Source organism: Vibrio iocasae, assembly GCF_042245395.1.
Taxonomy (GTDB): Bacteria; Pseudomonadota; Gammaproteobacteria; order Enterobacterales; family Vibrionaceae; genus Vibrio; species Vibrio iocasae.
On the sequence record NZ_CP145310.1, the window covers coordinates 1,903,158 to 1,960,828 of the forward strand.

Consider the following 57,671-nt stretch of genomic DNA (forward strand, 5'->3'; position numbering starts at 1 on the left):
TAACGCAAACGTACAACCAGATAAAGCTGTCTTTTTTGTCGAAAATGATGACGTTAAAACAAAATATTCACATAAAAAACGGCCTATACATCAACTGTATAGGCCGTTACAAATTACGTTTTCAGTCTAGTGACTAGCGTGCATGTCATGAGAGTGACTATGGTTCTCAACGTATTGTTCGTAACGAGAGCGAAGCAATATAGTTACCCAACCGTAAACCAGACCAATGACACAATAAGTGAGTTCCGTCACTGTCGCAGTCACATAAGTAGCACCGTCGACATATGACATAAATCCAAAGAAAGTACCCGCACCGACAAACAAAGCCGGAACGAAATCAAACATTGGCACTTTTTCCAGACAAATACATGGAACAACCACGATAAATATAGCTATCGGAAACGCGTAAAAGCCTGCAAAGCTAAACGCGGTACCCAGTTCCATAATTGCAACAGAGGCAATAATACCAGCGACATAACCGAACAGAGTTTTTTGACCACCCTCAACAGTACAGCCTGCCATAAAGTACATCGCCCATGCGATAAAGGCTATCCAGCCAAACCCAACATTGCCTGCAACTGGCATCATTGGAGCCAACACCTGATCCAGAATCTGAATGGTAAACGCCAGAAACGCTACGATTACCGGAATAACTATAAACTGTGAAAATTTCATACTCGCCATCCTTAGGTCATATTTGCCTATGCTGTTACGCTTTTTTCTGTTTGATAAAAATCGAAAGCCTGTTGTGGATTTAAGCCATCATGAACAACGGCATTGACCGCTTTTATCATGGCTAATGGATTCTCTGCCTGGAAAACGTTGCGTCCCATGTCGACTCCTGCTGCACCTGATTGCATGGCGTTGTACGTCAGCGTAAGTGCATCAAACTCAGGAACTTTCTTACCGCCAGCAACGACAATCGGTACTGGACACGCAGCAACCACTTTTTCAAAATCATCGCAGTAGTAAGTCTTCACTATGTGTGCACCTAGTTCTGCAATTACGCGCGTCGCCAACATAAAGTAGCGGGTTGTACGCTCCATCTCTTTACCAACCGCAGTAACGCCTAATGTGGGAATACCCAGACGTGCACCAGCATCGATACTATTGACCAGGTTTTGCAAGCTTGAACACTCACCATTTGCACCAACAAATACCTGTACCGCTAAGCATGAAGCGTTAATCCGTACTGCGTCATCGATATCAACGCCAACCACTTCGTGACTCATATCATCTTTAAGAACGGTGCTGCCTGCACTTGCTCTGAGAATAACGGGTTTGTTGTGCGTTGGTTGAATACAACTGCGCAACGCACCTCTTGTTGCCATCAAGGCATCGGCATGTGGTGCCAGTGGCTCAATCGCAAGATCCAATCTTTCTAATCCAGCCGTCGCTCCCATGATGTAGCCATGGTCAAAAGCCAGCATCACTGTCTTACCTGTATCCGGGCGGAAGATTCGACTAAGTCTGTCTTTCATCCCCCAGTCGACGTGATCCATCCCTTTGACATAAAACGCCTGATTCTCTACAGGCTTATCCAAGCCATAATCTTTGGCTAATTTCATTCCGTCTTTGTCTGCCATCTCTTGTTCCTTACCAACTCTTAATTAATGTTTCTCGTGAATCGCCTGATTAAACGATTCAAATAAAATCGCCATACTTGTTGCGCCAGGATCAATATGTCCAACCGCCTTTTCACCCATGTTCTTGGCTCGTCCACGAGTCGGAACCATCTCTTTGGTTGCTTCAGCTCCTTCTCTGGCCGCTTTGGCTGCGGACTCAAACATCACCTCGATATCCGCTCCGCTTTCAGCCTCTTTCTCCAGTGCTTCTGCAGCGGGAATCAGTGCGTCCAGCATGGTCTTATCACCCTGATGTGCACCACTAAACTGAAGTACACGATCGACACCGGAACGTATGGCAGCCGCCGCCTGTTTAGGTTGTAGTTCTTGTTCGGTTAAACCTGAGCCAATGCCTAAAAACAGATTGCCGACCAACATGCCGGCAGAACCGCCGTCCTGGCTCATAATGTCCCAGCCCAAGGCATCAACTTGTTGGTTCCAGTCTTCTGGGTCTTTCTCAAGTACCGCATCGATACAATGGCAAACACGCAACATAGTTGTGCCGTGGTCACCATCACCGGTTTTACCATCCAACTCATTTAGAAGAGGAACCTGAGCCTCTATGTTCTTCGCTGCCGTTTCGAACATGCCGAATAACAAATCCTGATTAAAAACTGTCATGATTCATCTCCTGACTTATCTATCTAAAATCTGCCTGTCTGCTGATTTCAGGCAAAAAGAATCCCTACACGCGTGAGCAAGATTCAGCGTGTTGCCAGTTACGGTAGGGATTTAAATGCACCGCACCTAAGGGTGCGGCGCTCTAAGAGTTACTGTTGAACCCAGTGAGGAGCGTTACATGGCTCGTCCCAGTATTTCAGTGTTTCGCTATCGAACTTACCGATACACATCTGGAATCCAGCCATTTCTTGTACTGTGAGGATCTCTTCAACCTTGGAACGAGCCACTGTGGCTTGTTTTTCCTGAAGAGACATATGACAAGCTCTCGCAACAACAAACATTTCCATTAAGGTAGTGGCACCGGAGCCATTTATCATCAGCATGACATCATCACCAGCTTGCAGATCGATCGCTTTACATACCTGATCAAGCATGATTTTCGCGGTATCGTCAGCGGTTTGAATCTTCATACGGCCACCGCCACCTTCACCATGTTGGCCCATGCCAATTTCCATTTCATCTGCTGCTAAATCACCAATAACCATGCCTGATTGAGGGTGAGTTGCATTGCTCATCGCTACCGCTAGTGTCGCCATGCTTTCATTGAATTTCTGAGCGACTCGGTACACTTCTTCCAGAGGCAAACCGGCTTCGGCTGCACCACCAGCGATCTTATAGACAGGTACGCAACCAGCTAAACCACGACGATCTTTTACATCTGCATCCAGCCCAGCACTGATGTCTTCGTGTGTCAGCAGCATCTTCACATTGATGCCTTCACGCTTCGCCATTTCCATCGCCATATTGGCGGCCATCACATCGCCTTCATGATTCAGAACGATAAATAGGACACCTGCCGGGCAATCTGCCATCTTCAGCGCTTCGAATACTTTAGGTGCACCTGGTGCTGCAAAGATGTCGCCAACTACAGAATAGTCCAGCATGCCTTCACCAACGTAGCCACTTAATGCAGGCTCGTGACCCGCACCACCTAGAGTCACAATGGCGACTTTGTTTGGATCTTTTGGTGTCGCACGCGCTACGATTTTCTCAGAAATCACTTTGACTTTCTGAGGGTAAGTCATTGCGTAGCCTTGAAGTAATTCAACGGTTAAGTTTTCAGGGTTATTAATAAACTTTTTCATAATTCCAATCCTGTTTACGCTATCAGTAAATATTGTTTTTATTAATTGTTCTTCTATCTATGAGCCATCACAAAAACTGCATCAGCTCTATTGGTGCTTCATCGTCCATAATGAAAGCAATCTTCAAGGTCTCATTGGCATTGAATGGTTCCATCAAGACTGTTTTACCTTTAATAGCTTCTTCTAAATCATCGACTTCATAAGCAATGTGAGCGGTTTTCTTTAGCTCTTCTGGCATCGGGCTATCTTCATCAAACCGTAACCATTCGATGCGATTTTCACTTTCTGTAAAATCAGTAAGAAATAACTTCATATCCTCAGAATAGATTTCACCAGCATGCTCAGCGTTTGTTGGTATGCCGACATGATTAAACTTTTTCATTTCCTGCTCCTTGCATGTATGTCTCACCCTAAGCGGTGATTTAAATATAAAGAGCTTTATGAAACATTTTTGTGACAAAAATCACATCGCAAAATTCAGTAAAAACACTTACAAATCAATAACTTAATATCATTTCAAGTTTTCCACATGAGCAAGTGCAACAAGAGTCAATCCCCTTAAAAATCAGGCAAGTGCAACAAGCCAGTAAACACACACACTAGGCTTTCCGTTTTTCTCATAGGCAAGTGCAACAAAACAGTGAATAGCGGTAAGTAATGACTTCTGAGCAAGTGCAACACGTGACATTCTGCACATTCTGGTAACTTTTTAGTCGTTTTAGGAGCAACTCACTGAAAAAGTGTCTAGCAACTCATTCAACTGTTCGACTGTGAGTTCAGGATGATGATGCAATACGAATTCCATTACTTGATCCCGGCTAAGCCCCATATGAACTAACTCTCCTACAAGTTCTTCATACTGCTTTTCTACAATCTGTTGATGGAATTTTTTTCGATAGGTAGCCATTTGTTGCGCAAGTAAGGGCTCATAACCATATGGTCCAGAGTTTCGATTGAGCTCCCGACTCACTGTGGAACGATGAATACTTAAAAGACGGGCTATTTCAGACTGGTTTTTGCCCTCTTTACGCATCGCCCAGATCTGTAAACGCTTCTCTTCGGTTAACTGACGATACATGCGGTTCTCCTGACGTAAAGTGGCAACAAATTAAATTCTGAACCTATTTCCGCGCTTTTTCTGTGAACAGTGAAGCAGACTAAAAATAAAGAAAAAGGCACCAATAGAATATCCTTCTATTGATGCCTTTTATCATGAAACTCAAAGCGTTGTTTTATGTTAGATGCTAGTAATATAGATAAGCAGCAATTTTCCCTGTAGCTTCTTCATGGTGCCAATTACGATATCCAACTTCGGTTCTAATCGCAGTGTTCGCGGTAGTACTCCAATTCCATGTTGCGGTAACCTGAGAATGTGAATCTTCGGTACTATTGAACAGCCCGATCCAATCAGCATTCATACCAAAGCGATGTTGCTCATTTATAGAATAAAACAAGCCAGCTTCTGCTCCGATACCTGAAACCCAGTCATAACTCGTAAGCGAACCATGGTTGATTTCGCCTTTCAGCAAACTGTAGAAATACAGTCCATTTGCATCACCCCACGCTTTACCGGCACCCACATTTAAAAAGATACGATCATCGGTACCCACATCTGGACGGTCAAATCCGGTTTTAATGTTCCAGGCTAAGCTATCAAATACTCGATTGCTTGGTGCGAGGGCATACACATCCAAAAGGTAAAGATGCTCCAGCCTGCTTGTACCTCTGTCATCCACACTGATATTGGTGTCAAAAAAGCTGATCTGAGCCCCCGGTATAAAGCCTCCCTGAGCATCAAGCATGTCGTGATAAGCCAACCTCAATTCTAACGATGTGGAATCAATCCCCTTACCATTGATGTTTCGTATCAAACCAACTCTCGCAGAGTCGTGCCCCTGTTCTGGTGAAGTTTTTGGTACAGGTACCGAAAGAAATGGAGAAGGTGCATCAACCTGACTTCTTTTGATCAAAATCTTAGTCAATTGCTTGGCTGTAATTTCTCTTTCCAGCCCTTCATCGTATAGCTCATAGTTAAGCCATTCGTAACTAAACTCATAGATTGCCGCGAGTTCCTTGTCGGTAAACTCTTCTTTCGACGGGTATACACCTTCTTTTAGTTTTTTGGCTGCAAGATAAATTCTTTCATCAATCTGAACAGACTGATCAAGCAGTCTCGTACCAAAAGAGGGACGATAGTTCGGTGGTTGAGTCAACCCCGCATCAACCAGAGCTCTTACTGTATCGGATGGGATAGCTGAGTATTTAAACTGGCTCACCAGTTCCAGCTCGTCATTGGCTAACTGCAATAGCGACAATAAGTGATAAGAACAGTTTTCATCCAGAAAATAGTATTCAAACTCTGCTTGTTCCATCTCCCACAAATGCAGCAATATTCGATTCACTTCTTCTTGGGTAAAATTAAGGGGGTATTCCCAGATATCTCTGGATTCTATGTCGTTGTACTCACGCACCTTATGGTAATACGGCATTACGGTAAAACGACTTGGATAAGAACCAATCAACCCTTTAATGGCAAAGAGTGCTGCATTGTCGTCACTATCTGGCTCCGCTGCGAAGTTGATTGCATAAGCAACTAGTTCATTGTTTTTATTTTGGTTTTTAGCATCAACTCTTAATAAAGTATGACCAAACATAGAAGAAGGGTTGTTCATAAACGCAGTTGGGAAAACCAGTGTCAGCTTCTCCGGTGACATAGCATCTTGCCACTTTTGTAACTGAGGACAATCTGGAAGTACTGCCGTCCTGCCATGTTGAGATTCCAACCATAAGAATCGTGCCGGAAATGTGCATCTTGCCTTATTCCGCTCAGCTTTATCATCCTGATACAAAACACTTATGCTCGCCGCAAGTTCCTGAGCTGGATTCGTTTTCCCTTCAGGGGACAAGAAAAAACCACCAGCATCGACCGTACTAACGTAGCGTCCGGTTATCGTTGGTAGGTAGTGCCCCAACTTTAGCCAATATGAGCTCTGACTCAATGCCTCAATATCTAAAGCCTGATCTGGGAGCAAATGTTCTGAAGAGGAACTTGCATGAGAAACAAAAGAACAGCCAGCCAGGAGGCCAACCCAAAAACATTTAAACGTCATATCTGCTCTTAAACAAAATGTGCCTTGCAAACTACGCAAGGCACCGAGGTGTAGTGAATAGGTAAGATTACATTGCGTAAGCAGACAGCTGAGAATCGTTTGCTACTACGGTGTTCAGATTATTAAGTACTTCATCAGAAGTCACGTTTTCTGAACTATACACTGCAGCGAAGTTTTGCTTAGCCAGAGCGTTAAAGCTTGCTTTGTCCTGAGCTTCGATACCCCATACTTCCGCTAATGTTGCAAGAGTTTCACCGTCACCTTTAGCAATATCGCGAGCAAGGTTGTCCATATTGCCGTCGATAAACATCGCTAATTTCTGTTTAGAGTCGATAGTACCTGTACCATCACAACCAAGCGTACCAAAGGTAATACCAAATGTTTGGTTACCAAATGTACCGTTGGTTGTTGCAGCAACCACTTTAGATACTTTCCCTGACTTTCCGTCGAATAGCATAGTACCTAAACCACAACCGATGTCTTCATCGGCCATTGCAAGATTTGCGAATGGTAGGGTTGCTGCTAGCGTAGCCACTGCGAAGATTTTTTTCATCATAAATATCCTTAAAGTTGACTTATTAATTATTCTTCCATAACCATTTAGGTCACTGTTGAGCATATATCATCGTTTGCATATTGAGCAATAATATAAATAACCCTCTGAATCAACTTCAAAAATATTTAACGTATAGGCTTAAAAGTAAGACCGTAAACTTAGACCTAGCGCAGACAATTTCGTCTTATCGTTACCATGCTTATTCTTCATAAAGGTATAGCTTAAGTCGATTGCCAAATTTTCCGTTAAATACATAGGACCGCCAACAGTGAACCCCAGACCATCCCCCTCACCCAACACTTTTCCATACAGTTCAAACCCAGATTCAACCCATATAGAACGAACGCCTAAGCTCCAGATTAACTTAGTTTTTTTATCCCGAATTGCATAATTGTTGCCAGGAATGAACTTCCCAGATAGGTCATTATTGTTATGGGATGCACCAGCTTCAACGGTAAAGTCAGTATCCTGATTAATATGGTACGCATATCCAAATAAACCTTCAGTTTGCTTCATATCGCCATCAAGTTTAAGGCCACCCCTCGTGAGGAATCTATTTCATCGACTGTAGCCATCTGGTGAGATAAAGAGACATAGTAATCAGGGGAGAGCTGGTAAGAGAACGTACCTCCAAACCCTTTAGATTTGAAGTCGTAGCTACGCCCTGCAGTTTCAACCGTAAGTTTCCCTAATCCACCGCCAAGTTCTGCATAGGTGTAAGAAAGGTTGGATGCATGAGCGATACCGTGGCCGGATGCGAGCGCGAAAATAATAGGTAAGGTTTTGAACTTCATTTGTAGCCCCAAAATAACAAAAGGTAATTGGTGAGACAGAGGGTCTCTTTGGGGCTGATAGTATTTGAGCAACGGTTACCTTTTCGTTAACGGTTGCTCAAAGATATCGAACTAAGATTATTCTGATTCAGCTTCCGGCTTAGCTGGCTTCTTTTTCTTAGGGATAAATACAGAGTCACCAACGGCAACGTTCTGGTAGAAACCTTTATCGCGTTTCGCTGGTTTCTTCGGAGTGCGCTTCACTTTAGCTTGATGGCGCTTAACATCTGTTTTGCCTTTATTAAAGCCAGGTTTCTTCGGTTTAAGACCTTTGAACTTACCTTGCAATCCTTCAAGAACAGAAAACTCGATAGATTGCTGTAAGAAGTTTTCGACTCGTTTAAAACTATCCCAGTCTTTTGGACCAACCAGAGAAATCGCAGTTCCTTTATTACCTGCGCGGCCAGTACGACCGACACGGTGAACGTACTCTTCCGTGTGCTTAGGCATGTCGAAGTTAATAACATGGGTAACGTTAGCAATATCAAGACCACGGGAAGCAACGTCAGTTGTCACAAGGATCTTAAATACTGCACGCTCAAACTGACTCATGATGGTATTACGCTGAGTCTGATTCAGATTCCCACTCAGAGCGACTGCTTTTAGCTTTTTCTCATTGAGCTCTTTAGTTAGCCTTTCAGTATCAACTCGTGTTGCAGTAAAGATAATAATCTGACGATACTCAGCTTCACTGATGATTCTGTTTAGAATTGCTTCTTTATGATCCAGATGGTCACACAAATAGAATGACTGAGTGATGTCCTTGTGCTCTTCATTCGAAACACCGATAGAAATACGCTTAGGTGCATCCAGCATTTCTGCTGCAATATCATTTACTTCAGCATGATCCAAAGTTGCAGAAAACATAAGTGTCTGGCGACGTCTGTGCTTTGCCGCATTTGAAATACGACGAAGTTCAGGTGCAAAACCCAAATCAAGCATACGGTCAGCTTCATCCAGAATCAGTGTATCAACACCATCTAAGAACAGAGAGCGATGCTCTAGGTGATCGGCCAGACGCCCAGGTGTCGCAACGATGAATTTCGGGTAACGACGCAGAGCTTTAACCTGATCATTAAAGTTTTCACCACCTAGAATCAATGTCGCGGTATAAGAGAGACCGCCAAGCATACTTCTTAGCTCGCCATATACCTGCTTTGCCAGTTCACGAGTTGGCGCAAGGATAATTCCACGAGGATCGCGGGCAGAGAACGCTTTCGTTTTTAACGCTTTATGCAACATTGGCAGAACAAAGGCTAGCGTCTTACCAGAACCTGTCTTAGAAGATGCAAGCAGATCCTTTCCAGCCATTGCAACAGGGATTGCTTGCTGCTGAATATCGGTTGCCTGCTTAAAGTCATAGTGACTCAGGTTTTTTAGTAAGCGGTTATCAAGGCCTAAATCTTTAAATTGCAATGGACTCTCCAGAAGTAACTCGTATATGGGAAAAAATAGCGCGGTATTTTAACCTGAACAATATCGGATAGATATAGATCACATAAAAAATAATAGAACAATTTTTAATCTACCTATTGCTATATTCGCTTTTAGGAATATAATCATCGACAACATTTCAATAGTTCTTGAAATGTTGAACTAATAACAAAAGAGGCTCATTGTGAATCGTGATAACGCAACACAAATTTTCGACTGTTTATCTTCTGGTGTCCGCTTGGATATCTGGAGAAGCTTGATCAAAGAAGGACAATCCGGGAAAGTTGCCGGTGAACTGGCAAGAGAGTTGGACATAGCGCCAAACTCTGTGTCATTTCATCTAAAGGCTTTACTGCATGCAGATTTGGTCTCTGTACAGCAAGAAGGTCGCTTCCAACGTTACAGAGCTAACATTCCCATGATGAACTCGTTGATCGACTACTTAACTGAAGAGTGCTGCGTGAATCAGGACGATGAGTCTTGCGAAGTTCAGGGCCAGGTGTGTCGTTAATAATAAAAATATAAGGTTAGGAAAATGGGTATATTCGAGCGTTTTTTAAGTGTTTGGGTTGGTCTGGGAATGGCAATCGGTATTGCCGGAGGGTTAGCATTTCCAGGGTTGTTTACATTTTTGGGTGATCTGCAATACGCACAGATCAACATGGTTATCGCAGTGCTTATCTGGCTGATGATCTATCCAATGATGCTTCAGGTCGATTTCGGTTCTGTCAGTCAGATCCACAAGCGCCCCAAAGGTTTAGTCATTACTGTCATCATCAACTGGTTGGTTAAACCTTTTACAATGGCGTTACTGGCGATGCCATTTATGCGCCACATTTTTGGTCCATGGATCTCACCAGAGCTGGGTGAGCAATATATTGCGGGTATGATCCTGTTAGGTGTTGCGCCATGCACTGCAATGGTCTTTGTATGGAGCCAGTTAACTAAAGGTGACGCAAACTATACGGTTGTTCAGGTGGCTATCAATGACCTGATTATGGTGGTGGCTTTTGCTCCAATTGCAGCATTTCTGCTTGGCGTGACTGATATAACCGTACCTTGGGATACTTTACTGCTATCTGTTTCGCTTTTTGTAGTCATTCCGCTCGTCGCAGGTGCTCTGACTCGCCATATGATTAAAAGCCAACAGAAAGTCGATTCTCTGGCTGCGAAAATGAAGCCTCTCTCTATCGTTGGTTTAGTAGGTACCGTCATTCTACTGTTTGGTTTCCAGGCTGAAACCATTGTGGCAAACCCTACAGACATTGTACTGATAGCTATTCCACTTTTGATTCAGACTTACCTGATTTTTGCTGTGGCATATGTTTGGATGAAAAAATGGGGACAACCGCACAGCGTTGCTGCTCCGGGTGCAATGATCGGTGCATCGAATTTCTTTGAACTTGCTGTCGCTGTCGCGATCAGTTTGTTCGGCATTCACTCTGGCGCTGCTTTAGCAACAGTAGTAGGAGTATTGGTTGAGGTGCCTGTTATGCTCTCTTTAGTTGCTTACGCAAACCGAACGAAAGAGCAATTTCAGCCTGATACGAGTTTAGCTAATTAAGCGTTAACCGTTCCAAAAATGAGTCCCAACTTTGAAGAGTTGGGACTTTTTTTGTTATCAGTCATTGATACAACTGATCTTTAATACATTTCGCGCTACACTAGCGTTTGTACTCAAGTGACCTTAAGGTGCTGCTCTAGAAGTGATACCTTAAGGTTGTTTGAATATAAGTTAGTAGTGGTGTTACCAGACATCTCTGGTTTTTAATAACAAGGAGTTCATATGAACAAGAAGTTGATGCTTACAGTTGGCCTAAGTTCAGTTGCACTATTAGCAGGTTGTGCGTCTGGTCCTGACGAAGAAACAACAAGTCAAATCAGTGCATTAAGCGCACAGGTTGAAGAGTTAAGCAAAGAAGTAGATATGCTAAAAGCAAGTCAAGGCGATGCAATGGCAGCTAAAGACGCAGCAATGGCAGCAGAACAAGCAAAAGAAGCAGCGATGGCTGCACAAGCAGAAGCTGATCGTGCAAACGAGCGTATCGATAACATTGCTCAGTCCTACACTAAGTAAATTTTATAGCTCTTAATTTGCAAAATAAGCCTTCATCTGAAGGCTTATTTTATTTCTGCTCTACCTCTTTGAGTACCACTCCCAAGTTCGAAGACCGCATGACCCAATTGTACTAAAGTGTCCAACTTTGGTGATGTTTTAGGGTTTAAAGCTTTATAGATACTAGGCCGGCTTTTGAGGGTCGTCATTCTTTGAACCTTTTGAACGCCTAGCTCTTCTACAAACCCTTTGATAGCTGCCTGAAAGATATCCGGACGATTCTGGACTATCGCCTCCCAAGCCGCCTGCTTTAGTATTTCTTCCATGTTTTTTGGGTTTATCATCGGCTCATCAGCATACCTGCCATCAGAGTTTGACAGACTTAACAATTGTTCTGCTGAAATCTTCGCTTCATCCCACTCTAGTAAACCATCAACAATGGCAAAGGCACAAAAGTCTTCTACAGCATCAAAAGGCGGCTGAAAAAAAAGCGTTTCCAGATCAACCGTACACGTATACCCATTATTGAACTCGAGCTCTAAAATGAAACCTGATTCCCAATCGACATTGACTATAGATAGCATCAGTTAATCCTCCTTATCTGGTTGCCCTTTACAGCTTTATTCCACTCAACGATCAGCGCCTGTTGATATTGGCAAATATATGACTCCGCCTTTTTACGCTGCTTGTCGGGTAAATAGCCTGCCAGTATTTCTACAGCGTCTATTGCAATGGAAGCCTCAAAGTCCCCGTAAGACACATGAAGATGAGGTCTGTGATGAAAATCTTCATCTAGATATCTCATACAAAATTTCAATCCAAGCAGTCGTTTTAGTATCTCTGGCATTGTTAGAGTCGAATAGAGAATAGCTCTGTATCTTTTAGGATACAAGTCCATTCTTAGAAAATTTAAGGTTCAGAGATTAAATACAATTTCCTAAGCTAAAGAGGATGAATTAAGAATGAAACTTTCTCTATCTTTGACAAAGTGTTAGCTCACTTGTACTAAGCTTCACAAGTCTTATTTCTCAAAGGAATCAACATGGCTGGAGCTAGCTTACTTACCCTTCTGGATGATATCGCCACTGTACTTGATGACGTCGCACTACTTTCAAAAGTAGCGGCAAAGAAAACCGCTGGGGTATTGGGTGATGACCTTGCATTAAACGCCCAGCAAGTCTCAGGGGTAAATGCTGAAAGAGAGATTCCTGTCGTTTGGGCCGTAGCCAAGGGATCATTTCTCAATAAATGTATTTTAGTCCCTGCTGCACTTCTAATCAGCACCATTGCACCCTGGCTTATAACACCACTGCTTATGCTTGGGGGCTTGTATCTTTGTTTCGAGGGTGCAGAGAAAGTTCTCGAAAAGCTATTTCATACCAATCATGACAATGAAGATAAAACAGAAAGTGTCCTGTTCGACGATGAAACACTCGAAGAGTATGAGAAACGCAAAGTAAAAGGTGCTATCCGTACCGACTTTATTTTGTCTGCTGAGATCATCGTCATTGCATTGGGTACGGTTCAGGGTGCAAGCACAACGACTCAGATTGCGGTTGTGAGTTTTATTGCGGTATTAATGACAGTTGGCGTGTACGGTTTAGTCGCAGGCATAGTAAAACTGGATGATCTTGGTTTTTATCTATTAGATAAAGGGAAAAGTACAGGCTTAAAAGCCATGCTAGGTGAATCTCTTGTGTCTTTTGCTCCTAAGTTGATGCGCTTCCTGACCATAGTGGGCACTGCTGCAATGTTCCTGGTAGGTGGTGGTATTGTGGTACATGGAGTTCCCGCAGTACATCATTTGATAGAACCGATCCTTTATCAACTGCCTCACATCGCCATTATCGAAGCCATTGTTCCAATTATCTTCAACGGTTTAGTCGGGATGATCTCGGGTCTAATGGTTGTAGGAGCATCCACCATTTTTAGAAAACTAAATAGATAAAACCGTCTTATAATGCGGGGCCCGCTATCTCTGTTGGCACCCCGCTCTGCACCAAGATTGCAGCGCGCGCCTTTGTCATTGGGTGACCAAACTCACTCATCCACCACTCTAATTCTTGTGGCGCCTGAAGCACTTCTTTATTGCCATTGCTATCGGTTAGTGGTTCATGAACTTCAATAAAAAGGGTTCTATCTGGTTCCAATGCAATCTTAATAGGGTTGTTTACCACTCTTACCTTCTCTCCTCTTGCAGCCTGATTAAACAACCACTCTATATGAGGAGGCTCCATGCGAATACAGCCTGAGCTAACACGCAGCCCGATACCAAAGTCCTTGTTGGTCCCATGAATCAGGTATTCGCCAACACCATGGGCAAGTCGCATTGCGTAATCACCCAGAGGATTTTCAGGGCCGGCTGGCACCACTTTCGGTAGCTCGATACCCTTACTTAAATACTCGTTGCGAATATTCTGTGTTGGTGTCCAGGTCGGATGGCGGATTTTCTCATTGATATGAGTCGTCATCACTGGTGTATCTCTGCCAATTCGACCAATACCAACAGGGAAGATATGAACAATCGGTTCATTCTTATCAAAGTAGTAGAGACGCAGCTCCGCAAGGTTGATAACGATGCCTTCTCTGTCTTCGGTAGGAAGGATAAATTGTGAAGGAATAGTGAGAATAGTGCCGCCTTCTGGAAGAAAAGGGTCAACCCCTTTATTTGCAGCCATCAATGAAAGGAAGCCTACATCATAGGCTTTGGCAATATCTGCCATTGTTTCGCCCTGAGTCACCACATGATTTTGCAGCTTGCCGACCATATGACTTCCATCCTCAGGAAGGGGGTAGCTTGCTGCAAAAGCCATACTACTGAGCAGTAGTGACACCAAAGCAATTATACGGCAGACATTCATCAAGTAAGATCCTTCACAACTTTGTATAAAGCTAAGGCTATCTCTCTTTGTACCTTAGGATCAACTACCAGGGCAGGATAATTCTACTGCAGCCAAGTCAGCACGAGCTAATTACGCCTCGAAGTATTTAACGTGAGTGCAGCTTTTTTAGTAAGTCAGAAGTTTGAATCTCGATATCAGTTGCTTCTTGAAGAGCGATAACGCCTTCCATCAACTTCACAGGTAATGCTCGGTTGGAGCAAAGATAGATCAGGTCCAATTTAGAGTTTTGTACAACTGTCGATAATCCAGAAAGATCTTCCACACCGTCAAGGAAAGTGATGTTATACCCCTTACCACTTAACTCCAATGCGGAAACCCAGGCAGGTAGATGCCCTACGCTGTCCAGGTTTATCACTAATGCTTTACCCTTTTTAAAAGCTCGGTTTTCCGCTTCGATAATACTTGTCACTTTACTTATCATCAGAGACTGAAACAGTGCTTTATGAAGAGAGCGTTGGGGAGCTTTGATGCGTTCAATTCTCTCTAGAGCAGGGAAGAAAAACTGAGTCTTAAAAATATCCAATGGATACTCCTTCATGACCGTTGCAATCAAACTTTCAGCTTTTCCTTTGTTTAGAGCACCTAATGCGGACATTAACTCCTCTACCTCAGCCAGCTTGTCAGCTTCTTTCTCTTCATGGACATAGTTGTCGCTATCGATCAAAGCTTTCACTTTACCGATAGAAACCCCTTTGACTAACCAGCTCTGAATGAGTTTAATTCGCTCTATATCATCATCGGTATATAATCGGTGACCAGACTCGGTACGTTGAGGCAATATAAGACCATATCTCCGCTGCCAGGCTCGCAACGTCACTGGCTTTACACCTGTAATTTCAGATACTTCTCGAATCGCGTATAGCTTCATCTATTCTTGTTCTTCTGTGCTTTCCCGTCACGCATAATTCAACCTCACAACTCTGTGCAAGAACTCTGTTTATATGCGCCTGATAGATAACAAACTAGTTCTATATCTCTGTATAACATGCAATATGCCTTTTTGCTCTCTTTAAAAAGCAGTTTTTGAACTAGCCCAGAATATGCAACAAAACATTGTCATCTTTCCGGCAACTTCACCAAGGTTTTTGTACCTAATTAGAGTGATATCAAAAACACCTGCGTTAATATTGAACAGGCAAATCGATTGCTTTCTCCGTTTAAACAATTTTAGTTATTAACATCTAGATATTGATCAAACCAACACCATTTTGTGAGGAATCTCTCATAGATCCTTTTTAGGCAAGGCTATTATTACCTCAAGCAGAAACGATAACTATCAACATATTTAGTTATTAAAGTGCATAATTTTATCAATTAGCTTTATATAAGACTGGAGAAACCGTAATGGCAACCCCTCATATCAACGCACAACCAGGTGATTTCGCAGAAACTGTCCTAATGCCAGGCGACCCGCTACGCGCAAAGTACATCGCAGAAACTTTCCTTGAAGATGTAAAACAAGTTTGTGACGTTCGTAATATGTACGGTTTCACTGGTACTTATAAAGGTAAAAAAGTATCTGTAATGGGTCACGGCATGGGTATCCCTTCATGCTGCATCTATGTACACGAGCTAATCGCTGAGTACGGTGTGAAGAACGTTATCCGTGTTGGTAGCTGTGGAGCGGTACGTGACGACGTGAAACTAATGGACGTTGTAATCGGTATGGGTGCTTCTACAGATTCAAAAGTAAACCGTATCCGTTTTAACAACCACGACTTCGCGGCAATCGCTGACTACGGTCTTCTGGAAGAAGCAGTGAAACAAGCTCGTCTCCAGGAAGTACCTGTAAAAGTTGGTAACGTGTTCTCTGCAGACCTTTTCTACACTCCAGAAGCAGACATCTTCGAGAAGATGGAAAAACTGGGCATCCTAGGTGTGGATATGGAAGCAGCAGGTATCTACGGCGTTGCTGCAGACCTTGGTGCAAAAGCTCTGACTATCCTGACAGTATCTGACCACATCATTCGTGGTGAGAAGCTAAGCTCAGAAGAGCGCCAGAAGTCTTTCAACGATATGATGAAAGTCTCTCTGGAAACAGCAATTAACCTATAATTTAAATGCTGTCAGATTTTTCTGACAGCACGCAATCTTCCCAGGGGGCGATCGTGTCAATTGGCAAACTTCCGAGGGACGCTGACGGTTTACAGCTCAACTTTTGTAAAACATTGGCGTGTGACAACTTTGGATTGAGTGAGGCAGATCGGTATGTTCTGCAGCACGTAAACCCGAAGCGTCCAACGATGGTTTGTCGTGAGTGTGGTGCTTTCCCCCCTTTACTCAACAATCAGGAAGTTCTTAACGAACTTCAGCGACTAAGACACGTCCATAGTGACGGTCTTCCTGCATGTCGAAATAAAGAGTGCGAAAACTTCGGACTCTCGGTTCATACCCACAAAACCCTTTATCACGCATTTGGCTATAGCGGCGACAGACAGCGCTATCGTTGTAAGCAATGCCAATCCACTTTTGTCGATAAATGGTCTGGTGCGAATCCTAAAATCCAGTTTCAGGAAAACCTGCTCGCATTACTCTTTACTGGCTACTCAGTCAGAGAAGTATGCCGTAAACTAGAGATTAACCCAAAAACGTTTTACGACCATGTCGATCATATTGCCAGCCGTTGTCGCAGAAAGCTCGCAATGTACGATGCACGTTGGGTAACCCATGAAGAACACTACCATTTCGCATCCAACTATATGCCACTGCAACCCCACAGTGACAATGGTGTGCTTTGGTTTGCGACTGGTGAAGCCGAATCAGGGTATATTCTGACTCAGCACATCAACTACTCAGTGAATGAAGAACCAGAAGGCTCTGTAGATCACAACCCTTACGAAACACCATCAAGATTCGTTTCCCGTAATTATTTCTCCGAAACGAACCTTTCGATGACAAGCCAGTCGAGCGATCTTCACGACAAGATAGATCAGAAGTATCAGATTATTCTGGCAAGGGGTAACGTTGAAGACCCAATGGGTAATATGACCAAGTTCAATTATCCGTCGAAGGGTTCTGTAATAAGAGCACCGTATACTTCTTACGCGCATTATCTGCACCTGCTTGGTATGTGTAGAGAAGGCAAACAAGTTTCTATTTATATGCCGCAGGATCCTGTATTAAGGTCTGCAGCATTAACCATCTGCCTACCAAAAATAAAAGACCAAACTGTCGACCTAATGTATGTCGAAGAAGACTCCGGCTGGAACAATGAGCAGCAACCAGAAAAGATAGACATTGTTCATATGGGTTGGTGGCGCGACAGATGGGCTATTTCTAAACAGAATGAAGGCTCGAAAGGTATCTGTTATCTGGCAGGTAAGAATAACGAACCTAAATACTGGCTTGAAAAGGCAACCGTAGAACACACCAAGTTTTACCAGGACCGTTTTCAGTTACTTTTTGATAGTTTCATCAACGAACCAAGGCGAAAACTGCGTCCAGGTGGCATCCTACCTATGCTGGATATTTTCCGCGCCTGGCACAACCTCTGTTATCAAGACAAAGAGGGGCTTACCCCTGCCCAACGCCTTGGAATTACAGAACAACCAATGACATTAAAGCAACTACTGTCATAAATATCAGCCATAAGATCCTAGTTGGGATGTGAGCGTAAACGAATTTTTTAAGTTCAACATACAATTAATACAATTTTCATTGGTGCGCTAAGCTTAACTAACCATATAATGAATAAGTTGTAACTCATATATCTCATGGACTTAACCTTGGATAAAGCCCACGTTCAACTTGCGAATGAGCTGGATCAGCTCAACGACCGGATTGAGTCAGAAACGGAAGCTGTACTCAACCTGGCCTCTCAATGCCTGCTGCGTACCGATCAGGTCCTTTTTCCCGAAGGCGGGATTCAGGCCTGCATCATTATTTCCAAATGCCACTGGCGATTGATGGATTACGTTTCCGGTATCAAGTACATCAAAGAAGCACTTACCCGCTTAAACCGACTGGATACCGATCTCTATCTACCCGAAATTCTTCATATCCACGCCCTTAACTTCTGGGGGCAAGCGAAGTATTACTCAGCCCAGCAATTCTGGATTAACTCACTTGAGCAAGCCGCTCTGGTTGGAGAAACAGAAATCGAGATTGAATGTTTGATCGGCCTTGGAAACGTGTGGCGCATTACTGAAGAGCACAAGCTTGCGTTATCTACCCACGAGTTAGCCGTTCAGGTTGCGAACAACGCACGAGTAAACTGGCTGGAAGGTAAAGCTCGTATTTTATTGGCTCAGGATCATTATCACCTAAATGATTACACTGAGATGCTGTCAGTGCTCGATGAAGCAGAAGAAGTTTTAAAACATCATCCGGGTCCAAACTGGAAAGCTGAAATATGGGACTTCAGAGGATTAGCATTACTCGGGTTGGAGCGAATTAAAGACGCAGAAGTCGCCACCACAAAAGCCTATGAGATAGCGATTGATAATGATTTGTTGTGGATGAAAACACACACCTTTATCAGTAAAGCCCGCCTAGAGATGATCAAGCAGAATTTTGAAGGGGCAACTGAGTTCCTGAATAACGCTGAAGAATCCGCAAAGAACTTCGACCACGGTGAACTATTATCACAAATTTGCTTCCAGCAATCGGTTGTTGCTGAAAGGCAACAAGATTACGAAAGTGCTTTAATTGCATTTCGTAAATATCGCAAACACTCCATGCAAATGATGAAAGAGCAAACATCCAAGCTCGGCATGGATAAAGCTCGAAGCTCTAAACGCCAGCTCGATCAAAGAGCTCGTAAGCTAATCAACCGTATTCGACGTCAGGTTGAGTTCAATCACGGTGAGCGTGGATATTCCAACCTGGTATCTGAAACATACTGGTGGGAGCAGCTGATTCTATTTAAGAGTGAGCTCAAAGCGACAACTCATGCTGTATTCCTAATCAGTCATGAAAACACGGCATTCCTGGAAGTCTGCATTGAACTGGCTCAGTGCCTATGTAATCGTAACGATCTTCTTTCTCGAATTAGCGAAAACAAAATTGGGATGCTCATCGCGGAGAAAGGTGACAAAGCCGAAGCGATACACGAATTCTTACAACGCATGATTACCGACTATCCTTGGCAAAGAAGAGGTCTGCTCGGCCCGCTACCGAAAGTAACACTGCACGATATTCTCTCCTTCCCATTCACACTAGACCAGTTGGAAGAAGAGGAAAGAAGACTGATGGATAAAGACGATGGATAGACTACTTAACAAAGTATCCGAAGCTGGCTTAGACCCTTCATCAGTTAGGGGTGAAGAGGCTATCGTCTTCTGGGATCACATCAGACAACATATCGCTTCGTCACAGACCGAAAAAGCTTTCTGCTACCTGTTGAGTGCGGAATATCGAACTCAGTTAAATCAGCATAAAGAGAGTATTGATGAACTTCGAAGCGCACTCTCCCTACTTTCACTTCCTGAAGAAGTTGATGAAATCATCACCATAAAAAATAGCCTGAGTGTGCGGTTGATTGAAAGTGGTGCCTATACGGAAGCATTGAAAGAGTTTGTCGACCTTTCTTCCCTAGCGGTTGAGTACAGCCATATTGATGACTATGCAATGGCCGTCTTGGGTATGGGAAATTTATGTGATGCCTATGGCGATCATGCAAGGGCTCTTCGTTATTACCAGAAAATCGATGGAATCGATCACGCAATCGATAGTCGTGCACTTCGACTAAGTTACAAGCTCGATATGGTGTCGTGCCTGATATCTCTTGGCCGCGTATCAGCAGCCAGTAACCTTCTTCGAGAGTGTGAAGAGCTGAGTATTTTGGTAAGTAATAAAGTGCTGGCCGGACAGATAATCTTGCACCAATCTAAGATTTATCGTCGCCAGAAGAAGTACAAAAATGCTCTGAAAACTCTGGCAAAAGCTCACTACTCTATTGATGGCCATAACGCCTCATGGCTTTCTAATATGCTTCGGTTAGAGATGGTTCGTAGCCTGAGTGAAATCGGCAAGAACGATTATGCTGAAGTGATATTAAACCGGACCAAAAAACGAATCGAAGAGTCCTCTTCTCCAGTACTGCTCCAGCAACTCTATGATTCGATGAGTCATGTACTGAGCAAACGAGGTGAGTTCAAAGAAGCCTTAAGCTTCGAGAAGAAAAGCTATCGTGTAACCAATGACCTGATTAAGAGTATCCCTATCAGTGACCTTGGTGCATCTCAGCTTCGACGACTAACACGCTTTGAACTGCAACTGAAGCTGATCATGTCCGAACAGGAAAACAGGGAACTGAAAGAGACAACTGAGAGCCAGAAAGATCAGTTTGCGAAACTACAGAAAGACGTCTTTACCGATCCGTTAACGACGCTGCATAACCGTCGCTGGCTGGATGTGAAACTGAAAGATCTGCTTCTGCACGAAACGCCATTTGCCTTCTTAGTTGTCGATATCGACCACTTTAAATCCATCAACGATGAACTTAGCCACTTAGTTGGTGATAAAGCTATCGTAAATGTGTCTAAAGAGCTTAAAGAACACTTCAGCTTTAAAGGCGCATCATGTGTCCGATTTGGTGGTGAAGAGTTTTTGGTGATCATGGAAAATGCGACGATTGAAAGAGCAGAGTACTATGCCGAGCAATATCGTGAACGTATCTACCAATTCGGCTGGAGAGAAATTCTGGGAGAACGCGGCTTAACAGTAAGTATTGGTATTACCTTGCATAAAGAAGGAGAGAACACTCAACGCACCTTCTACCGTGCTGATAAAGCCCTTTACCGAGCTAAGGCAAACGGGCGAAACCAGGTTTGTATAGAGCTCATTTAACTCGCTTTAATTAAGAAAAGGGTGGCAATCGAAGTGCCACCCTTTCTTTTAACCATGAGCATAATGATTCAAGGACTTAAGCCAAATATCCCTCTGTTTCTCAAGATTCAGCTTCGCTTGCTGATATCTTAATTTAAGTACAGAACGTTCATATTTTTTCACCATATCGCCCTTTTTGCTTTCCAGAAACTGCTTTTTAACCTCGTAGTACTCTTCCAACACATCAACAAAGGCATCAAAATCTTTCTGTAGCTGTGCTAACAACGCTGACGAACCAGCCTTGCTCTTTAGCTTTTCCTGAGTTTTTTGCATTAGCATCGAAGCTTTAGCTCGTTCAATCTTCACACTCGGCGTTCTTCTGAGCTTACTGGTTAACCCAACCCAGCTACCTGCCTTAATCAACCATTTCGTTGGATCATAATCCCACCAGTGGATGCCATTACGATAGTCGTTCTCAAAGATATGGTGGAAATTATGGTAGCCCTCACCAAAAGTGAAAAATGCAAGGATGCCATTGTCACGAGCGGTATTCTTGTCCGTAAACGTTTGACGCCCCCAGATGTGGGCCAATGAATTAATAAAGAAGGTACTGTGATGACTTAAGGTGAGACGAAGTGCACCGACAATCAGAAACATTCCAATAATGTCTCCATGCAACAATCCAAACGATAAAGGAATCAGAATATTGGTTGCCAGAGCAAGTAATATGTAGTTGTTGTGCTGCCACATCACCACCTTGTCTCTTTTCAAGTCACGGCAGTTCTTATACTCATTTTCGCGAGATTTGTTGTAATCACGAAGCATCCAGCCGATGTGTGAGTACCAGAACCCACGTTTAGCGGAGTATGGATCTTTCTCGTTGTCGTCTACAAATTTGTGGTGCATACGGTGGTCAGAAGACCAGTGCAGAGCGCTATTTTGTAACGCAAATGCACCACCAAGCGCATAGAGAACTCTCAACACGATATGTGCTTCGTAGGTTTTATGACTCCACAGGCGATGATAACCCGCTGTGATCGAAAGGTTAGTGAAGCTAAAAGCGACAATAAGCCATATCAGATGCGCCCAGCTATAGCCATAGAAGTACCCATAAAGTGGAGTAACTACCACAGCCAGTATTAGGCTGACAGCAAATATATTGATGTTTAGCCATATAAGGGGCGGTTTTTTTTCATTAACAGAGTCCATAAATCCATATCTTTTATTCAGCTTACACTTGTACGCCAAAGATATCAGCGTACACGTGTAAGTCAAACTAAAAAATAGAGCAAAGTTGGATCTTTAGAATTTAGTCACGGGATAGAAAAAAGGCTCAACTTGCATTGCAAACTGAGCCTTTTAAAACATGGAGCTTGTTACACTCTAAATCGAGAAACCAGATTGGTTAGCGAACTATTTGACTGAGAAACCTGTTCAGTGGCAGCAAGTACTTCCTGCCCGCTTGCCGATAACTGTTCTGCAATCTCTTTAATGCGGTTTACATTGATGCTCACCTCTTCCGTAACCGCACGCTGTTGCTCTGCCGCAGTTGCAATGTTTGAGTTAGAAGACTCTAAGCCAGCAATATGGTGGTTAATCTCACCAATCGACTCGAGTGCATGCTGCGTTGTTGATACAGTGCTATCGAAATCGTTCTTAGCATTATCCATCATATCAACAACCTGGCCAGAGCCGCTGTTCAGGCTATCAAGCATATCGCTTATCTCTTGTGTGCTCTCGCGAGTACGTGCAGCCAGTGCACGTACTTCATCGGCTACCACGGCAAATCCACGGCCCGCTTCACCAGCACGCGCGGCTTCAATTGCAGCATTTAGGGCCAGCAAGTTTGTTTGCTCAGAGATAGCCTGGATGACATCGAGAACTTTCGTGATTTGCTGAGCTTCTTCATTCATGTTTACAGCCTGAAGAGAAGCGCCATCCAGCTCTCCGGCCAAACCAGACATGTCTGAAGAAGTTTGAGAGATAGCCGTGTGCGACTGATCAGCCAAATCATTCAGGTCATGAGCTAACTTAGCACCATCCTTAGCGCCTTGAGCCACTGAGTCTGCCGTTGCGCTCATCTCAGTGACTGCTGATGCCACTTGTTCTGTCTCGCTCTGATGATTCAAAAGAACATCTCGGTTACTTTGAGCAACACTTTCAGCCTGATTTAAACCTGACTCAATCTCTTTAGATGCAGATTCAATTTGAATAATCAGCTGCTGAAGGTTGGAGATGAAGGTGTTGATTGAGTCGGAAATAATTGCCAGATCATCTTTCCCGTTTACCGGCAGCCTTTGTGTCAGGTCAGCATCACCAGATGCCAAGTCTTTAAGAACCGCTTTCAATCGCAGAATTGGCTCGTAAAGCTTAATCATCACCAGATACATAACAACGCCACCAAGAAGTACCGCTAATGCAGCAAATATAATGGTCTTAGACGTCTCTTCACGCAGATCCGAATACAGCTTTTCTTCGTCGGCCGAGATTAGCAACTTAAAGCCTTCGCCACCGTTAAGAGCGACTTCTTTGAAGTAACCAATTTTATCACTTCCTTCAAAAGTGTAATTCACATTGCCACTATCCTGAGCCTGCAATGCTCGGTGTAAGCCCACTAGCTCTTTTGAATACTCGGTAAGAACAGCGCCCACTTGTTGTGGATTCGGGCTCGCAATTACTTTTAGTTCTTTATCCAGTAATAAAGCACTGCCACCTTTAAAGTCGATTTCATCAACTTTCTTAAGCATGGTGTCCAGGCTCAGATCTCCGAGAAGTACCCCTCTTAATTGACCGCCTTTTCGGACAGCAACAGATAGACTGATAACCTGTTTCTTACTTTCAGTATCCTGATAAATTTCAGTAATGTAGATGTCATTGGAGTTCACCGCTCCTTGATACCAGGGCCTTGTTGTTGGATCTAACACTGAAAGCGGATACTGTTTAATCTGTCCTGCAGCACTCAATATGGTCGGATTTCCGTTAGATGCATACGCGACATTCATAAACTCAAGGCTGTCATTGAGCATCAGAAGCAGTTCGTTAATCTCACTCTCTGAGTGATCCAACGCCAAACGCTCTTTAGCACTAACCAGACTGCGAAAATGCTGATCTAGCCAAGCTCGTATTGCCTGAGATTCGTAATTCAATGTTGTTTCGCCCAATGTAGTCACACTTGAATCAATCAAACGTTTTTTCGACTGATAGCTCAGTGTCGAGGCGACAATTAAAGAAATGGTCAGGATCACAAGAATCGAGACATTCAACCGGGTTTTAAATCCAAAATTCATAAAGGGCTCATAAGAAGTTGTGTTTGAATGTTACCGAGGTGTATTTATATTCATGACTTGCCGCAAACAAATATCGATCAGATTGCGGTCAGTTATAGTTTTATTGACAAGCTCAGTCTATTGAAAGAGCTCAGTACATCTCAATTGGAAATAATGATAAATAATTAGTTTACAGTCAATGTGTTTTATAACGAGCACTGGAACAATATCTTAATATTTCAACGCCTTATATCCGCAAACTATAATTTACTAACTTAGTATTATCTTTTTATATGTTACGCAGTTTCGGTTTTTATTTTTAGACTCGTACAAACCTTCATCCGCCGCTTCAACCAATCTACGCGGAGCTAGTTCTTTGCCCGGCAATAGCGAACTGACTCCTAAACTAGCCGTCACGTGGTTCCTGCCAGAACTAGTGTTGTGTGCTATTTCTAGCCCCGCTATTTCAGCTCTTATTTTTTCCGCTACAAACAACGCACCTTCTTTGTCTGTGTCAGGCAAAACAATGGCAAATTCCTCACCACCAACACGAGCGATACGATCTAGCTCTCGTAGTTTCATGCCTGAAAGTGCGTTAGCAACCCGGCGCAAACACTCATCACCTGTATGATGTCCAAAGCTGTCGTTGTAGAGCTTAAAATGGTCTATATCCATCATGATTAGAGATAGGTGAGTATTCGTACGCGAGGCCCTTTCCCACTCTTCTGAAAATATCTCTTCAAAGCGTCTTTTATTATAGAGTCCGGTTAAACCGTCGGTAGTGGAAAGCATAAGCAACTGCTCATTTGTCTCTTCGAGTTGCTGTTGGAGCTCTTCTAATTCTGCGAGCTTTTGGTCAAACTCCAGAGTCTTCTGTCTTAGCGCCTCTTTTTGTTCGAAAAGCTCAATGAATACGCCAACCTTGCCTCTGAATATCTGTTCTTGCAGGGGTTTAAATAGATAATCCACTGCACCCGATTCGTACCCTTTGAAAATGTTCTCTTCGGTTTTAGAACGGGCAGTAACAAAAATAATCGGAATAGATTTTGTTTTCTTATTTCCACGCATCAACTCAGCAACTTCATACCCATCCATTCCGGGCATCTGCACATCAAGTAATACAAGGGCAAAATCATGATCTAGTGTCTGAGCAAGCGCCTCTTCACCAGAAGTTGCTCTAACGAGTTCGACATCGAACTGTTCTAGCAGGCCCTCTAGGGTGATCAGGTTCTCGACCCGATCATCAACAATTAAAATCTTAGGTGTCTGCTTCATATCAACACTCACAAATGCTATTTAAAAAATCACCAATCTCATCGATTGGCACAACATGATCTACTTTTACCGCATCAATAGCAGCCTGAGGCATCGTCTGAACCTCAGCAGACTCCACGGATTGAACCACTGTCAATCCACCATTTTTCTTTATTCGTTCTAACCCTGCTGCACCATCCGAATTCGCACCAGTAAGTACAATGCCTATCAGCTCAGAGCCATAATAATCCGCGGCTGTCTCAAACAAGACATCAATAGAAGGCCGGGAAAAATTAACCGGAGGATCTATCGATAGTGCGACGGAGCCATCAAATTCCACCATCATGTGATAGTTGGGTGGCGCAATATAAAGAAACCCTCTCTTTATCGGTTCTTTATCGTCCGCCTCTTTCACCTTAAGAGATGAGCGATTAGCAAAATGGGAAGCGAGGTAGCTTTCAACATTAGGGCTAATGTGCTGAACCAGAAGCACGGGAAGGCAAAAGCTAGGTTTAAGCCTTTTCAGAATCTGTTCCATTGCTGCCAAACCACCGGCTGAAGCTCCGATGACAACGGCTCTATACAACGAATTTCCACAATTTACTGGCATAACACACCTCTTCTTAGGCTCTACCCTTAACTTGATCGCTTCTTCCGATAAATTTTCTCCCGCTCAGAAACAAGTTCAAAGCGATCAGCAATATCGGCAAACCTCAGACTTTCTTTAGAACCCAAACATAAAAAACCACCCGGAACCAGACTGTCGTAAAACAGTTGGAACACTTTGTTCTGCAGTTCACGATTAAAATAGATAAGAACATTACGGCAGAATATGATGTTCATCTCACCAAACACACCATCCGTAGCAAGGTTGTGAGGGGTAAAAAGAACTTTCTCACGCAATCGGCTCTGCATGATGACATGGTCATAATCCGCAGTGTAATAGTCAGAGAACGAGCACGTCCCGCCTGAGGCCTGGTAATTGGTGGTGTATTGACGCACCAGGTCCATTGGGTAAATGCCTTTTTGAGCCTTATCCAGAATTGCTTCATTAAAATCAGTAGCATAAATCTGAGCCCTGTCGATCATGCCCTCTTCTTCCAGCAAGATTCCCATCGAATACACTTCCTGACCAGCAGAACAACCTGCATGCCAGACTTTAATAAACGGATAGGTCTGGAGGTGGGGAAAGACGACTTCTCTGACCCTTTTATAGAACCACGGGTCACGAAACATCTCTGTTACGTTGATAGAAAGATCCAACAAAATCTGTTCAAAGAACTTAGGCTCATGAATAACACGATGCTGCATTTCGGAATAGTTGCTCATTCTTTCTGTCGCACGACGATACTCCAGACGTCGACGCGTATGTGCAAGAGAGTATTCACGAAAGTCGTAGCCATACTTTCTGTATATGGCTTCCAGGAACAGTTGGATCTCTAGCTGTTCGTTACTGATTACGGACTCTTCACTCATACTAGTACAACCATACTCTTAGCATTGAAAGTAACTTATCGGTATCAACCGGCTTAGCCAGGTAATCACTCGCCCCGGCTTCAATACATTTGCTTCGGTCACCTTTCATGGCCTTTGCGGTCAGTGCAATAACCGGCAGGGACTCATACTTCTTCTGCTTTCTTATCTCCTGCATGGCTTCGTAACCATCCATTTTAGGCATCATGATGTCCATCAGCACCAAATCGATATCAGGATTTTCATTCAACTTATCCAAACTCTCCTGACCGTCCCGGGCGATAACGATGTTCATGCCCTTGTCTTCAAGAATGCTGGAAAGCGCGAAAACATTTCTCATATCATCATCCACAAGAAGAATGTTCTTATCCTTTAGCACTGACTCTTTATCATGGACGGCTTTGAGCATGCCTCTCTGTTCCGCTGGCAACTCAGCCTCGACTCTGTGTAGGAAGAGTGCGGTTTCATCTAGTAGTCGCTCAGGAGACTTAACACCTTTGATAATGATGCTCTCGGCATACTGATTCAGCTCTTTCTCTTCATCTCTAGTAAGCTCTCGACCTGTGTAGACGATAATTGGCACCCGAGCGGCCGTTTCACTTCTTCTGATATCTTCCAGCAGCTCAAAGCCCGTCATATCTTCAAGGCCCAAATCCAGCACCATGCAGTCGTATCTCTGTGATTCAAGCTCGCTAAGCGCTTCTTTGCCTGTCGACACCGCGACAATATGAACATCCTCTTCACCAATAAGCTGGCGAATACTATCGCGTTGAATTTCGTCATCTTCGACGACAAGCAGACGTTTGACGGGTTTGGAAATGATCTCTTCGATGTTAGAGAAGGCGGTATCCAGCTTTTTCATATCGACAGGTTTTGTCAGATATCCAATGGCTCCCATTCTCATGGCATCGAGATTAGCATCATTCGCGGACATAAAGTGAACTGGGATATGGCGAAGATCCGGGTTCTCTTTCAGCCTTTCCATCACTGTCCAGCCATCAATTCCCGGCAAACCAATATCAAGAACAATAGCACTAGGCTTGTAGTAGTCAGCAAAGTGCAACCCTGTTTCCCCGGTTTCTGCAACGATGCATTTGAACCCACGTTCACGACCAAAATCTCTCATCACTCCCGCGAAAGCTTTGTCATCTTCAATAACCAGCAAGGTACGATCTTCGGTTGCTATTGTGTGTCGGTCGTCTTCAATATAACTCTCCGCTTTAATCGGAGAGGTTGTTTCCACTGGACTAACTGGTTTGGCTGATTTCGCTTTTACTGCAGGTAGCGGTTCCATTTTTTCAGCTTTAAGCTCAGCTTTACTGGCCTCAGTTTTGACAGGTTGAGTCGGCTCGGTAGTGGCTTCCAGTTCCGTTACTTTCGAGATGTACTTCAGAGGAAGGACAACTGTAAACGTACTGCCTTTGCCTTCTTCACTTTTCAGAAGAATAGAGCCACCAAGCAAATGAGTTAGCTCTTTGGAGATAGAGAGACCAAGCCCCGTACCACCGTACTTGCGACTGGTACTGCCATCAGCCTGTTGGAAAGCCTGAAATATGGAAAGTTGCTGCTCCTCTTTAATGCCAATGCCATCATCTTTAACATGAAACGCGACCAGAGATTCTCTTGGCATCTGCATTCGCTGTGCGACTTCAGGTGAAGGCATCGCCATGCTTAACGAAACAACCCCTTCATGGGTAAACTTGAAGGCGTTAGTAAGCAGGTTTCGCAAAACTTGCTGCAATCTTTGAGAGTCTGTTTCTATTGATTGAGGAAGGTTCCCTGCAACGCTGATATCAAAATCCAATCCTTTTTCAGCGGCAATGTCCTGATACAGACGCCTAATATCCTGTTCCACTGAATCAAATGCGACATCTTCAACATGCAACTCAATCTTCCCTGCCTCCACTTTCGACAGATCCAGAATTTCATTAATAAGAGAAAGAAGATCAGAGCCTGATGAGTTTATCGCTTTAGCTGACTCAATTTGCTTAGCATTCAGGTTGCCATCTTTGTTATTCGCAAAAAGCTGAGACAAAATTAAGATACTGTTTAGCGGTGTTCTTAACTCGTGAGACATGTTTGCCAGAAACTCAGACTTATACTTGCTGGCAATTTCGACCTCTTTCGCTTTTTCCTCAACGATTTGCTGAGCTAAATGCAGTTCGTCATTTTTCTCCTGCATCTCAATTTTCTGATCTTCAAGCGCTTTGGTTCGCTCCTCCAACTCTTCATTAGTAACGCGAAGCTCTTCCTGCTGGGCTTGAAGCTCTGCTTCTGATTCCTTAAGCACTTTGGTCTGCTCTTCCAACTCTTCATTGGTCACTCTCAACTCTTCTTGTTGAGTTTGCAGCGCCTGCTCTGACTTACGAAGTGCCGTCGCTTGCTGCTCAAGATCCTCATTGGCTTTAGAGAGGTTTTCTTTTTGCTCCTGAGCCTGTTCAAGAAGCCTTTCAATCATTGAACGTGCATTTGCTGCACTAAACACGATCGCTGCATTGGTGCTGGATTCATTCACAAATGTTTTATGTAGGGTGGAGAATGGATTTACCGCGCCCAACAACGCAACACCAATAAGGTGGCTATCAGTGACAAGAGGAATGGCCATAAAGTATTTTGGTGTCACTTCCCCAGCACCATAATTAAATGCAGGAGCGTTATCGGCTACATCAGAGAAAGCGATCACTTCCTGCTCCATAGCCGCTTGACCAATCATGCCTTCACCCAGTTGAATCTGGTTGAAGTTGCCGCTTCTATCAGTGAATGCATAGCTGGACTTCAGATTTAGAACCTGTTGTTTCTCATCAAACAGATATAAAGCGCCTAACTGGCTACCCATATGCTTAGCAAAGAAAGTAATGAACTTATTTGATAGGTCTGAGAGTTCCAGATCTCCACGTAACTGGTCGTCCAGGTCTTCTTTACCCGACTTTAACCAATCCAGATTTTTAAGCTGTACAGCCATGTCGTTGAGAGAACGAGCTAGATCACCAAGTTCGTCTTTTTGGTTTAAATCCAGAGTTGAGTTTAGATTTCCAGACGCAATATCTTTTGCAAAGTCCATCCCTTTGGTAAGCGGGCTGGTAACAGAGTCAGAGAATTTAAGGGCGATAAAGCCAACAATCAGAATCAGAACAAGGCTGGCAAAGAGCAGCGCTTGCAATAAGAAATAAATAGGCTCTGTTACCTCATCTTCGTTGATCTTTGAGATGAGGTACCAGTCGTATCCTGGGACCTGAACCTTATTGAAGGTGACCAGTACATTTCGACCTGCGCTATCGATACAAGTATCTTGCCCGCCTTTCATTCCAGCTACCTGGGCATCGGTCCAGTAATCTAAATCCCTTTTTAAACGAAACCCAACAACGTATTCACCACTTCCCATGGTGACCAGGTCACTTCTTAACTCAAAAAGTCCCGTTACTGAACTAATGCCAAGTAAATAGGACTCTCCCGTTTGACCCATTCCGATACGTGAGTCAACAATGGTATTGACCAGGTTAGGTAATAACTTGACCGCCAGAATCGCTATTGTGTTTCCTTCAGCATCCCTCACAGGTGTCGCAATATAGGAGATTTGCTCTTTGTCTTGAGCGCTGTATGAAAAGTCAGAAAAAACGGTACTGTCCTGAAGTTCAACCTGAGACCAGGCTCTCTGAAGTGCGACATCTGATACTCTTCCAGAGCTCAGGACAACACCTTTACGAGAGACTTCATTTTTAGAATATAGAATCTGACCATATGCCGGATCAATGATAAGAAGGTCATCGTAGCCATAACCACGAATGTACTCACCAATGTAGGATTCATGACTATCAAGGGCTTCCGGATTGGTCGTTCTCGACTTCAGACTGACTAACTTAACCAGATTTGCTATTCGGTCACTTTCCGCAAGCACCTGAATATCAGTCACTCTTTTTATAAAAAAGTCTTCGACATTTTTACTTCTTAAAGCTTGAATGGCATTTAACTGTTCAAACGACTTATCAATAAGTGCTTTGGAAGAAAGCTGAGAGTTAAACAGAGTTGCCGCTAGAAGTGGAACAACTCCAAAAAAGAGAAGTATTGATATGAGTTTTGTTCGAATGCGGATATCAGCAAGTTTAATCATTGAATATCATAACCAATCAGGTTTATTTATATTCAACAATTATCATTTAGCAAGTAGTTATACACAATACCGTATAACTACTTACTTGAGCTAAATCAATGGGAATGAGCTGTTAGAAACATTTATTCGCAAGGCGGTGCTAAATGAATGGTTTCAGCCAATCCCCCCAAAGACGTTTCGCGGTACTTTTTGTTCATATCTTTACCGGTTCGATACATGGTATCGATAACCTTATCAAGAGAGATCAAACATTTACTGGTGCGTTTTAGCGCCATGCGTGAAGCGTTAATTGCCTTCATTGCACCCATTGCGTTTCGTTCAATGCAAGGCACCTGAACCAGACCGCCAATTGGGTCACATGTCATACCCAGTGAATGCTCCATCGCAATTTCTGCCGCGATACAGATCTGTTCATTACTACCACCACGAAGGGCCGTTAAACCAGCGGCAGCCATCGAAGAAGAAACGCCTACTTCACCCTGACAGCCAACTTCAGCACCAGAAATTGAGGCGTTCATTTTATACAGAACACCAATTGCACCTGATACGGCAAGGAAGTCTTTAATCTGCTTAAGATCGAGCTCCCGAATAAAGCGGTGATAGTACATAAGTACAGCTGGAATAACACCTGCAGCACCATTTGTAGGAGAAGTAACCACTTGCCCACCAGCTGCATTTTCTTCACTCACAGCGAAGGCAAATGCGTTAACCCAATCCAAAATTTCCATTGGATCTGCGGTCAAGCCTTGGTTAGCTTCTAACTTCTTCAACAAAGCAGGAGCACGACGGGTGACATTCAAACCACCATCAAGAATCCCTTCCGTTTCAAGACCCCGATCAACACAATTAGACATAATCTGCCAGATTTGCTCGGCTTTTCTGTCGATCTCTTCATTGCTGTGGAATGCCAGTTCATTGCGAAGAATCAATCCACCAAGGCAATATCCATTCTCTTCGGCTTGCTTGAGTAACTCATCTGCTGATTGATATGGAAACTCAAGCTCAGTCGCTGTTTTGCTGCCACTGTTTTTTAGCTCGTCTTCTGTAGCGATAAAACCACCACCGATTGAGTAATAGACTTCTGTATCAATGAGATCCCCATTCGCATCGAACGCTGAAATGCTCATTCCGTTTTCGTGCAGCGGAAGGTTATCTTCATGGAAAACAATATCAGCTTGTCTATCGAAAGGAATTTGCTTCTCGCCACATAAAAGCATGGTGTTTTCAGCAAACGAGGTTCGCATCAGCTTATTTGCAGCTGGGATATCAATACAATCAGGACGATTACCCATTAAGCCAAGCACCGTTGCTCTGTCTGTATGGTGCCCACGCCCAGTTAAAGATAACGAGCCATAAAGATCTATCTGAACTTTAGCGACCTTGCTCAGTACTGGCTTTACTTTTTCGCCAAACTGAAATCCCGCAATCATCGGACCATTAGTATGCGAACTTGAGGGACCAACTCCAATTTTGTATATGTCAAAAATCGATAACATGCTAAAAACTCTTTAGGACAAGGCTGAAAGTAGCCAATCAGGAATAAAGAAACAGGAAAATACTGTTAGTGCAGCAAATATCAGAAGCATTACCTGACTAAAGTCTGGTCTGCTGTACAAATTTGTCTGCGTTTCAATGAATTCTAACTGATTTTTATTATTGTTTCCCCATAAGTAACTAGTAATAAGACCAGACACAACAAATACTGCTGTTCCTATCGGAGCAAACCATGGCCAGGCAACGCCTATTGGTGGCTTCCTTGGTTCGCCCGGTGGCGAGATCTGCGCAGGTTATGAACCCGTTTTTGTAGTCACGTCCCCTTTGACGTTCATCCCACTAGCCCTTCTATACTGAAAGACTTTTATCTTCCATATCTCCAGCTCAGCGATCCTCTTCTCACATTGCCAAAATTTTTAAGGTTTTTAATCTTTAAAATGCCTTAAAGCTCAATTGTTGAATATATTGATCAAACTCGAATTAATTTCCAGTTCCATTAATTATCATTATTTACATAATTATAACTAGCCTTAGATTTGTAGGGTTGTCTCTGAAAATTTATGTTGTTTGTGAGGAAATAGCCCAAAGTGAAAGTACTTGAAAAGTATAAGTTTAAGTCAAGAGTTCGAATACTCCTCTTTCTGTTTGTTGTCACGCTAACTGTATTGCAAAGCGCTTTCTTTTTTAGTGTATTTGAAGAGAGTATCACCCACCAGGTAGGAACCAAGGCTTTAGTTCAGGCAAAGAATATCGCAGCAGATGCTGAAAACGCAGAGTTGCTAGTAAATAAAAAATACGCAGAAATATTTATCAAGTTTAATAAGTTGAGTGAACTAAGCGATGCTGATTATATAGTTATTGCGGACAAAAATGAGATTCGGCGCTACCACCCAAACAGTACTCATATTGGGAAAAAAATAAACAGCAATGACAATAAAGACGCATTAGAAAACAAACAGAGTTATATATCAGAAAAGGTTGGTGAGTCTGGCTTGTCAGTCCGGGGAAAATCCCCCGTTATAGACAAGGATGGAAATGTTGTTGGCGTGGTCGCGGTCGGGTACTTAATAGACAAGCTAAGTAGCCGAATTATTGAGTACGCTTTCCCTTTGATCTTTATCTTTGGAATTTCGTGTTTGTTGTCTTTGATGGGGGCATTTTACTTCTCAAACCATATCAAGAGTCAGATGTTTGATATGGAACCTAGTGAAATTGCGGCAACGCTGCAACTAAAACGTAGCGTAATGGAGTCTATGTATGAGGGCATTGTTGCTATAAGTAAAAATGGCGAAATACTTAACATCAACAAGCGTGCGCTGGATATGCTGGGTATCGTGCAGTCTAAAGAGCAGGCTATCAATCAACTAGCCCAAAACCTAATTACTCCAGTGAACTTCTTTGTCCCGTCTCTTGTTGGTGAAAATACAGAAAACAACGTCAATGACGAACTGGTCTCGTGCAATGGCGAAACTTTTATCGCTAACAGGGTGCCAATGATAAGTGAGGGAAAAACCATAGGCTTCGTTGTTAGCCTTAGGCAACGAGATGATATCGGCTCACTTACTACAAAACTGGCTCAGGCACAGCACTATATTGATAACCTTCGTGTAATAAGGCATGAACACAACAATCAGCTATCAACCATAAGTGGTTTAATACAGATAGGTGAGTATGAAAAAGCGCTGGCAGCACTAGAAAGTACCAATAGCGAAAAACAGGAAGTCATCGACTCAATAACTAAGAACTTTCGTCCCAGAACTGTCGCTGGCTTACTTTTAGGCAAATACAGTCGAGCGAAAGAAATGGGCCTTAGACTAGAGTTTGACCCTATGTCTCATTTCAGTGGCGAAAGCTGTCCGATAAAGGATGAAGAACTGACGGCAATGCTAGGTAACTTACTGGACAATGCATTCGAATCAACTTTGAAGAACCCGAAAAGCAACAAAACGATCAACCTTCTGATGTCTGATCAGGGAGAAGATTTGGTCATCGTCGTCACTGACAATGGTGTTGGGTTCGATGACTATGATAACGACAATATTTTCAACCGAGGTATTACCTCGAAAGATGAACCTGGGCATGGTATTGGTTTATACCTTGTCGACCAATATGTGAAACGTGGAAACGGGACAATTATCATTGAGGAGTCTGAGCCAACTGGCGCGGTAATCTCTATTTACGTCCCTAAAATAGAAGAAAAGAAAATATCATGATTGTATACGATGTACTGATAATAGAGGACGAATCAAACATCGCTGAGTTCCATAGTCAGCTTCTTCTTGATTCTCCAAATTTTAATCCTGTCGGCGTTGCCGGAAGCGTGAAGGAAGCGAAGAGCATGCTAACGATCTTCAAACCCGATCTGGTTATTCTTGATAATTACTTGCCAGATGGAAAAGGGATCGACTTAATGAAGGTAATGACAGCGTCAGAGAACCCACCCAACGTCATATTCGTTACAGCAGCAAGTGATATGGAAACCGTCCAAAAAGCAATCCGAATGGGTGCTTTTGACTACCTGCTAAAACCGATCTCCTACGCTCGTTTAAGCGACTCGTTAGAACGATTTTTGAAGTATATGAGCACCGTAAAATCGACAGATTCTATTAATCAACGTTTTGTGGACATCATGATGAACTACCAATCAAAAAATAATGGAGCACTGGAAACACTCCCTAAAGGAATAGATCAGCTTACGGTAGATAAAATCAAAAGTCTGTTTATCGATGAATCTGTCCAACACACAGCTGAATCACTCGTGGAAGCTGCAGAAATCAGCAAAACAACCGCGAGGCGCTACCTCGAATATTGTGCGATATCTGGTTTCCTAAAAGCTGATATTAATCATGGCAAAAGAGGGAGGCCTGAACGCATCTACAGTAAGAAAATAAACCATTAACTAATGAATAAATAGCGATATATACTCAAGAATAAATTAACAAATTTTGACTCCTTACCATCTGGTTATTTTTGAGTATATCGTCCTAAACAACTCTCAATACCTAATTCATTCGAATAGAATTAACCTACCTATCCCTTATTTACACCAAATTATGATTTACAAATAAGTGAAAACCTTCTCGATTTTGTTATAGCCATATAAAAAACTAACAATAACAATATCTAACAGGTTATTAATCCCATGAGTAATTTCTATTTCTCTTGTAAAAATCATTTTAAATTCTTTAAAACTTTAGCTGCCTTTTAAACATAACTTCCGATTGAAATCCCTCACATCAATAGATCAGTGATTAAAAGAAAATAACAACGTGAAACAAATCACCATCTATTCCAATCAATTACAAAGGAAGATAGTAATGAAAAAATTTGCTAAAACTATAGGAAAGGTATCCTCTGTCGCAGCGATTACACTTTCAGTTCTAGCCCCTTCAATGGCTGTTGCAGACAACTACCCTAATAAGCCGATCAACTTCGTTGTTGGCTTCGGTGTTGGTGGTAGTGCTGACCGTATGACACGTTCCATGTCTGGATTTATCTCCGAAGAACTTGGACAGCCAATCAAGGTCATCAATAAAAAAGGCGCGGGTACACAGATTTCAGCAAACTATGTACTTGCAAGGCCAGATGATGGCTACACCGTATACTCATCCACTTTCGCACCTTACCTGACTAACACCATTCTTAAGGGCCAAGCTAAATACTCAGTTGAAGACTTCTCATATATAAACTTCCAGTGGTTCGACAAAGAACTGATCGCAGCTAACAGAAATACACCTTACAAAGATCTGGCTTCTCTTATCACCGCAATCAAGGAAAAGCCTAAATCAGTAAAGGCTGCGGTTGTGCAGGGCTCTGGTGGTCACTTAATGGCGAAGCTGCTTCTTGATAAAAATGGTATCCCGCAAGAGAACCTTAATCTGGTGACTTTCAGTAGTGGTGGTAAAGCTCGTTCTGCTGTAGCCGGTGGACAAGTAGACTTCATCATCATCAGTGCTCAGGGCAGTGAAGGTATTCGCGAATTTATTCACCCTCTGGCGGTCGTGAACGATACAGCAAGTGAGCACTGGAACGCGCCAGCTGTAAACGATGCTCTTAAACCACTAAATACTGAAGTGCCGATCCTGACGGGTTCAATGCGCGGATTCGCGGTAACAAAAGAGTTCAAGGAAAAATTCCCTAAACGCTACGACAAACTTGCAAGCGCCATCGAAAGATCTCTGGCGCGTCAAGAGGTTCAGAAGTTCCTGAAAGCCAGCGATATCGGTGGTGATTGGGTTGGTCCCGAACGCTCGTCTCAGTTGATGAGCGAAAACTTCAAGACCTTCCAGAAGTACAGCCATCTACTAGATTAACTCAACTCTCTGGCTGCCTGTCCGGGCAGCCAATTAACTCCAATACGTGAGGATATATGAAGATTTTAAGTAAGAAGACCGCTGATTTTACGGTGGTTGGCGTATTAGCGCTCTTCATCTGTTGGTACACATGGTCGGCCTGGCAAGCATCATCAATGGTTGAAAACATGATTCTGATTGTTCCGATAGCCGCTATCGCTCTGTTAATGGCTATTGGCGAGATGGTTAGACAAGCTAGAAATAACGCATCACAAGTTCCTACAGAAGACTCTGAAGAAAAAAGCGAAGCAGATTCAGTGATGACTGTGCTACCCATCATCGGTCTGTTTACTGTCTACGTGATGTCTCTTGAAACCATCGGTTTTGATATCGCTACAACCTTGTTTGTCGCCGCCTTCCTGTGGCACCAAAAAGAACGCCGCCTCGTGTGGCTTGTCGGTTACAGCGTTGTGTTTGGCCTGCTAATGTCGGTTTTCTTTGCCCAAATGCTGCCTTACCCAATGCCAATGTCATTGCTACCAACTGAATACTAAGGAGAAGCAATGTTAGATTTTTCAGCAATTATGGCAGGTAGTGAGCTGCTACTCTCCTCAGTCGGCCCATGGCTTTATGTTGTACCTGGTATGGTTATCGGACTGGTATTCGGTGCAATTCCGGGACTTCAGATCTCAATGGCTATGGCGATTTTCCTGCCAGCAACACTATACATGAACTTCCTTGAAGCGATGATCTTCCTGACAGCCATATTCACAGGTGGCTCATTTGGTAGTGGTATACCAGCCATACTAATGAACATACCGGGTACCTCATCGGCTATCGCAACAGCCTTTGATGGCTATCCAATGGCTAAAAAAGGTGAACATAACAAAGCGTTAGGCACTGCTCTTGGTGCATCCTGCTTTGGTGCGATCTTTGGCTATATGATTTTGTTTATGCTGATTCAGCCTATCTCTTCGATGGTTCTTAAACTTGGCCCTTCAGAAATGTTCTTCGTTATCCTTTGGGGGATGACACTGATCGCCAGCCTGAAAGGTGACTTTATGCTTAAAGGCCTGCTTTCAGGATTTGTTGGTCTGCTTATCGGCACCATCGGATACAGTGAAGCGGGTGTGGCTCGCGGTACCATGGGTAACGAATATCTGTTAGATGGTGTTCCGGTTATTCCTGCAATGATGGGTATGTTCGCAGCATCTGAGTTATTTAAGTTGGTAAATAAAAACTATCTTGTTGCTGATGAGTCTGCACGTAAGGTAAGTATCAAAGAGATCCTTGCGGGTTTCCGTCACTCATTCAAGCACCCTAAAGTGCTAATTCGAGGCAGTATCATAGGTGTCTTTGTTGGTGCGGTTCCGGGAGTAGGTTCATCCGTATCTAACCTTCTGTCTTATGTAGAGACTAAGCGTGGTGACAAAGATCCGGACAGCTTTGGCAAGGGTAATCCTAAAGGTGTTGTAGCAGCAGAATCTGCAAACTCAACATCCGAAGCTGGCTCTATGGCGACACTGCTTGCACTGGGTATCCCTGGTGGTGGAGCAACAGCAGTAATGCTGGCCGCATTCGCCATGCATAACATTACAGGTGGCCCACAATTCATCCGAGAACAAACTGATATCGTGTATGCGATTATTATGGGTAACTTTGTTCAGGTGTTCCTTTTAATTGGACTTGGACTGATCTTTATACCGATTTTGGCCAACGTAGTTAAGGTACCAATGAACATTCTGATCCCATCCGTGTTATCGATGGCAGTGTTTGGTTCATTCGGCCTGACAGGCAACATCTCAGGCCCAGTTACTGTGCTGGTGTTCTCTATTGTTGGTTGGATATTCAGTCGTCTTAACTACTCTGTTCCAGCTGCTGTAATCGGTATCCTGCTGGGCAGAATGGCTGAAAGTAACCTGCTTCATACATACCAAATTAGTGGTGGTGAAATCAGTTACGTATTCGAAAGACCAATTACTCTTCTTATTATCGGTCTATTGCTGCTTTCACTGTTCGGCTCGAAAATTACCGCTGCACTTTCAAAGAAAGCGAGCAAGAGCTCTTCAACTGCAGAGGTATAACAACCATTCAGGCCAGCTAGGCAATTAGCTGGCTTTTTTTATTTTCAAGTCCTAGGAAACACTATGCTAGACAACTATTGTTCTATGCTCGCAGAACGCAAAGCAATGTCCATAGAGCCAAAAACGATCAGTAAGACTGATCTTGTTGAATTAACTTCGATTCTTCAAAAAACAGATTTGGATACAGACACCCAGTCCAGCCTGTTTGATATATTTGCTCACCGAGTTCCACCGGGAGTAGATGAAACCTCAAAAGTAAAAGCCGACTTCCTGTTTCAACTGGCTACTGGTGAACTGACGTCACCTATTATTCAGCCTCAAGACGCCGTTCATCTGTTGGGTACAATGCAGGGTGGCTACAATGTTGTTCACCTTGTAAACCTGCTTGAGCACAAAACTCTCGCAGATACTGTTGTTGCCGCCCTTGAAAAGACTATTCTGGTCTTTGACAACCTGAATACAATCCATCAGCTAGCCATAAATGGAAATCTACATGCAGAAAAAGCCTTAAACCAGTGGGCAGAAGCTAACTGGTTCCACAGTAGGCGCGAAATTGCAGAAAAGATAACGGTCACGGTTTTTAAGGTTCCAGGAGAAATTAATACGGATGATCTTTCACCGGCACAAGATGCCTGGTCACGTCCGGATATCCCGTTACACGCGCAAGCTATGTTAAAAGTGCCTCGCGAAGGGATGATTGAGAAACCTCTGGATGCTATTGCAGAGCTTAAACAGAAAGGCTATCCGGTCGCATTTGTTGGCGATGTTGTAGGTACAGGTTCGTCCCGTAAATCTGCTGCTAACTCTGTGATCTGGCATATCGGTAATGACATTCCATTTGTACCGAACAAGCGATTCGGAGGTGTGGTGATTGGAGGAACCATTGCACCGATATTTTATAACACTCTGGAAGACGCAGGCGCTCTACCAATTGAATCAGATGTTTCAAGCTTATCAAGTGGACAGGTCATTGATATCTATCCGTACAAAGGTGAAATCAGAGATCACGAAACAGGTCAAATAGTGAGTAAGTTTTCAGTTAAGTCAGATATGTTGTTTGACAGCATCCGCGCAGGTGGACGCATACAGCTGATATTAGGCCGCCAGCTAACTGATGATGCAAGAGAGCTGCTCAATCTGCCACAAAGCGACGCTTTCCGCTGCCCGGAAACCATTGAAGGTAATGGCAGCTACTCACTGGCACAAAAGATCGTAGGTAAAGCTTGTGGTCTTGACGGAGTATATCCCGGACAATACTGCCAGCCCAAAGTAGCAACTGTAGGTTCTCAGGATACTACTGGCCCTATGACGCGCGATGAGGTCAAAGATCTGGCATGTTTAAACTTTAATGCCGATCTGGTGTTACAGACGTTTTGCCACACCGCTCCGTACCCTCGTCCTATAGATGCCGAAAACCATTCAACCATGCCTCCATTCTTTGAATCTCGTGGTGGTGTGGCAATCAATCCGGGTGACGGTGTGATTCACTCATGGTTAAACCGAATGATCTTGCCTGATACCGTTGGCACAGGTGGAGACTCACACACAAGATTCCCGTTGGGTGTATCCTTCCCAGCAGGCTCGGGTTTAGTAGCCTTTGCCGCTGCCACAGGAATGATGCCATTAGATATGCCTGAATCAGTGCTAGTGCGATTTAAAGGCGAGATGAGAGACGGAATCACTCTGCGCGATCTTGTTCATGCCATCCCTTACTTTGCGATTAAAAAAGGCCTGCTCACCGTAGAGAAGGCGAACAAGAAAAACATCTTTGCAGGTAAGATCATTGAAATCGAAGGCCTTGAAACCCTTTCAGTAGAACAGGCATTCGAGTTAGCAGATGCAACAGCTGAACGCTCTGCATCTGGATGCAGCATCGCTTTGGATGAGTCAACTGTTTCCACTTATTTGAACTCCAATATCACGTTGCTCGAATGGATGATCTCACAAGGGTATGAGAGCCGCGAGACAATTCAAAAACGTATCGATGATATGAAGGCGTGGTTAGCTGATCCTAAGTTATTAAAAGCAGACCCGGATGCTCAGTACGCTGAGGTGCTGGAAATCGATGTTGCTGACATTATCGAGCCACTATTGTGCTGTCCTAATGATCCTGACGATGTTAAACCACTGTCTGAAGTGAAAGGTACATCTATCGATGAAGTATTTATCGGTTCATGCATGACAAATATCGGTCATTTTCGTGCAGCTGGTCAGCTACTTGACCAAAGTAACCAACCGACTAAGAGCAAGATGTGGATAGCGCCTCCAACCAAAATGGACGAAGCCAAATTGAGACAGGAAGGCTTGTACAATACGTTTGCACGAAAAGGTGTAAGGCTAGAGATGCCGGGGTGCTCTTTATGCATGGGTAATCAGGCTCAAATAGCTCAAGGTTCCACAGCTATTTCAACATCTACCCGAAACTTTCCAAATCGCTTAGGCAAAGACACGCTGGTTTATCTCGGCTCCGCAGAGCTCGCCACCATAACCGCAATGCATGGTCAGTTACCAACCGTTGATGAGTATATGAGCTTCGCCAGTACACTCACTGATAACAAAAAGTCTATCTATTCGTATTTGGACTTTAGTGAGATGGAAGAGTATCAGTCTCCAGATACATTGGTTGTAAGGCAAATATAAATCCAATTAAGCCAATAGTGTTGTTAGAGTGTTATTTTTAAAATAAGTCGTCATCACGGATGACGACTTATCGTTTTACACTGTCGAAACTAAGAAAAGCTCTTCCCCAACTTTATCGCGGATGCGATATTTCTTGCACTCACTGTTAGGTTGTTTTCTGCTTCAAGAAGCACTTCACTTAATGGCATTGGCGCTCTCACGGTTCCAAAAACACCATCAAAAACCTCATACAGTTTTTCAGTCTCTTTGCCTAAAGAGCCTGCTATCGCAATAACGGGAATCCCGCGTTCCTTTGCACGTTTTGCTATGCCGTAAGGGGTTTTCCCCTGAAGCGTTTGATCGTCCATTCGTCCTTCTCCGGTAATGACAAGGTCGATATCATTGAGCGCTTCATCTGCTTTTACGGTATCCATCACCAGTTCAATACCCGACTGAACTTTGGGTTCAAACGCCAGTGACAAGCCCAATAGCGTTCCACCCGCTGCTCCGTATCCCGGTGCAAGTTTATAATTTACTCCTGTAAATGACTCGATTACATCAGCAAAGTGTCCAAGACTCGCATCAAGGCTTTTAACCATTTCTAGTGTTGCTCCTTTTTGCGGACCAAACACATGGCTTGCACCATTTTCTCCACAAAGAGGGTTGCTAACATCGCAGGCGACTTCGAGCTTAACCTCGCGACATCTCGGATGCATTTCAGACGCATCGATATAGCAAAACTCGGAAAGCGACAGACCACCGCGCGGAATCTCTTTCCCATCACTGTCTAGCAACTTAACACCTAGCGCTTGTAATATACCTGCACCACCATCGTTGGTCGCACTGCCACCCAATCCAAGTAGAATAGAGTCCACACCAGCATCCAGCGCATCTCGGATCAGCTCTCCGCTTCCGAACGTTGTTGCTAGTTCCGGGTTTCGCTCCGGTTCAGGCACTAAGTCCAGACCTGATGCAGAGGCTATCTCAATCAGCGCTTTTCTCTTACTACCAGATTTCGCACCATCAGCATTTTTGTCTTTAAGCAATGCCCACTTTGCTGTTACAGGCTTCCCCATAGGGCCTATAACATCAACGTATCGGATTTCGCCATCAAGAGATTGCAAAAGCGCTTCAAGCGTACCCTCTCCACCATCGGCAAGAGGGAGTTTACGAAATTCAGCGTCCGTGAAAACCTGCTTAAAGCCCGCTTCAATGCAGTCACAAACTTGCGCTGCACTTAAAGACTCTTTAAAAGAGTCTGGAGCAATTAACACCTTCATGGACAAGACCTACAGCAACATAAACAGGAAAGCGGAAATCAAAAGTCCTGCACCCAAAACCATTGGGTAAGCAACACGGCTGATATCCTGCGCCATTTCATCTTCATGAGCGGCTTCTTGTTCTGCTGGTTCTTGCGTTTCAGCGGTTTCGTCTGCTCCAAACAGGCGCATAATCTCTTTAGTATCGGATGCGTTCAGAAGATCCTCGCGGAAATCATCATCCACCAGCGAAGAGGTCAGTGTTGTAAGCAGTGTCATATGGGTAGAGCCCGCTTGCGCTGGCGGAATAGCGAGCAGGAAAATCATGTTCACTGGCTCATCACCATCCAGCCCTTGCCAGGTCAGCGCTTCCTTTACAAACGCACAGGCAAAAACAGGCTCTGTTACCGCTTCCGATTTACCGTGAGGCACTGCCAGATATTCGCCTAAACAGGTTGGCCCTTCTTCCTCGCGCTTAAGTACTGCATCAAGGAACATCTGCTTGTCGGTCAGCTTTCCTGTTTGTTCCAGTTTATCGACCAGTACATTAATCGCCTCAAGGCGATCTTCAAATACAACATCTTTTAGGATGAGTTCTTCTGAAGTAAGTTGTGCAAGTTTCATTTTGTGTTCCTTATTCTTGTACTAGCCAGACAAACTGATATGGATTTAAAGTTAGATTATTTTCGATGCTCTCACCGGAAACAAGATCTCTTCCTGATGCAGGTAATACAACATCTTGCGGCTTATCACTGATGTTCACGATATAGCGAACCGCTTCGTCACCTTCACCGCGAATCATGCCAAACAAACCATCACCAAGCTCCAGGATCTGCTGAGAAGACTGAGGTGAAAATGCCTTCTGCTGCATTCTGATTTCTAGCAGCTCCATCATTTGACTATAAACACGTTGTCTCAATGAGCCTTCTTCACCTAGCTCAGTTTCCAGCCGTTCATAACCCAGTTTTTCCCTGTTGATTCGTCGGTTAATGCCTGATTCAACCATGCCTTCGATGTCATTCTCACTGCCTAGCAAGCTATGAACATAGATAGCCGGAACACCGATAAACGACAGAAGGATCGATTGAGCAGCAAGAAACTTGTTCGCTTTTGTTTCTGCATCGTCAGCAGGGTCGCTGATCGCACTTAGGTAATTGATATTCAGCTCATAAGGTGACTGAGTACCATCACCATTGTTTTTGTAGTTTACCCGACCACCTTTGCGTTCAACTTCACGACACATATCCAGACGATCATTGTCACTCAGAATTCCTTCTGTAGGTCTGACACCAATGCCATCATGACTGGCAAGGAAGTTAAAGTAGGTTGTCTTTCTTCCTGCTTTCAGGCTCTCCATCGCTTCCTGAGTCAGACCTTTCGCCCAACCCGTCAGTGTCTGGCTGTTTCCGCTCAGAAATGCGTGTAGAGTCAGTGGTGGAAGCGGGAACTGATAAACCATATGCGCTTCATCACCGTTACCAAAGTAAGAGATATTCTCTTTGTGTGGCACATTAGTTTCAGTAATCAACAACGTACCCGGAACCACTTCATCCAATACAATTCGCCACAGCTTGATGATTTCATGCGCCTGTTCCAGATGGATACAGCTAGAGTTCAGCGCCTTCCAGATAAAACCAATCGCATCCAGACGAATCGAACGCCCACCATTTGCCGCATACATCAGCAGGATATCGATACTCTCCAGCAGCACCTTTGGGCTATTGAAGTTGATATCAATCTGATCCTCAGAAAACGTCGTCCATACATGAGCAGTATCACCATTGGCTTTTTTAAATGGTGTTAGCAGTGGCAATGCGCGCGGTCGGGTAACACTTGAGTAATCCTGATTCGGATCCGCATCAATAAAGTAGTCCTGATACTGCTCATCACCTGCCAGATAACGTTGGAACCAGTCACTGCTCTTTGAGATATGGTTGATGACACAGTCGTACATCAAGTCAAAGTTCTCAGACAGAGCATTGAGCTCTTTCCAATCACCCAGTTCCGGATTCACCTTGCGGTAATCAACCACGCTGAATCCATCATCCGATGTATAGGGGAACATAGGCAGAATATGGATATTGCTGATCGAGTCCTTCAGATACTTATCCGCAAAACGCTTCATGGTATCCAGCGTTTTCAAACCTGACTCTGAAATACTGTCTCCGTAAGTGATCAGATAAGACGTTTGCTCATCAACCCAATCGGCATAGTTTGTAGATTGATCTTTCCATCTGGTCATTAACTCAATAATTGAGTTAGTGATGTCCGATGCCTGCTCGTCACCGTACAGGTACGAAACTTTGCTATAAATTTTTTCGTTAATCATTTTCATACCCTGTTCTTAGTCGGCTCTAATCGTCAAGCGCAGATCGATGCTGTTGTTTGGTCTGATTTCAAATGGGTTTCCACTTTCTACAGGTGCTTCTCTGTAGTTCACCACTTCTACCTCTGGCAGATGAGCAAGCGCTGACGCATCGAAAGTAATCGCTTCATCTGTTGGGTTAAACAGACGCACAATTACCGCACTTCTCTTGTAGAAAGAGTGGCCAATACTAGAAAGCTCAACAGGCTGATTTATCTCGAACAGGCTGACCTGTTGTGGCGCTTCGCGTTTATCAAAGCTCACTTGGAAACGCTCTAATCGGTTCTCAAAGCTGTTTAGTGACTGCTTTTGATAACTGAATGGCTGATTCAGATACTCTTGCTCTAACTGACGAACAGTCTGGTGCTCAGCGTTATCCGCAAATGCAATTGAGAAGTTAAAACTCATCTCTGATTGCAACTGAGCATCAGGAGTATGAACGACTGTGTTATTAATCCCTGAAGCGCGGCCCGGACGCCATAGCAGATCGTCTTTACCTAGCACGCCTGTCGATTTAAACAGAGTCAAAGCGATTTGGTCGTTCGACATACCTTTCAGCACCTGAAACTCTTTTAGTCCCCTGCCCTGCACTATCATCGCTTTGTCGGCATCTTTGATTGCAACCGCACCGTCGGTTGTCTCAATATCAACTGGACATTCGCGGAACTTGTCTCTCCAGCCAGCAATCTCAGGAGAGACTGGTCTCTCCATCAGTGCAAACGGCTGAGTTGCGATAGAAGTATCCGTCATCAGGTCAGAATTCAGAATGATACGAACACGGTGGTCTTTAATCTGGTTTATCGTGCGAACATCCACCAGCAGTTGGGATTGCCCCTTAACCAGAGTCAGGTCGATATCAAAGCTCGCTTTACCGCTCGCTTTGTTTTGCTGACGCTCATCTAAATCTACAGGAAGATCCAGCTCTGCACGGATGGAAAGCACCTGCTCAGTTTCACCGTGACGAGTAGCCGTCCACTCTAGCTTTTGAGAGTAAATAACCACATCTCCTTCTAGCGGAGAGAAGTCATAAGAGTCGCCATCGTCTGCCTGCTCTTCGAAGCGGATAAGCTGAGTAATATGACGGCCACTTGGCTTGTGATGCAGATAGAGCTCACCTTCCTCAAGAGCAACCTGTAGTTCCTCATTGTGAATAACAGGCAGAGTTGAATCCTGAAGAGAACGAACAGAATCATCACTTTCCGAGACTTCCAGCACCTTGTAACCCATCGCAGGGAGATCGCTAACCGTTACGTTTAGTTCAATACGATAGTATGGTGGAACCGGAACTTCCTTCTCACCATCCTTTGTTACTTCGATGACTTTACCGCCATCCAGCTCTTCGTAACTTACGATTTCAGTTGGCAGGGCAACACCATTGTCTTTGATAGCGACATCGAGCGACTTAGCAAACACGACGATCTTCGAGATACCGGAGTACGGCTTAATCTGACCGTTAAACATCAGAACGCTATTATCGTCGTAGCTGTCTGCCAGCTCTTTAGTCACAAGGTTGAACAGGCCCTGACAAATCTCATCAGCCTGCTTTAGACGATGCATAATGTCTGCGTTGGTAGCATCACTGTTACAACCACCCATGCTATCGTGAGCGTGACACTCAAGGATTTTCTTCCAGGCAATATCAACCAGCTCAGTCTGAACATTGATTCCTTGATTCTTAGCAATCGCGATAACTACTTCCAGCCTTTTCAGAAGGAACTGTTCAATCTCAAAGTTCAGCTTTTTGATGTCGTAGCGAACCGAACCAATGGTTTTATGGATACGTGTATAACGAGGCTGCTTAAACTCCCCAATATAAGTTTCGAACTTATCGGAGTTTCGACGCATATGGTCAACAAAGCTTTCCATTGAAGAGATGGTATATACGTCTTCGGCAGGAGAACGCTTGCTCGCCACTGCAAGGGTTTCTGGCAAGTGAGGATCGATATTTACCTGATCACCACCAGATGGGATAAGCACTTCATCAAGGCCAGATAACTGCTTGATCTTCTCTACCATTGGGAAGATTTTCTTATCTAGGTGCGCATCATCAGGCACGATGTTTTTGGCTGCTCCGTAACCATGAACCAGGTTGTAAGCGTAGATACTGTCGCCACCCGCAGACTGCCAGAAAAAGTTAGACTTCTGAACTTGAGAGTCGTAGTCCAAACCACGCCAGAATACGATATTGTCGATACCCATTCCTTTGAAGATGGTCGGCATCTGGGCGTTGTGACCAAAGGTGTCCGGCAGGTACCCCACCATCATGCTATGGCCTAGCTCTTCAGCGATATGCATACCGTATTTCAGGTTACGAATGATCGATTCTGCCGCCACATTGTAGGTATCTGTCTGGGTATACCACGGGCCAATAAACAGCTTCTTCTCGGTAACCAGTTTTGCCATGCGATCACGCATATGTGGCAGTACTTTAAGGTAGTCTTCAACTATCGAACTCTGACCATCCAGGTGGTAACAGCTGTACTCTTTCACGTTTTCTAGTGTTTCGATAACTTTTGTAAAGTTGTAAGTCGCGAGGACATCACTGTCTTGTTGCGTAAAATACCACTCACGATCCCAGTGAGTATGCGGAACTACATGAACTTTAGTCATGGCACGCTCTCTTAAATAGTTAATTCAGTTTGGAGATGCCGGGCGGAACTTGCCCGGCTTATGTGTTGTTATGCTTTGCTTGACTCAGGCTTGGTACACAGCAGTAGTGCTGCGGCAATAAAGCCTGAACCGACAAGGACCGAAATGGTGTAGCTCACCGGATCCGATGACAGGAACCAACCCCATACAGCAGGAAGCGGCAGGCTTTGGTATACATTGAGTACAACAGCTAGCTGAGTACCGATGATAGAGCCAAGGATCATGACAGGAATCATCTTAGGGTTCTTAAGGATGAACGGAATCGCACCTTCCGAGATACCAATCAGGCCAAGCATCAAAGAAGTCTTACCAATAGTTTGCTCTTCACGAGAGAAGACACGGCGACGGAATTTGCCATCCAAAAATGCAGCCAGACCAACACCGATAGGTGGAATAACAATGCCCAACTCACGGGCAATAAGGTCGAAACCATCACCCATACCGTTCAGGCCAAGGGCAACGGACCCAGCCGCTTTGTTGATAGGGCCACCAAGGTCAAAGGCCGTACCCGCTGCAATTACCATAGAGTAAACACCACGACCTGCATCGCCCGCCTCGGTAAACAGGTTGATCATGGCGATATTGACCGCACCAAAGAATGGGTTGATGGCGTACTCCATCGCAAGCACCATCACCACACCAGTTACCGCTGGTACCAGCAGCATGGTTTTGAGTGTTGTCAGCTCTTGTTTAACCTTAATGGTGTCATTCAGATAACGGACTAGATAACCAACAAGGAAACCGATAGCGATAGCACCGAAGAAGCCGGAAGGGGCCCAGCCTTCAAGATCGAAGAAGCGCTTGTAAACTTCATCACTCATTATGCCGCCAATAAAGGCCGGAACCAGAGCCGGTTTACCCGCAATGGAATAAGCAAGATACGCTGCGAAGATTGGATACATAAACTTGATGGTCATAAAACCAAGCTTATCCAGCGTCTGAATTGGCGTACCGGAGATATCAATAAACTCTCCGGTAATCTTGGCAACCGCCATTAGCAATCCACCCAGTACCACGACCGGAAGCATATAGCTGATGCCCGTCATAATATGACCGATGGCTACCTGATACGCAGAACGTTTCTCTTCAACAATATGTTCTGAAGCATTCGATTTCTCTTTGCCACGGCTGAATACGGTAGGCAGAAGATCATTAAAGTTCTTGATCAGTTCCTGAGTGCGTACTTTAAGTGGGTTTGCACCTTCAAATCGTTCCATGTCCATTATTGGAACGTCAATTGCCAGTACTACACCATCAGCAGTAGCAATGTCATGAGCAGTCAGGCGGTTTTTAACGCCATCACTACCCTGAGTTTCAACTTTTACTTCGTAGTTGTTCTTTTCAGCCCAACTCTCAATTTTCTTGGCAGCCATAAATGTATGCGCAATACCTGTAGGGCAGGCGGTTACAGCGACCAGTTTTTTCTTTGCCATCGAAATTTACCTGTGTATTTGTTCTGCCAGCAGTATATTCAGACGACTTATTGCTAGATATTGTTTCATCGTACAACTTACGTATCACGATACATCTGTGACACACATCAAAGAATTAAGTGACATTTTCGAGCGTAATACGAGGTACTTCTTAAGTACCCGAACTCTTATTAAATACTAGTAGAATCTATGAACACATTCAGAGGTATAGAGCGCAACATTTATGAGTATCTGATCAGTCATGCTAGTGACTTACCGGAGATCTCTGCAAAGACGATTGCGAACGAAGCATTGACGACAACCACCTCTGTAAACAGGGTGTGTAAGAAGATGGGCTATGCCAGCTACACAGAGCTTAGGTATCGCCTAGCAGACGATCTCAATAAAACAACAAGTACCGTAGATAGCTCCACGGACAACTCTGAAAAAATCGTAACAGTGGCACGTACACTAAAAACTTCACCCGTTGTATACCTCTACTCAAGAGGCGCTTCCATTGTCAGTATCAACTATCTTTCAAGGTTCTTATCTCTGGCAAATATCCCCCATCTGGTTATCACAGATATCCACCAGCTAACGTGTGCAAATAGCGGTACGGTTTTGCTGGTCAGTAAGTCCGGGGAAACTAAAGCGGTTGTTGAGATGGCACAAAATGCGAAGCGCAAAGGTCTCAAAGTGCTGGCAGTAAGTTTCAAAGGTTCCACACTTGATCAGATTAGCCATATAAACATTGCGCTAGAAGAACAAGTTGATGGTATCTCGTTATATCACCGGGAATCTCAGATCCAGATCCTTGAAGTCGTGGATTTTATAGGTAAGGCTTTGTTGGAGTTTTAGCTTTTAACGGCAATAAAATGCGGTACCAAAATACCCCATTGCTTCATTGATACGATCAGTTTACTACGCAGCACAGAGTATTTGAGCAAACGTATCCATAACCATTGATATTAAACTTGTTGATGCGGACTATTACGATGGTACGTATGGGTACTCTTTTACGATAAGACTTATTTTTAATTAATTCTAAGTTCAATTGTTTTGCCTTGAAATAGAGGCGGTCTTAGCATGCAAAGCACTAAAAGGTTGTACCAACTGCACTTTTCGTTGCCGGAAGCGCGCAAAATGAAAAAGTGACATATATGACCTATCATCTACGAAACAATACTACGACATTTACAATGAGGGAATGTTATGAACAAATCAGTATTGGCTTTCACTATCGGTCTCGTAACGGCTTTTGGTGCTCACGCTGTAACTTATCATGAACCGAATGCCGAAATGGAAGCTAATCTAAATGCTTATGGTGCTGGTGTTGCTAACTGGGAAGAAGCTCGATTGATGCCTTTCACTATGGCTGATGCACACCTTTACCATAACCATGCGATTATGAGTCATGGTGACAAGATGCCCCTTAAAAAGGTTGGTGGCCTTGATGTATCTAAAATCATGCTACCTAGTATGGTTCCTGACAAAAAAATTAGCCTTTACGATGTAATGCGTGATCGTGGTGCTATCTCTAGTTATGTTGTCATGAACAAAAAAGGCGAAATCATTGCCGAAGATTACTGGAATGGTACTGATAAAAACACACTGTTTCATCTAATGAGTGCAGGTAAATCATTCTCTTCCATGGCAGCTTTTATTGCTCAAGAGCAAGGGTTATTCAGCATGTCTGAGCCAGTTGGAAAGTATATAGAAGAATTTCGTGGTACTCCTTGGGGGAACATTGAGATTCAACACTTTGCAGATATGACTTCTGGAATTATCAACTTACCCGCTAACCGTGAAGGTTATCATTGGGGTAATCTTGGGGCTGGGGCATCTGGCTCCTGGGATAGCTCAATGCCATCTGTATTTGGTTACAACGGTCATATCACTAAAGAAGATGGTACGGTAATACCTAAGCCTGATGCATTAGGTGAGCTAAAGAGTTTTGGTGAGTATCTTCAGTACTTCGCTAAGAACGTGAAGCCCGTTTACCCGAAAGGTGTAGCGTACGAATATAAAGACATGAACACTGAAGTCCTGGGTCAGCTTATTGTCCGCACTTCGGGGATGACTCTTTCAGAGTTCATTGAAAAGAACTTGTGGAGCAAAGCAGGTTTTAACTCTGATGCTGCTTTGTACACTAACTACCTAAAGGAAAGCGCAGCTTCTGGTTCGCTAAATGCAACTACTCGTGATTTCGCTATCGGCTCATACTTGATGGTTAACGGTGGTAAAAACTGGAAAGGTGAGCAAGTTTTGCCTCCTCAACTTATCGAGCAGGTTATGAACGGTGATGACGTCGTTAAAAAAGCGTGGCTTAAAGTATCTTACGAAAAAGATATTTCACCAAATGCGTTTTACAAAAACCAATGGCGTACTGTAGAGCACCCAGTAACAGGTCGTAAAATATCAACAATGATCGGTGTTAACGGTCAATATTCAGCATTTGACCACAAGACTGGCAATATCATTGCTATCACGGGTAACTATCGCGAACCATCTGGTCAGGTGATGGTGATGACTTATGTGTTTGATACTATTTACACGATCTTTGAAGCCCTTGATTAACAAACGGATCATTTAAATAATCCTATCAACGTGTAAGAATCCGATATTGGTTACCTGATATCGGATTTTTTATGCACTTTGAAAATGAGTTGATAACAGGCTTTACCTCCCTCCTAAAATCCCCTCCATGTATTAGTTGTTGAACTGCACCTGCGGTTTAGGGCACTGAGTTAACTGAGTACAATTACCAGTAAAGTGAATAATGACAAGCCTGAGAAGCTAATTGCCAAGATCTGACACCAAGATTCAGAAGGTTTTTGACCGCAGCAAAGGGCAAAATGGTGCAAGGGGTATCCAGAAAACTGGCTGAGAAAGGTGGTGAGCCGATCGATGGATAAAAGGATGACAAAACTCTGGTCTCGGGGCGTTACCAATGGAACTATGTTGCTGAGGCCACAGAAATATCCACTTAAAAAAATACCTGTCAGCATAATTGACTCAGACTGCTGACAAAGTACACAAAGGTCTAGCTATCAAGCTAGTCCTTTGATCTAATAGGGGTATAGGAAATATGGATATCCCGACATGCTTCAAGAACCAACTCCCCAGCAATACGAACTTGAAATGGTGACGATGGAACAGCTTGTTCCCAAAGACCATCTTGTACGTAAAATCGATAAAGCTATCGACTTCGAGTTTATCCGAAACGAAGTAGCGTACCCCTATTGCAAAGATAATGGCCATCCACCAGTAGAACCAGTCCGCTTATTTAAAATCATTCTGCTGGGCTACATCTTCGGCATAAAAAGTGAGCGCCAGTTGGTCAAAGAGATAGAGGTCAACGTTGCCTACCGTTGGTTCCTACGAATGTCACTGACTGAAAAGGTCATCCATGCGTCGACACTGAGTCAAAACCGAATTCGTCGATTCAATGGTACGGACATTTTTGAACGTATCTTTACCAATATTGTGTTGCAAGCGATGGACAAAGGACTGGTTGCAGGACAAGAGTTATTTACCGATAGCACCCATCTCAAGGCGAACGCGAATAAAAACAAACACCGTAATGAGCTTCAGGAAGTTCGTACCAGCGCTTACATAAAGATGTTGAATGAAGATGTCGCGAAAGACCGCGAATCTGAAGGTAAAAAGCCTTAAAAAAACTCGACAATGCACCTAAGCTCAAGAACACAAAAGTGAGTAAGACTGACCCAGACAGCGGTTTTATGACTCGTGACAATAAACCGCAAGGCTTCTTCTACCTGGACCACCGTACAGTTGATGGACTCCATGGCATCATTGTCGATACGCATGTGACACCAGGGAACGTCAATGACTCACAACCGTATATCAATCGATTAGACTACACTCTTGAGCAGTTTAAGCTTAATCATATCGCTGTCGGTATTGATGCGGGCTACTTTACTGCACCAGTTGCAGAAAGCCTTGAGCGTAGAGGTATAATCGGTGTGTTCGGCTACCGCAGGCCATCGAGAACTAAGAATGCGTTTAAGAAGAAACACTTCATCTATAACAAAGAGAGTGACACCTATCGCTGCCCGGCAGGACAAGAGCTTATCTACAAAACAACCAGTCGCTCGGGTTACAGGGAATATCACTCTAATCCCAAAGAATGTAAGGAATGCCCACTTAGACCAAGTTGTACCTCCAGCCAAAATATGAAGAAGGTCGTCACCCGACATATCTACACAAAGGCATTGGACAACGCCAGCCTGATGAGGTTACTCCCTTACGGTAAGAGAACTTATCGGAGAAGAAGTGAAACAGTGGAAAGGAGCTTCACTGATGCGAACAACACCATGGACATCGATATGCCAAGTTCAGAAGGTTGTTAAAAGTACAGATGCTATGTTGGCTGGCAGCGGCTGCGCAAAACATCAAGAAGATGGTCTTGGTATGAGTCATTACCGATAAAATACGTTCAAATCGAAGCCTAAACGCCTAAATAGAGCCTAATATCGACTCCAAAACCTCTTGCTGCATGATTAACCAAGATATTAAAAGAATATCGCGATCGCGGCCTACGGCCGCTACAAAAACAGAACCCCACCGAAAGGTGGGGTTCGTCAGCAATCTGAGTCAGCACAACTGACTGGCATTTGTTGCTATCGTAACTCTATTTAGTACTACTCAGCTTAGTTGTACTTGATACGGTAGCTTTCAAGCTCGATGTTACCTGGGTTGCTCGGTGCAACATGGTAGTTAATGTACTCCTGGTCAATCTCAACCACATGCCAGAAGTTAGATGTTTCCAGTTTCTCATCAACTGGCTTGTTAACCGGCTTTTGACTGAAAATCTTAGTCCACTTCTCAGGGCTCATATCAGCAGGCGTTTTGCCTTTGGTGTTGCTGCTTAATAGCTTAAAGCGCTCAACACTATCTTTGTTGTACTCCCAGTACGTTGCTGGTAAATCAGTCATATCGATTTTCTTACCATTCAGGCTTAAATCAGCTTTGTAGCTAGAGCTAAGATCGTTGTTCACACGAGCAACGTTTGCTGAAACCATTTGGTTTCCATCCATCTTAAACTCAACAACTTTGTTTGCTGACACTTCAAATGCGCGAGTACCAGTGTAGTCAGTTAGCGTGTAAGTCAAACCCTCTGCAGGCTTGATGCTGTTTAAGAACTGAATACCGTTGTCTACTGAGCCAGCTTCAAGCAGTTTGCGATAAACAAAGATCTGCGCAAGTCCGTTCATGCTGTGCTCAAGCTGGAACTTAGAGTGCGGGCTGAAAGTATGAGCCGCACCATCTGTTGCATAGATACCGTGACCACCAACCATGCCAGCAAACGCTGTCATCAGGATGACTGAGCCATCATCGTTAACGTGTTTGATTAGGCTCTGTGAACCTTCCATCGCACGGATCCAATCTAGTGTGTAACCAACTGATGCCTTGTTATCGCCCCACACAGAAGCGTGTGAACAATGACCTGGAATTGCGCTGCCATGTTGTGCCTTTTCCATTGCAAGCATTGGGTCAATGCCTGTCATGTCTTCAATTACCCAGAACATTGCATCGTAAGATGTTGCATTCCACGCAAAGATCTCTTCAAACGTAAGACCTGAACCATCAGCAATACCTTGCATTTCTTCAACTAGATCTGGCACTTCTTTTTTTGCTGTTTCTAGCAGGCCTGTATTGTTGAAAATATGGTTGTGGAAGTCAGCATATTTCAGGTCAGTACCAAGAGTACTAAGCAGATTGCTAACCATGTCGTATTTAAAACGGTTTACAGCGTGGCGGATAACCTTGCGAAGCTCTTTACCGTGCGTATAACCGCGCTCGTAGCTTGTACCTGACACTTCAACAGTGAAGAACTCAGATGTATCGTTTGAAATAGTTACCTGGTGCTCTACTGGTGGAATACCAGCAAAAGCAGCATTTGAAACAAAAGCACCAGAAGCGCTTAGAGCCATAAGTGATGCAAGTATTGTTTTCTTCATATTCTTCATCTCTAATTGATTGAGTTTAAAATTTGTTAACAATTACGACCTGGTGAGGAATCAGTTCCTTTTTATTGCTCGATTCTGTCGTTTGGATGGCTCTATATTACGACTACATTTCGAATAGCATAAATTAATTACTATTCGATTTTCGAATAGTTGGTTATTAGATGACGTTGTTGAGTTAGGCTGGTTAGTGTGTGTAGAGGCGGGAAGCAATAGATCCATTCGCGAAGAAGTTCAGGCAGGATTGGGCTTTTAACATTAAGCTGACATAAAGCATTAGCTCTCTGATACGTTTAAATTTATAACAATTTCTGCGCGTAAATTAATCACCCAAAAATAAAGCAATGCCAACGAAATACCACCAGCACATATGCATTAGCAATTTACTATCTCTCTCTGACGAAGAGTTGGCCGAGCTATTTCAACATCACCAGGGCCCACAAACAGTCAGAGAAGGTTTTCTAGCGATGCAAAAAAGAGGCATCCACTTCCTCACTGTTGAAAAGTGCGACAACCAAAACCCCGACGGCTCATGTGCCGGACATAATGTTTCTTTGTAGAAGCTACTCTCAATTACTTATTTGAGAAACGCGCCAAATAAGGATTGAGCTCATTTCAAATCTCTATATCCCAATGTTCATGTGACACTGAATGATCTCCCTGCATCGGTTCAGGAACAAAAACTGTTATCTGGTGAACTACACATAGGGTTCACCCGATTACAAAACCTGAAATCCCCCTTAAAAGGTATCAAGCTTCTAACCGATACCCTTTCCGTGGCCATTCACAAGGATGAAGTTATTGATTTGAATAATATCTTGCAATCCATTTCCCATCTGGATTATTTACAACTGAGTCCAGCGAGAGGTGCACAACTGCATCAACAGATAAGCCGGTTCTTATTACACAAAAACCTAATTCTTAACGCCACGCAGGAAGCCGATGACATTCTGACTCTTCTTGCACTCGTTTCCGCAAAACTTGGCTACACAATTATTCCTTCAAGCTCTATAAATATATGCCAACCAAACATTCGTCTTATCCCTCTAAAAGGAAAAATGACACAGTGGGATGTTGGATTGATATGGAACCCAACCTTAGAAAACAACGTAGTACAACGATTTGTAGCGCATGTAGAGAAAACTTAAATCTCAATTCACTTATTGAAGTTTCATTTGCTGGCATTACACATGTTGAACGGCAAAAATAAATAAAATTAAGTTACTTCTTTCTGGGTAGCCATCTGCCTTAACTGTTCTATAGTTAATAAAGTTACATATATGTAACAAACTATAAATTATAAAAATAACATATTAAACGACACAGTTAGACGGCAGGTAAAATATGAACATTCTCAGTCAGTTGAGTATCAAAGCCAAGATACTCACTCTGGTCGGCATACTCTTAGTTATGATGACGGGAATTGCCGGGTTTGGTTATTTAAAACTTAAGCAAATAGGTGATGAACTCCACGGCATCATCACTGAAGACATTCCTCTCACAGAGCTTACTACCAATATCACCTCTAAGCAGTTCGAGGGAGCCCTACTTCTGGAGCGAGCGATTCAGGTCGCAGGACTCAAAGACGAAAACCTCTCCAGCATCCATGATTTGCGAATTCAGATAGAGCACCTAAACAAGTCTATTGATGTACAGCTAAAAGAAGCTGAACATCTTCTTGATCAGATGCTTCTACATGCTTTAACGGAAGAACTGAGACTCGAAGAAGAATCTCTCAGACAATCGTTACTCAAACTGGAAGAAGAACACCTGAACTATGAAAACTTAGCGAATGAGTTTCTCTTGTCTATTGAGCAAGGAAACCTGAGTTTAGCCCAACAGCAACTCTCTTCTTTGCATGCTTTGCAAAGGGAACTGCTTGATCATTTAGAATCGTTTCTTTTTGGGATAGAAAAATTCACCGAACGCGCTTTGTTACTGGTTGAAAAGCATGAGTTGGATGCCATCAGTGGAATGGCAACCATAGGAATCATAAGCGTACTGGTTGGTGGGCTAATTAGTTACTTCTATATCATCGCTATGACCAAACCGCTTCGAAAAGCCGTTGAAGCATCAAACAAAATGGCAGAAGGTGATTTCACAATTTCTTTGAAAAACAGCGGAAGAGATGAGATTTCAGCGTTGTTAAACTGCATGCACAATATGGCAAGAAAACTAGAAAGCACCATTTATCAGGTTCTTAGTTCCTCTTCAGAAATTTCTTCAGCCGCTACGGAAATGGCGGTAACCGCTGAACAGGCAAATGAGCTCATTACAGAGCAGCATCAAAACACAGATCAAGTGACAACCGCGATGCATGAAATGGCCACGACGATTCAGCAGATTGCCGATCAC

The 57,671-nt window shown here is 43.7% G+C and carries 46 protein-coding genes and 2 pseudogenes (1 of these 48 only partly in view); 19 read left to right on the forward strand and 29 right to left on the reverse strand.

What is annotated here, in order from left to right; all coding sequences use genetic code 11:
* Window positions 1-126: 126 nt before the first annotated feature.
* The 12 genes from SNR28_RS08485 to SNR28_RS08540 form a co-directional block, all read right to left on the reverse strand.
* Window positions 127-675 (reverse strand): DUF1097 domain-containing protein, encoded by a 549-nt coding sequence (locus SNR28_RS08485; RefSeq protein WP_375748777.1) that lies wholly within the window; start codon window positions 673-675, stop codon window positions 127-129.
* Window positions 676-701: 26 nt separating this feature from the next.
* Window positions 702-1,586 (reverse strand): 3-hydroxy-5-phosphonooxypentane-2,4-dione thiolase, encoded by an 885-nt coding sequence (gene lsrF, locus SNR28_RS08490; protein ID WP_375748778.1) that lies wholly within the window; start codon window positions 1,584-1,586, stop codon window positions 702-704.
* Between the two features lie 24 nt (window positions 1,587-1,610).
* Window positions 1,611-2,246 carry a dihydroxyacetone kinase subunit DhaL gene (gene dhaL, locus SNR28_RS08495; RefSeq protein WP_375748779.1) on the reverse strand — a complete coding sequence of 212 codons (636 nt, stop codon included), beginning with the start codon at window positions 2,244-2,246 and terminating at the stop codon, window positions 1,611-1,613.
* A gap of 149 nt (window positions 2,247-2,395) precedes the next feature.
* A complete protein-coding gene (locus SNR28_RS08500; RefSeq protein ID WP_375748780.1) occupies window positions 2,396-3,391 on the reverse strand; it encodes a dihydroxyacetone kinase subunit DhaK in 996 nt (331 codons plus the stop codon).
* A gap of 67 nt (window positions 3,392-3,458) precedes the next feature.
* Complete coding sequence (locus SNR28_RS08505; protein ID WP_375748781.1) at window positions 3,459-3,773, reverse strand: hypothetical protein; 315 nt, start codon at window positions 3,771-3,773, stop codon at window positions 3,459-3,461.
* 183 nt (window positions 3,774-3,956) lie between these two features.
* On the reverse strand, window positions 3,957-4,079 hold the full coding sequence (locus SNR28_RS08510) for a hypothetical protein (RefSeq protein WP_375748782.1): 123 nt from the start codon (window positions 4,077-4,079) through the stop codon (window positions 3,957-3,959).
* 30 nt (window positions 4,080-4,109) lie between these two features.
* Window positions 4,110-4,469 carry a helix-turn-helix domain-containing protein gene (locus SNR28_RS08515; protein WP_375748783.1) on the reverse strand — a complete coding sequence of 120 codons (360 nt, stop codon included), beginning with the start codon at window positions 4,467-4,469 and terminating at the stop codon, window positions 4,110-4,112.
* Window positions 4,470-4,635: 166 nt separating this feature from the next.
* Window positions 4,636-6,501 (reverse strand): DUF4105 domain-containing protein, encoded by a 1,866-nt coding sequence (locus tag SNR28_RS08520; protein ID WP_375748784.1) that lies wholly within the window; start codon window positions 6,499-6,501, stop codon window positions 4,636-4,638.
* Window positions 6,502-6,568: 67 nt separating this feature from the next.
* A complete protein-coding gene (locus SNR28_RS08525; RefSeq protein WP_375749920.1) occupies window positions 6,569-7,054 on the reverse strand; it encodes a DUF3015 domain-containing protein in 486 nt (161 codons plus the stop codon).
* Window positions 7,055-7,195: 141 nt separating this feature from the next.
* Window positions 7,196-7,573: a hypothetical protein gene (locus SNR28_RS08530; RefSeq protein WP_375748785.1), complete on the reverse strand. Its 378-nt coding sequence runs from the start codon at window positions 7,571-7,573 to the stop codon at window positions 7,196-7,198.
* Entirely contained in the window at window positions 7,570-7,851 is a 282-nt protein-coding gene (locus SNR28_RS08535) for a hypothetical protein (RefSeq protein WP_375748786.1), read from the reverse strand. Before SNR28_RS08535 ends, SNR28_RS08530 begins: the two co-directional genes overlap by 4 nt.
* A 117-nt stretch (window positions 7,852-7,968) precedes the next feature.
* Complete coding sequence (locus SNR28_RS08540) at window positions 7,969-9,318, reverse strand: DEAD/DEAH box helicase (RefSeq protein ID WP_375749921.1); 1,350 nt, start codon at window positions 9,316-9,318, stop codon at window positions 7,969-7,971.
* 190 nt (window positions 9,319-9,508) lie between these two features.
* On the opposite strand from SNR28_RS08540, the gene SNR28_RS08545 reads away from it, so the two are divergent.
* From SNR28_RS08545 to SNR28_RS08555, 3 genes are all read left to right on the forward strand, one after another.
* Window positions 9,509-9,835 (forward strand): ArsR/SmtB family transcription factor, encoded by a 327-nt coding sequence (locus SNR28_RS08545; RefSeq protein ID WP_375748787.1) that lies wholly within the window; start codon window positions 9,509-9,511, stop codon window positions 9,833-9,835.
* A 24-nt stretch (window positions 9,836-9,859) separates the two neighbouring features.
* Window positions 9,860-10,888, forward strand: coding sequence for an ACR3 family arsenite efflux transporter (arsB, locus tag SNR28_RS08550; protein ID WP_375748788.1), 1,029 nt, complete (start codon window positions 9,860-9,862; stop codon window positions 10,886-10,888).
* A 222-nt stretch (window positions 10,889-11,110) separates the two neighbouring features.
* Window positions 11,111-11,401: an Lpp/OprI family alanine-zipper lipoprotein gene (locus SNR28_RS08555; protein WP_375748789.1), complete on the forward strand. Its 291-nt coding sequence runs from the start codon at window positions 11,111-11,113 to the stop codon at window positions 11,399-11,401.
* Between the two features lie 44 nt (window positions 11,402-11,445).
* Here the strand turns inward: SNR28_RS08555 and SNR28_RS08560 are convergent, their stop codons facing one another.
* Both SNR28_RS08560 and SNR28_RS08565 read right to left on the reverse strand, forming a co-directional pair.
* Window positions 11,446-11,964, reverse strand: coding sequence for a DNA-binding protein (locus SNR28_RS08560; RefSeq protein WP_375748790.1), 519 nt, complete (start codon window positions 11,962-11,964; stop codon window positions 11,446-11,448).
* The gene (locus tag SNR28_RS08565; RefSeq protein ID WP_375748791.1) at window positions 11,964-12,278 is read right to left on the reverse strand and encodes a DUF4160 domain-containing protein; all 315 of its coding nucleotides are present in this window, start codon (window positions 12,276-12,278) and stop codon (window positions 11,964-11,966) included. Before SNR28_RS08565 ends, SNR28_RS08560 begins: the two co-directional genes overlap by 1 nt.
* Before the next feature lie 144 nt (window positions 12,279-12,422).
* Between SNR28_RS08565 and SNR28_RS08570 the strand changes: the two genes are divergently transcribed.
* Window positions 12,423-13,328 carry a DUF808 domain-containing protein gene (locus SNR28_RS08570; protein WP_375748792.1) on the forward strand — a complete coding sequence of 302 codons (906 nt, stop codon included), beginning with the start codon at window positions 12,423-12,425 and terminating at the stop codon, window positions 13,326-13,328.
* A gap of 7 nt (window positions 13,329-13,335) precedes the next feature.
* Here the strand turns inward: SNR28_RS08570 and SNR28_RS08575 are convergent, their stop codons facing one another.
* Both SNR28_RS08575 and SNR28_RS08580 read right to left on the reverse strand, forming a co-directional pair.
* Window positions 13,336-14,241, reverse strand: a complete 906-nt coding sequence (locus tag SNR28_RS08575; protein ID WP_375748793.1) for a L,D-transpeptidase family protein — start codon at window positions 14,239-14,241, stop codon at window positions 13,336-13,338.
* Window positions 14,242-14,368: 127 nt separating this feature from the next.
* Window positions 14,369-15,151, reverse strand: coding sequence for a MerR family transcriptional regulator (locus SNR28_RS08580; protein WP_375748794.1), 783 nt, complete (start codon window positions 15,149-15,151; stop codon window positions 14,369-14,371).
* Between the two features lie 476 nt (window positions 15,152-15,627).
* Here SNR28_RS08580 and deoD point away from each other — a divergent pair, with 476 nt between their 5' ends.
* From deoD to SNR28_RS08600, 4 genes are all read left to right on the forward strand, one after another.
* A complete protein-coding gene (gene deoD / locus SNR28_RS08585) occupies window positions 15,628-16,338 on the forward strand; it encodes a purine-nucleoside phosphorylase (protein ID WP_375748795.1) in 711 nt (236 codons plus the stop codon).
* A gap of 53 nt (window positions 16,339-16,391) precedes the next feature.
* Complete coding sequence (locus SNR28_RS08590; protein ID WP_375748796.1) at window positions 16,392-17,861, forward strand: lactate dehydrogenase; 1,470 nt, start codon at window positions 16,392-16,394, stop codon at window positions 17,859-17,861.
* Window positions 17,862-18,008: 147 nt separating this feature from the next.
* A complete protein-coding gene (locus SNR28_RS08595) occupies window positions 18,009-19,493 on the forward strand; it encodes a hypothetical protein (protein WP_375748797.1) in 1,485 nt (494 codons plus the stop codon).
* A complete protein-coding gene (locus tag SNR28_RS08600; RefSeq protein ID WP_375748798.1) occupies window positions 19,486-21,072 on the forward strand; it encodes a diguanylate cyclase in 1,587 nt (528 codons plus the stop codon). The genes SNR28_RS08595 and SNR28_RS08600 overlap by 8 nt, the downstream gene beginning before the upstream one ends.
* 48 nt (window positions 21,073-21,120) lie before the next feature.
* Here the strand turns inward: SNR28_RS08600 and SNR28_RS08605 are convergent, their stop codons facing one another.
* The 7 genes from SNR28_RS08605 to SNR28_RS08635 form a co-directional block, all read right to left on the reverse strand.
* A complete protein-coding gene (locus SNR28_RS08605) occupies window positions 21,121-22,260 on the reverse strand; it encodes a fatty acid desaturase (protein ID WP_375748799.1) in 1,140 nt (379 codons plus the stop codon).
* A 167-nt stretch (window positions 22,261-22,427) separates the two neighbouring features.
* Window positions 22,428-24,338 carry a methyl-accepting chemotaxis protein gene (locus SNR28_RS08610; RefSeq protein WP_375748800.1) on the reverse strand — a complete coding sequence of 637 codons (1,911 nt, stop codon included), beginning with the start codon at window positions 24,336-24,338 and terminating at the stop codon, window positions 22,428-22,430.
* Between the two features lie 249 nt (window positions 24,339-24,587).
* Entirely contained in the window at window positions 24,588-25,592 is a 1,005-nt protein-coding gene (locus SNR28_RS08615) for a diguanylate cyclase (protein WP_375748801.1), read from the reverse strand.
* A 1-nt stretch (window position 25,593) separates the two neighbouring features.
* The gene (locus SNR28_RS08620) at window positions 25,594-26,181 is read right to left on the reverse strand and encodes a chemotaxis protein CheB (protein WP_375748802.1); all 588 of its coding nucleotides are present in this window, start codon (window positions 26,179-26,181) and stop codon (window positions 25,594-25,596) included.
* A 26-nt stretch (window positions 26,182-26,207) separates the two neighbouring features.
* Window positions 26,208-27,047, reverse strand: a complete 840-nt coding sequence (locus tag SNR28_RS08625) for a CheR family methyltransferase (RefSeq protein ID WP_375748803.1) — start codon at window positions 27,045-27,047, stop codon at window positions 26,208-26,210.
* A 1-nt stretch (window position 27,048) separates the two neighbouring features.
* On the reverse strand, window positions 27,049-31,152 hold the full coding sequence (locus tag SNR28_RS08630; protein ID WP_375748804.1) for a response regulator: 4,104 nt from the start codon (window positions 31,150-31,152) through the stop codon (window positions 27,049-27,051).
* Window positions 31,153-31,274: 122 nt separating this feature from the next.
* A complete protein-coding gene (locus SNR28_RS08635) occupies window positions 31,275-32,648 on the reverse strand; it encodes an L-serine ammonia-lyase (RefSeq protein WP_375748805.1) in 1,374 nt (457 codons plus the stop codon).
* Window positions 32,649-33,233: 585 nt separating this feature from the next.
* On the opposite strand from SNR28_RS08635, the gene SNR28_RS08640 reads away from it, so the two are divergent.
* The 6 genes from SNR28_RS08640 to SNR28_RS08665 all read left to right on the forward strand — a co-directional run bounded on the left by SNR28_RS08640 (window position 33,234) and on the right by SNR28_RS08665 (window position 41,662).
* Window positions 33,234-34,859 (forward strand): ATP-binding protein, encoded by a 1,626-nt coding sequence (locus SNR28_RS08640; RefSeq protein ID WP_375748806.1) that lies wholly within the window; start codon window positions 33,234-33,236, stop codon window positions 34,857-34,859.
* Entirely contained in the window at window positions 34,853-35,545 is a 693-nt protein-coding gene (locus SNR28_RS08645) for a response regulator (RefSeq protein WP_375749922.1), read from the forward strand. Before SNR28_RS08640 ends, SNR28_RS08645 begins: the two co-directional genes overlap by 7 nt.
* A 418-nt stretch (window positions 35,546-35,963) precedes the next feature.
* The gene (locus tag SNR28_RS08650) at window positions 35,964-36,959 is read left to right on the forward strand and encodes a Bug family tripartite tricarboxylate transporter substrate binding protein (protein ID WP_375748807.1); all 996 of its coding nucleotides are present in this window, start codon (window positions 35,964-35,966) and stop codon (window positions 36,957-36,959) included.
* A 56-nt stretch (window positions 36,960-37,015) separates the two neighbouring features.
* Window positions 37,016-37,492 (forward strand): tripartite tricarboxylate transporter TctB family protein, encoded by a 477-nt coding sequence (locus tag SNR28_RS08655; RefSeq protein WP_375748808.1) that lies wholly within the window; start codon window positions 37,016-37,018, stop codon window positions 37,490-37,492.
* Window positions 37,493-37,501: 9 nt separating this feature from the next.
* Window positions 37,502-39,022 carry a tripartite tricarboxylate transporter permease gene (locus SNR28_RS08660; protein WP_375748809.1) on the forward strand — a complete coding sequence of 507 codons (1,521 nt, stop codon included), beginning with the start codon at window positions 37,502-37,504 and terminating at the stop codon, window positions 39,020-39,022.
* 63 nt (window positions 39,023-39,085) lie between these two features.
* The gene (locus tag SNR28_RS08665; RefSeq protein ID WP_375748810.1) at window positions 39,086-41,662 is read left to right on the forward strand and encodes a bifunctional aconitate hydratase 2/2-methylisocitrate dehydratase; all 2,577 of its coding nucleotides are present in this window, start codon (window positions 39,086-39,088) and stop codon (window positions 41,660-41,662) included.
* An 89-nt stretch (window positions 41,663-41,751) separates the two neighbouring features.
* On the opposite strand, the gene SNR28_RS08670 is transcribed toward SNR28_RS08665, so the two are convergent.
* The 5 genes from SNR28_RS08670 to SNR28_RS08690 form a co-directional block, all read right to left on the reverse strand.
* Window positions 41,752-42,921: a glycerate kinase gene (locus SNR28_RS08670; RefSeq protein ID WP_375748811.1), complete on the reverse strand. Its 1,170-nt coding sequence runs from the start codon at window positions 42,919-42,921 to the stop codon at window positions 41,752-41,754.
* A gap of 9 nt (window positions 42,922-42,930) precedes the next feature.
* Window positions 42,931-43,524: a fructose PTS transporter subunit IIA gene (locus SNR28_RS08675; protein WP_375748812.1), complete on the reverse strand. Its 594-nt coding sequence runs from the start codon at window positions 43,522-43,524 to the stop codon at window positions 42,931-42,933.
* Between the two features lie 10 nt (window positions 43,525-43,534).
* Window positions 43,535-45,229, reverse strand: a complete 1,695-nt coding sequence (locus SNR28_RS08680; RefSeq protein WP_375748813.1) for an alpha-amylase family glycosyl hydrolase — start codon at window positions 45,227-45,229, stop codon at window positions 43,535-43,537.
* Between the two features lie 15 nt (window positions 45,230-45,244).
* On the reverse strand, window positions 45,245-47,875 hold the full coding sequence (locus SNR28_RS08685) for an alpha-mannosidase (RefSeq protein WP_375748814.1): 2,631 nt from the start codon (window positions 47,873-47,875) through the stop codon (window positions 45,245-45,247).
* A 68-nt stretch (window positions 47,876-47,943) separates the two neighbouring features.
* On the reverse strand, window positions 47,944-49,347 hold the full coding sequence (locus SNR28_RS08690) for a PTS fructose transporter subunit IIC (protein WP_375748815.1): 1,404 nt from the start codon (window positions 49,345-49,347) through the stop codon (window positions 47,944-47,946).
* A 189-nt stretch (window positions 49,348-49,536) separates the two neighbouring features.
* On the opposite strand from SNR28_RS08690, the gene SNR28_RS08695 reads away from it, so the two are divergent.
* The 3 genes and pseudogenes from SNR28_RS08695 to SNR28_RS08705 all read left to right on the forward strand — a co-directional run bounded on the left by SNR28_RS08695 (window position 49,537) and on the right by SNR28_RS08705 (window position 53,764).
* On the forward strand, window positions 49,537-50,184 hold the full coding sequence (locus SNR28_RS08695) for a MurR/RpiR family transcriptional regulator (RefSeq protein ID WP_375748816.1): 648 nt from the start codon (window positions 49,537-49,539) through the stop codon (window positions 50,182-50,184).
* Between the two features lie 354 nt (window positions 50,185-50,538).
* Window positions 50,539-51,903, forward strand: a complete 1,365-nt coding sequence (locus SNR28_RS08700; protein WP_375748817.1) for a serine hydrolase domain-containing protein — start codon at window positions 50,539-50,541, stop codon at window positions 51,901-51,903.
* Window positions 51,904-52,428: 525 nt separating this feature from the next.
* Window positions 52,429-53,764, forward strand: a pseudogene (locus tag SNR28_RS08705) (IS1182 family transposase).
* A gap of 235 nt (window positions 53,765-53,999) precedes the next feature.
* Here the strand turns inward: SNR28_RS08705 and SNR28_RS08710 are convergent.
* Window positions 54,000-55,310 (reverse strand): C45 family autoproteolytic acyltransferase/hydolase, encoded by a 1,311-nt coding sequence (locus tag SNR28_RS08710; protein WP_375748818.1) that lies wholly within the window; start codon window positions 55,308-55,310, stop codon window positions 54,000-54,002.
* A gap of 629 nt (window positions 55,311-55,939) precedes the next feature.
* Here SNR28_RS08710 and SNR28_RS08715 point away from each other — a divergent pair.
* Both SNR28_RS08715 and SNR28_RS08720 read left to right on the forward strand, forming a co-directional pair.
* Window positions 55,940-56,464, forward strand: a pseudogene (locus SNR28_RS08715) (LysR family substrate-binding domain-containing protein); the annotation flags it as partial.
* A 196-nt stretch (window positions 56,465-56,660) separates the two neighbouring features.
* On the forward strand, window positions 56,661-57,671 hold the 5' portion of the coding sequence (locus SNR28_RS08720) for a methyl-accepting chemotaxis protein (RefSeq protein WP_375748819.1). It continues 684 nt past the right edge of the window; the window shows 1,011 of its 1,695 coding nt (coding positions 1-1,011); its start codon is at window positions 56,661-56,663; its stop codon lies off the right edge, out of view.

Excerpts from the sequence above, each read along its gene's own strand:
- SNR28_RS08485 (WP_375748777.1), bottom strand. The coding sequence starts at position 675 with ATGAAATTTTCACAGTTTATAGTTATTCCGGTAATCGTAGCGTTTCTG.
- lsrF (WP_375748778.1), bottom strand. The coding sequence starts at position 1,586 with ATGGCAGACAAAGACGGAATGAAATTAGCCAAAGATTATGGCTTGGAT.
- dhaL (WP_375748779.1), bottom strand. The coding sequence starts at position 2,246 with ATGACAGTTTTTAATCAGGATTTGTTATTCGGCATGTTCGAAACGGCA.
- SNR28_RS08500 (WP_375748780.1), bottom strand. The coding sequence starts at position 3,391 with ATGAAAAAGTTTATTAATAACCCTGAAAACTTAACCGTTGAATTACTT.
- SNR28_RS08505 (WP_375748781.1), bottom strand. The coding sequence starts at position 3,773 with ATGAAAAAGTTTAATCATGTCGGCATACCAACAAACGCTGAGCATGCT.
- SNR28_RS08510 (WP_375748782.1), bottom strand. The coding sequence starts at position 4,079 with ATGTCACGTGTTGCACTTGCTCAGAAGTCATTACTTACCGCTATTCAC.
- SNR28_RS08515 (WP_375748783.1), bottom strand. The coding sequence starts at position 4,469 with ATGTATCGTCAGTTAACCGAAGAGAAGCGTTTACAGATCTGGGCGATG.
- SNR28_RS08520 (WP_375748784.1), bottom strand. The coding sequence starts at position 6,501 with ATGACGTTTAAATGTTTTTGGGTTGGCCTCCTGGCTGGCTGTTCTTTT.
- SNR28_RS08525 (WP_375749920.1), bottom strand. The coding sequence starts at position 7,054 with ATGAAAAAAATCTTCGCAGTGGCTACGCTAGCAGCAACCCTACCATTC.
- SNR28_RS08530 (WP_375748785.1), bottom strand. The coding sequence starts at position 7,573 with ATGAAGCAAACTGAAGGTTTATTTGGATATGCGTACCATATTAATCAG.
- SNR28_RS08535 (WP_375748786.1), bottom strand. The coding sequence starts at position 7,851 with ATGAAGTTCAAAACCTTACCTATTATTTTCGCGCTCGCATCCGGCCAC.
- arsB (WP_375748788.1), top strand. The coding sequence starts at position 9,860 with ATGGGTATATTCGAGCGTTTTTTAAGTGTTTGGGTTGGTCTGGGAATG.
- SNR28_RS08555 (WP_375748789.1), top strand. The coding sequence starts at position 11,111 with ATGAACAAGAAGTTGATGCTTACAGTTGGCCTAAGTTCAGTTGCACTA.
- SNR28_RS08560 (WP_375748790.1), bottom strand. The coding sequence starts at position 11,964 with ATGCTATCTATAGTCAATGTCGATTGGGAATCAGGTTTCATTTTAGAG.
- SNR28_RS08565 (WP_375748791.1), bottom strand. The coding sequence starts at position 12,278 with ATGGACTTGTATCCTAAAAGATACAGAGCTATTCTCTATTCGACTCTA.
- SNR28_RS08570 (WP_375748792.1), top strand. The coding sequence starts at position 12,423 with ATGGCTGGAGCTAGCTTACTTACCCTTCTGGATGATATCGCCACTGTA.
- SNR28_RS08575 (WP_375748793.1), bottom strand. The coding sequence starts at position 14,241 with ATGAATGTCTGCCGTATAATTGCTTTGGTGTCACTACTGCTCAGTAGT.
- SNR28_RS08580 (WP_375748794.1), bottom strand. The coding sequence starts at position 15,151 with ATGAAGCTATACGCGATTCGAGAAGTATCTGAAATTACAGGTGTAAAG.
- deoD (WP_375748795.1), top strand. The coding sequence starts at position 15,628 with ATGGCAACCCCTCATATCAACGCACAACCAGGTGATTTCGCAGAAACT.
- SNR28_RS08600 (WP_375748798.1), top strand. The coding sequence starts at position 19,486 with ATGGATAGACTACTTAACAAAGTATCCGAAGCTGGCTTAGACCCTTCA.
- SNR28_RS08605 (WP_375748799.1), bottom strand. The coding sequence starts at position 22,260 with ATGGACTCTGTTAATGAAAAAAAACCGCCCCTTATATGGCTAAACATC.
- SNR28_RS08610 (WP_375748800.1), bottom strand. The coding sequence starts at position 24,338 with ATGAATTTTGGATTTAAAACCCGGTTGAATGTCTCGATTCTTGTGATC.
- SNR28_RS08615 (WP_375748801.1), bottom strand. The coding sequence starts at position 25,592 with ATGAAGCAGACACCTAAGATTTTAATTGTTGATGATCGGGTCGAGAAC.
- SNR28_RS08620 (WP_375748802.1), bottom strand. The coding sequence starts at position 26,181 with ATGCCAGTAAATTGTGGAAATTCGTTGTATAGAGCCGTTGTCATCGGA.
- SNR28_RS08625 (WP_375748803.1), bottom strand. The coding sequence starts at position 27,047 with ATGAGTGAAGAGTCCGTAATCAGTAACGAACAGCTAGAGATCCAACTG.
- SNR28_RS08630 (WP_375748804.1), bottom strand. The coding sequence starts at position 31,152 with ATGATTAAACTTGCTGATATCCGCATTCGAACAAAACTCATATCAATA.
- SNR28_RS08635 (WP_375748805.1), bottom strand. The coding sequence starts at position 32,648 with ATGTTATCGATTTTTGACATATACAAAATTGGAGTTGGTCCCTCAAGT.
- SNR28_RS08650 (WP_375748807.1), top strand. The coding sequence starts at position 35,964 with ATGAAAAAATTTGCTAAAACTATAGGAAAGGTATCCTCTGTCGCAGCG.
- SNR28_RS08655 (WP_375748808.1), top strand. The coding sequence starts at position 37,016 with ATGAAGATTTTAAGTAAGAAGACCGCTGATTTTACGGTGGTTGGCGTA.
- SNR28_RS08660 (WP_375748809.1), top strand. The coding sequence starts at position 37,502 with ATGTTAGATTTTTCAGCAATTATGGCAGGTAGTGAGCTGCTACTCTCC.
- SNR28_RS08665 (WP_375748810.1), top strand. The coding sequence starts at position 39,086 with ATGCTAGACAACTATTGTTCTATGCTCGCAGAACGCAAAGCAATGTCC.
- SNR28_RS08670 (WP_375748811.1), bottom strand. The coding sequence starts at position 42,921 with ATGAAGGTGTTAATTGCTCCAGACTCTTTTAAAGAGTCTTTAAGTGCA.
- SNR28_RS08675 (WP_375748812.1), bottom strand. The coding sequence starts at position 43,524 with ATGAAACTTGCACAACTTACTTCAGAAGAACTCATCCTAAAAGATGTT.
- SNR28_RS08680 (WP_375748813.1), bottom strand. The coding sequence starts at position 45,229 with ATGATTAACGAAAAAATTTATAGCAAAGTTTCGTACCTGTACGGTGAC.
- SNR28_RS08685 (WP_375748814.1), bottom strand. The coding sequence starts at position 47,875 with ATGACTAAAGTTCATGTAGTTCCGCATACTCACTGGGATCGTGAGTGG.
- SNR28_RS08690 (WP_375748815.1), bottom strand. The coding sequence starts at position 49,347 with ATGGCAAAGAAAAAACTGGTCGCTGTAACCGCCTGCCCTACAGGTATT.
- SNR28_RS08695 (WP_375748816.1), top strand. The coding sequence starts at position 49,537 with ATGAACACATTCAGAGGTATAGAGCGCAACATTTATGAGTATCTGATC.
- SNR28_RS08700 (WP_375748817.1), top strand. The coding sequence starts at position 50,539 with ATGAACAAATCAGTATTGGCTTTCACTATCGGTCTCGTAACGGCTTTT.
- SNR28_RS08710 (WP_375748818.1), bottom strand. The coding sequence starts at position 55,310 with ATGAAGAAAACAATACTTGCATCACTTATGGCTCTAAGCGCTTCTGGT.